Source organism: Ruegeria sp. THAF33 (assembly GCF_009363615.1).
In the GTDB taxonomy this organism is placed as follows: domain Bacteria; phylum Pseudomonadota; class Alphaproteobacteria; order Rhodobacterales; family Rhodobacteraceae; genus Ruegeria.
Map to the genome: position 1 here is coordinate 1 of NZ_CP045385.1, position 57,671 is coordinate 57,671.

The following is a 57,671-nucleotide window of genomic DNA, read 5'->3' on the forward strand; positions in this document are numbered from 1 at the left end:
ATGTACACGCACGAAGACCTGAATGCATTGCGCAATCAATCTCTCAAACTCCAGGGGTGGATTCGTCAGCAGACCTTTAGCCCCGAGATGGAGAAGACACTCCGCCGGTTTTCGAGCTGGGAAGTGTCCGAGCTGATCTTCCGGGTCAACCAGTCAACCTTTCGCGGAAAGCTGGCCGCTGATCCGTCTCTGCCCGGAGGCGAGGTTGAGCCCGAGGGGCGGCAGCGCTGGTTCAGCCTGGAGGAGGTGAATGAGTTGCGGCGGCGGCTCAAGGTGAATCGTAAATCCCTCATGCCACCGCGTCCCGAGGGCAAGCGGGCCATTCGCGCGGCCGTAGCGAACTTCAAGGGCGGGGCGGGCAAGTCAACGGTGGCGTTGCATCTTGCGCATGCTGCCGCGCTTGATGGGTACCGTGTTCTTGTCGTTGATTTCGACCCGCAGGCCACGCTGAGCCATTCAATGGGCCTGACCGATGTCGCCGAGGATTACACTGTCTGGGGGGTCATGGCGCGTGACCTGATCCGCGAGACCGAGCGCATGAACAACCGGCCCGCCGCGGCCGAGTCCGGCACCGCCCTGCCCCGCCGGGAACTGCCCCCGGCGATCACGGATATGGGGCTTGGAGATCTGCGGATCAGCGATTTCATCAGGCGGACGTCCTGGTCCACCATCGATGCGATCCCATCCTGTGCGAACGCGGCCTTCGTCGAATTTGCCTCGGCACAGTATCGCCACCTGAACCCTGAATGGTCTTTCTTTGCCGCAGTGTCCCGGTATCTGGATCAAATCCCTGACGACGCCTATGACCTGATCCTGTTCGATTGCCCGCCGGCCATTGGGTATCAGTCCATGAACGCGGTGTTCGCGGCGGACATGTTGTACATTCCGTCTGGCCCCGGGTACTGGGAATATGACTCGACCACGTCTTTTATCGGTCAGTTGGCAGAAGCTTTGGAGGACCTGGCCTACGGGTTCGACAAAACCTTACCCACGGGTAAGATCGGTCTTCCCAAAACCTTCTGCGAACTGCGGTTCCTGCTTACAAGGTACGAGCCCGGAAACGCTTTGCATCTGGCGATGTTTGACGCGTTCCAGAAAGTCTTCGGAGACCACGTCGCCCAGCACCCTGTTGAAATGACCCGCGCGGTCGAGCAATCCGGCCGCTTTCTGAGCTCGGTGTACGAAATGGATTATCGCGAAATGACCCGCGAAACCTGGCGTCGGGCCCGTTCGACGTTCGACAATGTTTACGAGGAATTCCGAGGTGTGATGCTGTCTGCCTGGGACAAGCTGGAGGATGACGCATGAGCCGCAAGCGCAGAATGTTTGATATCGACCTGCCCGCAATGGATGACATTCCTGTCGGCAAGGTTCCGGACAAGGTTCTTGAAAAGCGGCGAGGCCCGATGGCTGCGGCCATTTCGGAAAATGCTGATGCGCTGCGCGACCAGCAATCGACGGAAGAAACCATTCGCGCAGAAAACGATCGTCTTGCGCATGAACTCGTGCGCCTGCGTTCCGAAGGTCTGGTGACCGAACGTGTAGCATTGGCTGACATTTTGTTTGAAAAGCTGACGCGGGATCGTAAACCCGGGCCGGATCCGGAACTGGACGAGCTAAAAGCGTCAATTCAGGAAATCGGATTGTCCAACCCCATCCGACTTGAGCGTCGCTCAGATGGACGATTTGAACTGATCCAGGGGATGCGGCGCCTGTCTGCCTATCGGGTCTTGTATGAGGAAACGGGCGATGAGTCTTATGCCAGAATTCCAGCGGGTATTTCAGAGGCGGGCGATCTCGACAGCAGCTACCGGCGCATGGTGGATGAGAACCTGATCCGCAAGGATATCTCGTTTGCGGAAATGGGTGCTCTGGCGCGCGCGTATGCCGAAGACCCGGCAAATGATTGCCCGGATGTAGACAAGGCGGTTTCCACTCTGTTCAAATCCGCCAGTTACACAAAGCGGAGTTACATTAGGTCATTTGCCAGTTTGCTGATGATGTTGGACAAGGTTCTGAAACATCCGAACGACATTCCGCGCAACGTAGGCGTAGAGCTGAAGCGCAAGCTGGATGCAACGCCCGGTCTGGTGCGCCAGGTGAGTGCCGCGGTCATGAGCGAGCCAGACCGTGACGGAGCGCGTGAGGTTGCTATCCTCAGGTCATTTCTGGGCGCGCCGGAAACAAGCGTGGCAAAGAAGGCTCCGGTTGAAAGTGCCGATAAACCACGACGTGCAAAGACCACGTTTCAGGTATCAGGGCGGGCAGGGATCGCCAAGTGCTCGGCATCCAGTGGTCGAATTGAGTTGAGATATGATTTGGACTTTACGCGTGTTGATCGCAGCAAACTTGAGGCGGCAATAGCTGCTTTCATCGATGCTCTTCCCGAGGAAGACGATCTTACCCACGGGTAAGGTTTGGTTTGAAGGTCCGAGAAAAGGCGCCGGTCGAATCCGGCGCCTTTGTCTTGTCGCTAATGCCTGGACGTTCTCAGCAAGGGATTACTGCCCATAAGTTGTTTTGCCTTGAATTCGTGTCCCGTGATCGATGCTGCCGCAGCTTGAGACGGGGCTTGTGGCTTCGATCATTGACGTCGGTTCAGGAACGGTCATTTTCACGGAGTGTTGTCGGGGCCTAAAACTACGGCGTCTTGTTCGGGTTCGTACGTTCAGATCACGGAAGGGCGCTCGATACCTGCTCGAGATTTCGGCATGCAACATGTGACAGGGTAATAAGGTGATATGACGGCTACTCACTGCACACAATCTCGGTTAGAACAATTATATATGATAAGAAAAATTATCAAATGTTATAGTGAAATCGTGTTGTGGAAAAGTAAGGATCAAAAATCCAAAATTATGCGCACAAGCGGAGAGGCGGCCTGAAAACACCTGCGGTTGGCAATGCTTTGCTGCTCTACAGTGTAAGGTTTTGTTGCAAAGATTTGAGCCCGTTGAGTTGTTTCGGCAATCGCTTGTGAGTCAGGTGGCGAGCTCAGCAAACTGCTGAAATGGGCAGAGTCCGGGCGTGATTTGACCCTTGCGGATCATGTGCGCCACTTCTATTCCGTCAAGCGTTGCCGCCGCTGAAGCAAAGGCCTTGAACCCCAGCATTGGCCGAGTGCGTCTCTTGATGAAACGGTGGTCCTGTTCCACGATATTGTTCAAGTATTTCCGCCTCACCATCTCAATTGGGATCGGGCAGCCAAAGCTTTTGAGCATTTTGTTGATGGCCTTGATGCCGGCGGTGTTGGCACCGCTCTTGTCGATCACAATCTTCTTCGGCAACCCATTGATCTCCAACATCCTGGCGAAGAACTTGGTGGCGGCTGGTTTGTTGCGACGTCGCGAAAGCATGAAATCAAGGGTCTTGCCGTGCTTGTCGACAGCTCGATAGAGGTAAACCCACGCGCCTTTAACTTTGATGTAAGTTTCGTCCATTCTCCACGAACGATTACAAGGCCCTTTGCGGCGACGTGCTGCCTCAGCGATTGCACCAGAATACCGTGTTACCCACCGGTTCAGCGTGGTGTGGTCCACTGAAACACCGCGCTCGGCCATGATTTCTTCCAGATCCCGGTAAGACACACCGTATCGGACATAGAAAAACACCGCGAACAGGATCACATCCTTCGGATATTGCGCGCCTTTGAAGGAAACCATGAACTGACTTTCGACTGATTTTACCGAAAGTCATTCACCCGCAGCATCTGACCTCGTCAACAGCCAAAAGTTTGCAACAGATCCGTCGCAAGAACAACGTTACCAACCGAAAGCAGCTCGTCACGCTGAGCATCGATTTCGTCTTCGAAGACGGTCGCTGGCAGATCACCCGTGAAGTGATCATGACCCGCGCAGACGAGGCATAGCCAATGCGGCATCTCTCTTTGACACTGGCCGCCATGCTCGTCGCTTTCACGGCTTGGGCCGAAGATGCCCCTCGTGACGTACAAGCCGAGCTATTGGCCTTCAACGATCGTTTCAATGCGCTCGCAGCGGATTACGATGTGGAGGGTCTGGTGGGCTTATATGCCGACACGTCACTCTGGATTTCGCCAGACACTCGGCCAGTTCCCGGTCAGCAAGGCGCATCCGAAGTCTTTAGTTTCATGAGCGCTCAACAAGCCACCAATCTGCATTCTGTGGACGTGCTTGAGGTCTCGGAAGACGGCACGCTCGCAATGATGGTCGGGAACGCAGACATCTCAATTCCATCTATGAACGTCGAGTTCACTGGCACACTTCAGTTTGTGATGCGTTGGTCTGACGGTGAGTGGAGGATCTTGAGTGACATGTACAACGTGCATGAAGGCTAAACTGGGCCGGCAGATGCCGACTGCTTCTGCGAAGAGGTCGTCTATCTATCGCGCAGCATTGGCGGTTTTGGGGTCTCCTTCACATTTCGGCGCGCGGCGGATGAACGGCTGGTCTAATGTCCAACACGCATTCGTTGCATCGTGCTTGGACCAAACGGACATCCAGGCTATAACACTCAAAGTCCACCTCACTTAGTGAGGGGTCGTATGGCCCTACATCCACCATTCATAAGCCTTACATCCGGCTTGCGTATTTCTGGCAACTTAATCGCACCAACGAACAGATCAACTAGAACGGTTTCATGCGCCATCAGGGCATAACATCCGATCCGCCGCGAGGTGATCAATGAGCGTACGCACGCGTGTCGTGAGGTGCCGGTTATGTGGAAAAAGCGCGGCCACAACATAGGGTGCGACGCGGTGGTCGGCAAAAAGTTCGACCAGCTCACCGGATTTCAGGGCCTCTGCGACAGTGTAGGCCGGGCATCGTGCGATGGCGGCGCCTGCTGCGGCAATGCGGGCCGATCCTGCTGGTGCGCTCATTCGAAAGCGCCCGTTGACCTGCACCGCTTCTTCTTGGCCGTCGATGTCAAATCTCCAAACAGTGGGCTCTGTCATATTGCCATCCAGAATGCATTCGTGGGTGGCAAGTGTGCGTGGGTGGGCCGGTGTCCCTGCACGTTGCAGATAGGCAGGAGAGGCACAAACGACCAAGGGCATGCGACCAAGCTGGCGCATTTTAAGTGAGCTGTCGCGCATGGGGCCAATCCGAATGGCAAGGTCGATCCCTTCTTCGATAATCGAGACCCTGCGGTCTGAGAATTGCAGGTCAAGTTCCACATTCGGGTGTTTTTCTGCAAACCGCACCAGCGATGGCGCAAGACGTAGTGCGCCAAAGCCGGTGGGTGCAGAGATGTGGATCACACCGCGCAGCGAGGCCTGTTCATTTTTCACGCGTTCTTCAAGCTCATCAAACCCATCAAGAAGCGGCTCGCACAGCGCCAGATATGTTGCGCCCGCATCAGTCAAAGCCACGCTGCGCGTCGTGCGGTTAAGCAGTTGCACACCGAGCGCGTTTTCCAGATCAGCCACGTATTTGCTGACCAAACGCGCAGATCGCCCCATGCGCTGTGCCGCGACGGTGAATGAGGCGTTCTTTGCGACCAGCGCGAACGCGCGCATGCGATCAATCTTGTCCATTTTATTGCGCCCTTTCAGGGCTTAAACTTACACCAAAACCGGCAATTATCGCAATGCAATGTAGCAGGTATGTCATTCCAAGACGCTAAAACTGACTGGAGACACTGATGTCAAACGCCGTTCGCATTCACCATTTCGCCAAATCAGGTCACGCGCATCGTGCCCTGGTGTTCGCCAAACTTGCCGGGATTGCACATGAAGCCGTGCCGGTTGATCTTGCCGCTGGTGCGCATAAGTCGCCAGAATTTCTTGCCATGAACCCGAATGGCCAGGTTCCGGTTCTGGAAGATGGCGATGTGATTGTGCCAGATTCAAATGCGATTCTTGTCTACCTTGCCCGGTCTTATGCGCCTGACTGGATTCCCAGCACTGCATTTGAAGAGGCCGAGGTTCAGCGCTGGCTCACGCTTGCGGCTGGGGAAATTGCCTTCGGGTCCTGTGCCGCACGGTTGATCACTGTTTTTGGGGCGCCTTTGGACGCAGATTTCGCAGCCGCAACCGCCGAAAAAGCGATGCAGAAACTGGAACAGGGGCTTGAGGGCCGTGAATGGCTTGTCGGTGATCGCCCGACGATCGCGGATGTGGCGACATATTCGTACACGGCACATGCGCCCGAGGGGAACGTGTCGCTGGATCCCTATCCCAACGTGCGTGCGTGGCTTGCTCGTTTTGAAGCCTTGCCCGGGTTTGAGGCGATGCCCGCAACCGCCGTTGGCCTGCTGGCCGAATAAGGAGACATGTGATGTGCAAGGAAGCACCCCGCCATCCTTTACCGCCTTTCACCAAGGAAACGGCCATCGAAAAGGTGCGCCTTGCTGAAGACGGGTGGAACAGCCGTGACGCTGCCAAGGTCGCGCTTGCCTATACGCCGGACAGCAAGTGGCGTAATCGGGCCGAGTTTCCCGAAGGACGTGCCCAGATTGAAGAATTCCTGACACGCAAATGGGCGAAGGAATTGGACTATCGCCTGATCAAAGAGCTGTGGGTTCATGATGGGAACCGCATCGCGGTGCGATACGCCTATGAATACCATGATGACAGCGGGAATTGGTTTCGCGCCTATGGCAACGAAAACTGGGAGTTCGACGAGAACGGCTTTATGGAACGTCGGTTCGCCAGCATCAACGAGCACCCGATTGCTAAGGCGGATCGCAAGTTCCGCTGGCCGCTGGGGCGGCGACCAGACGATCACCCAAGCCTAAGTGATCTGGGACTTTAATCCATCATTCGGGGGCATCGAAATGCCCCCGAACGAGAACTCCAAAGGCAATGGCGGAAGGATCCGACAATGACGCAGATACATCTGTCACATAAGGGGGAGCTGCTGCTGCAAGAACGGCGTAACACACCCAAAGAGCTTAGAGCCGCCATTCCACAATATATTAGCAGCGACATGCCGCAGCAGCACGCTGATTTCTTCGCGGGTCTGCCCTATTTGCCACTGGCAACGCTTGACCAGCAGGGGCGGCCTTGGGTCAGCCTTTTGGTGACGGCGTCGGAGGATGATCCAACGCTCGGCATCAAACAGGGTGGGCGCAATACGACCGATGTCGTCGCCGAAACATCCCCCTTTGACCCTTTTGCGCGCGCCTTTCAGCAATCTGCGATGCCCGCTGATCAAAGGCGGCTCTTTGCAGGGGTCGGAATTGATTTCAGGAACCGTCGTCGCAACAAGATCGCCGGAGCAATTGGCGTTGCATCTGTTGAGGATTCCGGAAAACTGCGGCTTCGGCTGATTTCCGACCAGCATCTCGGAAATTGCCCGAAGTACATCACCGTGCGCGAGGTGACACATGTGCAGCGTACTGCGGAGCTTTTGCATGACAGTTTTGATACACGGACAGAGGCCTTGCCTGAAATTGCTAAAGCCGTGGTTGATCAATCAAGCACAGTATTCTTGGCAACAAAATACACCGCTGTAGATAATGTTGCGGACACGCAATCGGATATGGGCGTGAACCATCGCGGCGGCGCGCCGGGCTTTGTCCGCCTCTACGAAGAACAAGATGGCGAGCAGATCACGACCTATCTCGTTTTGCCGGATCATTCCGGCAATCGCTTTTATCAATCCTTGGGCAATATCGAGACAGACCCGCAGGTAGGTCTTGTGTTCCCCGATTTCACCACGGGCGATGTGCTTTACATCACTGGCGAGGCTGAAAATCTGGCTGACGATGAAGCCGAGGCCCTGATGCCGCGCACCAATCTGCTGACGCGCATCAAGGTGACGGGGGCGGTACTGGTCAAAGAAGGGCTGAACCTGAAACTGACATCCGAGGAGCAGCTCTCGCCCTATAATCCGCCGGTCAGGCTGTTGCGGCAAGAACTGGAACAGATGGGGCACGCCCCCTTGGCCGAGGGCAAGGAGGCGCTCTCTGCCACACTCGTTTCAACACAAACTCTGTCCGACAGCATCAAAACATTCAAATTCAGGCTCTCGTCCCCCATCAATGCACCCTTGCCGGGTGGGTTCGGTGTCTTTGACTTCTCAGAACTTCTGGACCGGGGTTACAGCCACATGAACGAGGCAAACCCCCAGATGGTGAACGAAGATTTCGTCCGGACCTGGACGCTATCCAGTGCACCGCAATTTGACCAGAATACCAATGCGTTCTGGGCAACCGACAAGGTCAGCGTTACAGTCAAACGCAAACCGGGCGGGTTGATGTCAAATGTCCTGCACGACAATGCCGCTGCGCTTGTCGCCAACTCTCTGCCCGTCGCCTTCAAGGGGACCGGCGCAGGGTTCACTTGTTTCAAAGAGGGCCCTGACGGCACGGCCCCAACTGTCCCGCCAAAGATGCTTTGGATCGCTGGCGGTGTTGGCATTACACCATTCATGTCGATGTGGGACGGGATCGTGCAGATCGCAAAGACAAATCCGGATCAGATGTCGACCGACATCGTGCTTTTGTACGCCGGACGGGGTGACGATATTAACGTTTTGAACCACTTCAGGCCGCCGCAGGGCGCACTACCCGATCACGTGAAGTTCCGCATCGCTGCCTTTCAAAGCACAAGCACGTCGCCTTCTGCTGCACGGTCTGCTATGGATAGTCTGTACGAATTGGTTCCCAGCAACATACTGAAACTAGAAAAACGACGCATGGGGATTGAAGACATTCAATCCGTCACAGAGCTGAACGCGCGTGAAGTATTCATGTGTGGACCTGGCGGCTTGATGAATGGAACCGAAGCAATGCTCACCGAATTGGGCGTCGAAGAGTCTCGACGTCACCGCGAAACATTTATCTTCTGATTTCGTCGTCCGGCCAAATGTGGAAATTCGCACTGGTCTGAGCATCGGTGAGTATGGGCTCAGAGCCGCCGAGTGCGCATGCAGCGCCGTTGCAGTCGGCCGGCTTCTTAAAACTTCCATTGCGAAAGACGATATAATCCTGCCGCCAGCGCGTTGCTGATGATTGGGTTTGGAGGGAGGATCGAAGGGTTGTGTCGCAAATTTTGAACTGAGATTGACGAGCACTCAGGTTTCACAGTCTCTTCCCGTCGAATAGTTTTCGAACAGGTTTTAAGTATGATCTCTCTGAAAGGCTGCCACTTTCCCAAGGATGCAGTTCTTTACGCTGTGTATTTCTATTTGCGGTACACAGTGTCGTATCGTGATTTGGAAGAGATCATGGCCGAACGCGGCGTGCAGGTGGACCACGCCACTCTCAACAGGGGTTCTGTCGCAAATTCCTTTGAATGACGAGAAGGCAACGCAGGCGGGTTGATTATCCTGCCAGTTGGATGAACTGCTGAAACGGACGGATTCCGGGCGTGAATTGACCTTTGCGGATCATGTTGACCAGTTCTATGCCTGCCAGGACAGATGCAGCTGAAGCGAAAGATTTGAACCCCAGCATTGGCCGGATACGCCGTTTTATGAAGCGATGATCCTGTTCAATGATGTTGTTGAGATACTTCTGCCTCACCATCTCGATCGGGATCGGACAACCAAAGCCTTTCAGCATCTTGTTAATTGCTTTGATACCGGCTGTGTTGGCACCACTTTTGTCGATGACAATCTTCCTTGGCAAACCGTTCACCTCAAGCGCGCGGGCGAAGAACTTCGTCGCAGCGGCTTTATTCCGGCGCTCGGATAACATGAAATCCAAGGTCTTGCCGTGTTTGTCGATAGCTCGATAGAGATAAACCCAATTGCCTTTGACCCGCACATAAGTCTCATCCATGCGCCACGAACGATCTGCAGGACGCTTTCTATACCGCGCTGCTTCAGCAATGAGGCCAGAATATCGACTGACCCAGCGGTTCAGCGTTGCATGATCCAGATCAACGCCACGTTCTGCCATGATTTCTTCCAGATCCCGGTATGAAACACCGTAGCGCAGATAGAAGAAAACCGCGTGCAAGATCACGTCTTTCGGAAAATGTGCGCCCTTAAATGAAATCGCCACGGTTTGCTCCTGTCATGTTCCAGCATGCGTTAACAAAACTGCGTTCGATCTGACAGGTGTGGACGGAGTTTGCGACAGAACCCGAACGCAGACATTCCCCATTTCGTGAGTTTTGCGTGTCCAATCTGAATCGGGGACGAGGGCGGGCGTTGATTGAAACCAGCAGTTTCCCACCCATGCGACAGAAACGTAAGGCCGCCTTTGGTTGACCTCTCGTGTCATACTCTTCAGTCTGGTGAGTATCTTCAGCCGCGAGGCCGCAATGATTCAAAAAAGCTTGCTTATTATCCTTCTTATTTACTCCTGGATTGGGTTGGCCGGTTCGGTCGGCGCTCAAACACAAGGCATCTGTGTCATAATGCAAACGGATGGGCAGGCAGTCGTTTCTGCCCGAGGAGCAGGCGCCCAACCTGCAGTCGTTGGTTTGGGTTTGGGGTTGAATGCCAAGCTGCGCACGGAAGCCGATGCAAGGGTTACCATGGCCTGCTATGATGGGCTTGAAGTTGTTGTAGGCCCGGAAAGCGAGATCGACGTGCTTGGTCTATTGGATCATGAAACGCGCCCCTTTGGACTGCGACTGATCGATGGCATCGCCGGGTTTCTTTTTTCTTCGGAAGACGGAAACGGCGTCCAGGTCAGAACCCCTTCTGCTGTTGCCGCGGTCCGTTCCACCGAGTGGGCGATGCGAGTCGAAAACAGTGCAAGCGCCATCTTCACACGTGAAGGCACGGTGTTTGTTTCTGCAGATGACACCGTTGCGCAACTAAGCCCAGGCAAAGGCATTGATGTATCCTCCTCTGGCGAAGTTGGGGCGGTCACGGATTGGGGGTCGGCGCGTATTGAGGAATTCGACGCACTTCTCGGGGCGGAATGGTAGCACGCGACGGGTTTCGACGCGTACGACGCATCACTGGGGTGATCGTGCTGCTGTCGAGCCTGTTGATCGCGATCTGGCACCCCGGGGACCGAAGTACGTTTTGGCAGGGAGTTGAAGGCAGGCTGCTCGACGCCAGATTCTTTTGGCGCGGCCCGGTGACACCCCCGGAGGGTGTCGCAATCATTGCATTTGACGATGCTGCCATGGCACAGCTTGAAACGTTTCCGCCGGCTCGATCAGCCTTGGCAGAGGCGGTGACGATTGCCTCAGAGGCGGATGCCGCAGCAATTGCTTTGGACTTTCTGTTGATTGATCCTCGTGCGGGTGACGAAGGTCTTGCTGAGGCATTGGCAGGTGCAGACGCAGTACTTGGGGTAGCCGAGGCGCCCGCTGATGCATCTCTGCAAGATCTCCAGAGCGGCGATTTTTCAGTTGTGATTGCCCCTGAGTTGGACAACCCGCTGCCCGCGTTGGGACCGGCTGAAACCTTGCGCGGTGTGGCATCGATCGGACATGTGAACCTGCGCCATGATCCCGATGGAGCAGCACGTCGGCTTATTGCTGCGCAGTATCTGGCAACTAAGGACGGCAACGCATGGTATCCGCCGCTCGCCCTTGCGGTCCTCAAGGCGGCGGATGATAAGCTGGACCTACAGTTGCGGTCATCCGAAACAGGCGGGCACCTGACAGTTGGGGACACCTTGGTCGCGCTGGACAGGCAGGGCGCTATCCCCCTGAACTTTTACGGGCAAGAAGGGACGATCCCGACCTATTCTTTCGCAGAGCTTGGGGAGGCAAACCTGCGGGACAAGATCTTGTTTGTCGGGGCCACCGCAACCGGGTTCGGAGACCGGCACGCTGCGTCCTACGATGCTACCTTTCCCGGCGTTGAGCTGCATGCAACTTTGGCTGCAAACGTGATCGAGCAGCGTTTTCTGCGTCGTGACGCGCTGACATGGTCATTGGACATCGCAGTGGCGCTGATCGCAGCCACGCTCGGATTCTTCGCCGCAAGAATGGACCGGCCCTGGCTAGGGGTTTTGGCGACCGCTACAGTGTTCAGCGTGCTGGCCCTCATGCTGCAAGCTGCATTCGTCGTTGGTTGGTGGCTGGACGGGGTCACAGCAGTCTTCTCGCTGCTGCTCGGAGCTGGTGCCGGCGCCGGGCTGCGGCTCATGGAACATCGTCGGCGTGCTGCGAACCTCGCGCTCTATCAGTCGCCCCTGCTTGTTGAGCGGTTGGCAGATGCGGCCGACCCCCGGTTTGAAGCCACGGCAAGGCCCGCCGTTGTTTTGTTTGTTGATGTCGCTAACTTCACGACGCATTCCGAGAGCCTCGGCCCTGAGGGCACCGCCGATTTTTTGCGGTTGTTCCACGGGCTTGTCGAACAGTCCCTGGAACCACAGCGCGGGATCATCGCACATTTTGCCGGAGATGGCGCGATGGTTGTCTTTGGGCTGCCGGAACCCGGCCCGGACGACGCTATGCGCGCGCTGTGCTTCATCGAGGCGCTGTATGCGGCGGTTGGCACAAGTCCGGACTGGCCCGGTCTCGGGATACGGGTCGGTGGGCATGCGGGCCCGGTCCAGACCAGTGTTATCGGTGGCAAGCGCCACAAACAACTCGCAGTGAGCGGTGACGTGGTAAACACAGCCAGTCGCCTGCAGGAGTTCGCCAAATCTCAACACGTGGCTATTGCCCTCTCCGGTGCACTTCTGGAACCAGATCCGCAAACGCGCGAACGAGCAGAGAAAATGGGATTGCGCCCAGCTGGCAAACATACGCTTCGCGGTCGGATGGAGCCACTAGACATCTGGACAGGCCCGCTTCCGGGCACAGTCGAGTCCTAGGTGTCCGTCGTCAGAGTTTTCCGGACAGCGCAAGCAGTTTCGTAACGGAGGCTCTGGTTCGGTTTCTGTCTGAGTTTAGGCTGCAGCGGCTTGATGCTGCAACCGACGTTTTCGGATTGTCTTTTTCTTGATCTCCTCTCTCATCTTCAGGATCTTTGCCCCGCGACCGTGGTAGACATCGTCATGAGCTGTTCCAGAATGCTGCGATCGGTCATCGAACCCTCTTCCGAAGCTACATCGCAATTATGGCTGTTTCTGCCCGTGTCGGCCAGAGCGGCAGGCAAAGCGCACCGCCCTGATCACAGGCATCAAAGACCCGAGATATCCACATACACCCGGTAATCCGCGATCCTGTCCTCGCGAAAGTTGAAACGTGCAGCAAAGCGCACGTCGTGCGTGCTTTGATCCTTGCGCGTATAGTGGACCGTGCCGTCGCAGAACGCGGTATCGCCGCTAGACCAGATGCCGGTGATGGTGTGTTGCATACCCTGGATCGTGGCAAAGAAATCCGCGTTCGCAGCTTGCACGGCTATGCGCCCGTCAATCTGTTCGAAATTGCCAAGCTGGAATTGCACGTCTTCGGTCACATGTTCAACAACACCGGCTTCGTCGAGCGCGTCAACCGCGGTATAAAGGGACGCGATCCGGGGCGCGTGGGCTGCGGTGGTGGGGGCCGTGATTTGCATCTTCTGGTTTCCTTTTGTGTTTGAACGTTATCGGTGGGTCTAAGTCTGTTTAGCCTGTGACCGTCGGTGCAGGACCGGCGGGAGTTTCAGGTAGCCGTTGGTGACGGCTAGCCCAAGGAACAAGATTGCGAGGGACCCCAGCAGCCCAAGGCCAAGAGGTTCGCGAAAGACAATTGCCCCGATTGCGATGCCGGAAAGCGTGGCAAAATAGCCGACCTGCGCGAACCCAACGCCATCCGTGCGCCGCTGTACTTCGAAGGTCAGCGCATAGCTGAGCGCGGTGATGAATCCGATGCCGAGGATTGCGCCAAGCAGGGCAGGGGGCACCGAGACGTCGCTGATTGTGCTGCCGCGTCCCAGTAACAGGGCGGAAATCAACAACAGCTGTGACAGAAGCGTTCCGGTCGCCAGCCCCAACGGATCGCCGCCGGGCGGGTAGGCATAGCTGCGAAAGACGTTGCCGCAGGCCAGAAACAAGGGCCCCAAAAGCGACAGGGCAATCCACGCCGGCTCGACACCCATCAGGTCAAACCCACCCATGGTAGCAAGGCTGACCCCAGTAAGGCCGATCAGAATACCAACTAGGCGGTGCAACGGCAGCATCCTGCGCGCGATCAGTGCCGTTATCGCGAAGGTAAACAGCGGTGACAGCGTGACGAGGGCGGAATAGAACCCAAGGCTCACGTGCTCCAGCACCAGAAACCCGATCACAGCGGGGCCGCTGACACCGAAAACTCCGGCACCGACATAATAGGGGATGTGCCGCGTGTTGAGCACCACGCGCTTCTTCGACAGCAAGCACAACGCCAACAGCGCGATGCTGGCCAGCAAAACCTGCCAGAACAAAGCGGTCAGAGCTGATATTCCCGCCATCGAGACGAATTTGGACAAAGTGAAACTGACCCCCACCAGGACACCGATGGCCATGATCAGCGCTGATACAGGGGATCTTCTGACAATATCAGGCATCACGCGGCCCCCATTTCCGGCACATCGGCTGAGGGCATGGAAGCCGGGCCGATCGGGACAATTCCGCTGGGGTTGATGTGACGATGGCTGAGGAAATAATGCTGACGGATATGGGCCATGTCCACAGTGTCGGCCACGCCCGGCAACCCCATGATGTCGGCCAGATAGCGGGGCAGGGCGACATAGTCGCTGATGCGTTTGTAGTCGGTCTTGAAGTGGGTCACATAGACCGGGTCAAACCGCAGAAGTGTCGGAAACAGTTTCAGGTCAACCTCTGTCAGCACGTCTCCGGCCAGGAACCGGCGTTGGCCAAGCGTTTCCTCAATCGCGTCGAGACAGGCAAAGAGCGCTGTTACGGCCTCGCCATACGCGATCTGGTTGGTTGCAAACCCGGCGCGATAGACGCCTTCGCGGATCGGTGACTGAATTTGTTCGGCGATCCGGTCGATTTCGTCGCAAAGATGGGACGGGCGAAGATCGGGTTCCGTAGCATTGGGAAACGCCGTCTGAAGCATGCGCACGACTTCGGCCGATTCGGTGCTGACGATCCGGCCCGTCACCTTGTCCAGCAGCACTGGCACGCTGATCGGACCCGTGTAATCCGGTTTGGCGCGCTGATAGGCTTCGTAAAGGAAGCGGGTGCGTTCTACGCCGCTTTGGTCGTTGAACAGGGTCTGGTCGATGACCCATCCGTTTTCCGACATGATCGGGTCCATCCAGGTGATGCTGAACGCATCGCGCAATCCCTTCAAAGTCAGAACCAGATCGACGCTATGACACCAGGGGCAGGCTTTGGACAAGTACAGGTGATACCGGCCCGCCGTGTTCGGGAAAGGGGCGCCCGGCTGCGCGCTGATGTGGCTCCTGAATGGGCTTTGCAGGCGGTGAAAACGGCCGTCCGAGGCCGGCGGTTTATCACGCAGTATTCCGTTGATGAGCATCTTGGGCATGTCAGCCTCCGGCGTTAGCAGGACTTGCCCACAACCTATTTACCTTCCATTACGGTGATAATCGTGTGAATTTGAAACTTATAGGTGAGAATAATTCGCCCAAAGGAAGCGAAACATGACTGAAATTGGCGCAATCCCCGTTTTTGTTGCTGTGGCGGACCATGGCGGGTTCGCAGCCGCCGCCCGGCATCTGGGTCTGACGAAATCAGCCATCAGCAAGCGGATCGGTGTACTAGAGGCACATCTGGGAACGCAGCTCTTTCATCGGTCGACGCGGTCCATCTCACTTACCGAGGCGGGTGAGATCTATCTGGCCCATGCGGCGCAGGCGCTTACCGCAGCGCAGGACGCCGAAGACGCGATTGCGGCGTTGCAGGGGCAACCGGTTGGATTACTCCGGCTCAGCACACCCATGTCTTTCGGGCAATTGCACGTTGCTCCGCTGATCGCCGCATTTCTCAGGCAATATCCAGGGATCAGACTAGATCTCACGATGGACGACAAATTTGTCGACCTTGTTGAAGGAGGCATCGACGTCGCCTTACGTGCCGGAACCTTGCCGGACTCGGCCCTGATCGCACGCAAACTTGCTCCGATCCACAGCGTGATCGTCGCTGCGCCGGACTATCTTGCGCAGTCCGGAACGCCAGAAACACCTGAGGATCTTCTGACACACACCTGCCTTCACTACGCCTATTCGCGCGACTCTTCGGAATGGCGCTTGGCCGGTCCCGAGGGCGACGTGCGGGTTCAGACGTCCGGCGTTCTGCGCGTGAACAACAGTGAGGCCCTGTGCACCGCGCTGCTTGACGGGCTTGGCATCGGTCGCCTGCCGACCTTTATTGCCGGGGCCCACCTGACCAATGGCCGTCTGGTCAGGGTGCTGTCCAACTATCGCCTGCCCGAGCAGGCGCTGTACGCCGTCTTCCCCGAACGAAAACACATGCCTGCGAAAGTTCGGGCGTTTCTGGATTTCGTTGTGGAGCGCGTCGGGCAAGACGTGCCCTATTGGGATATGGATGCAGGCCCGCTTTAGGGGCGCAGGCCGCGAATGAGTATCTCGATTGTCTGTTTCTGCAATCTTGAGTGGCGCGCATCAGACATGCTGAACAGCCCCTTGTGCAGGATCATGCCGTCCACGATGCTGGCAAACGCGCGTCCCAGGTCGTCTGCATCCGCCTCGGCACGTATCTCGCCTGCTACCTGAAGCTGCCGGATCTGATTTGTGTAGAATGCGCCGAGGCTGTCAAAAAACGCGGCGACCTTGGCGCTGAAGACATCGGAGGCAAAGCTTGGTCCAAAGATTTCAAAAAACACGCGGATAAACCGGGCCTGTTCGGTTTGCACATTCATTGCGTTTGAGAGTGTGTCTGCAAAGTCCGCAAGGGTCGTTGGGGCTTCAGCTTCGGTCAACCGCGTCTCGATGGATTTGAAATAGCGATCTACCATTGCCCCTGCGATGGCGTCCTTGTTCCTGAAATACAGATAAAGCGTGCCCTTTCCGAGCCCTGCGGCCTCGGCAATATCGGCAATGGTTGCGGCGTGGTAGCCTTTTTGCGCATAGACCTGCATTGCGGCATCCAGAATACCGTTTTGCATCTCTTCACGGTCGACAATCTTTGGCATGGATCTGCTTTCAATAACCTTCGGGGTGTAGTTTCGCTGATTTATGACTGGACGTCCAGTCATAACAAGATGTATATGACTGACCGTCCGGTCATAAACGATTCGGTCTACGAAAGAGACAAGCCACCAATGATCAGGGCAGGTCTGTTCCGTATGGCCAGAGATAGATGGAGAGAACGATGCGGGTCGAACCGATGAACGACGCAGGTGCGGAAGTCTGCTGGAGCTATGACGGGCCAACCGATCCGCTTGTCGGCAGTAGCGCGACCCGCGCGGAACGCTGGTTGGGATATGGTGGCGCAGGCCTGATCACGGCTTTGCTCGTGATCAGCACGTACATGGGCAGCCCACCGTTTGACAAACTCTGGCAATGGGCCGTTTTCGTGTTCTTTGCATATGACATCGGCGGCGGCGCGGTCGCGAACATGCTCAATTCCTGCAAACGGTTTTATCACAGCAGGGCCGTCCCCGGCGAAGGTGCCTTTGTTCGGGCGGCAAAGAACGTGCATTTGTTCACCGCGATCCACATTCACCCCATTGTAGCCGCGGCTCTATTGGGCGGATCCGTACCCAACGCGGTCATCTGGTATCTGGCGCTGCAGGGTTCCGTCTGGCTTGTGCTGGCCGTGCCGCTTTACCTGCGCCGGCCGTTTGCAACGCTGTTCACCGTCGTCGCGGTGATCGCCGAATACAATTTTCTGTCACTGGGCGATGGACTGGAATGGTTCATTCCCTGCCTTTTCATCAAGATGGTCATGGGTCACGCGGTTCAGGAAGAGCCCTATGCACCCCGCGCGCCTTCAGACCCAAGAGAAAGAGCGCGCAAATGAAAACCGTGTTCATTGCCGGGGCGACCGGATATCTCGGTCGACATATTGCGAAACTGTACCTGTCCAGCGGCTGGCATGTCCGTGCCCTGGTCCGAAACAGTGAACAGGCGCGTGTCTCCGGACTGGACGCCAGCGAGTATTTCGTAGGCGAGGCCACCCGGCCCGAGACGCTGCGCGGCGCCATGGATGGCGTCGATCTGGTGATTTCTTCGCTGGGCATTACACGACAGCGCGACGGTCTGACGTATGAAGAGGTCGACTATCAGGCCAACGTAAATCTGCTTGAAGAAGCCCTTGCAGCCAAGGTCGGTCATTTCGCCTATATTCACGTGCTGAACGCCGACAAGATGCCGGACGTTCCGCTTGTGGCCGCAAAGCAGGCATTTGCGGATCGTCTGGACGCCGCGCCCATCACATCCACTATTGTCGCACCGTCAGGATTCTTTTCCGACATGGCGGATTTTCTGAATATGGCTAAGTCCGGCCGTGTCTGGCTGTTCGGAACCGGGCACTTAAGGCTCAACCCGATTGACGGTTCCGATCTGGCCAGGGTCGTCATGTCGGCCATTGAGGAGGGGCGCACATTTGTCCCGGTCGGAGGCCCGGACATCTTTACCCAGACAGAACTGGCCGAGGCCGCGTTTGCAGCGCTGGGGCAACCTGCGAAAATCACCTACCTGCCGGATTTGACCCGCAGACTGGCCCTGAAGATTCTGCCATGGGTGACGCCCGCTCACGTACACGGGCCAGCTCTGTTTTTCCTGTCGGCGATGGGGCACGAAATGGTTGGCGAGCCGACCGGAATCGAACACATTGCGGACCATTTCAATGCACTTGTCGCGGAAGAACAATGACGGCATGTGCCCGATTTTTTTGTGGGGTCGTATATTCTGCCTGACTGGTTCGCCCAATACACTTTCGGAGAGTTCGCCATGCTCGTAGACCCGCATCTGCCAGACTATTAATTCGCCGAGGGTTCTGTCGCGAACTCCGTCCCCACCTGTCAGATCGAACGCAGTTCTGTTAACGCGGGCTGGAATATGACAGGAGCAGGCCGTGACGATCTCGTTTAAGGGTGCGCATTTTCCGAAAGACGTGATTTTGCACGCGGTTTTCTCAGTGCTTTTTCGCGACGACATATCGACTAGGCAGCATTCCGGCCTGATCCGAGGTCTCTATTACCTCGAAGCCGGTGTTGACAATTTTCCGTTCGAGTTGTTGCGCGGAGATAAAGTTGACAAAGGGCGCTTTCCCAAGAGCTTGCATGATCGGGATCGCGATCCGACGGATCATCGCGTATTTGAAGCCGCCGTTCTTCGGAGCGCATACAGTTTTCGAAATGAAAACCCCACCGGGCTTCGTCAATGAAAATATATGCGCGAGCGCATCTTCGAGGTCAGGCACGAGATGAAGCAGGTTGTGTGCCAGGATCGCATCATACGATCCCTCATCAATTTGATGCTCCAGAACTTCAGCCACTTTGAATGTTACGTTTTCCAGGCCTTCTTCCGCGCGCTTTTCATTGGCAATCTCGATCATACCTAACGCAAGATCCGTCGCGGTAACATGGGCAACGTGCGGCGCAAGTAGAAGCGCCGTTGAACCCGTCCCACAGCCAATTTCCAACACGTTGTCTTCCGCTTTAAGATAAGACTTCGTGCGCTCGAGCGTGTTCAGGTATCCTTCCATGTTCCGGATAGGATCAGCAGCGTACTTGCGCGATATCTTGCTCCAGAATGCGGCGTCCTTGGACAAAGTAGCCATTGTATTTCTCGCTTTAATAGGTGGTTGATGCACCCGATACTTTCAAACGCGGCCTTATGGAATTGCCAAAGTTCGCAGAATTGTTATGCATAAATGCATGAATTGGAAGGCCATCAACTTCGACTGGAACCAGGTGCGGTCTTTTCTCGCGACCGCGGAAGAAGGCTCGTTTTCCGCGGCGGCACGTGTGCTTGAGCAAACTCAGCCTACAGTAGGTCGCCAGGTTGCCAACCTGGAGCAGTCACTCGGCATCACCTTGTTTGAACGGGTTGGTAAATCGCTGAAACTGACAGCTGCCGGCACCGAGCTTTTGTTGCACGTCCGGGAAATGGCAGATGTTGCGAGCAGGATCTCACTGACCGCGACAAGCCAGTCACAAGCTATCGAAGGGCAAGTCAGGATAACCGCGTCCGACGTGATGTCAGCGTTTCAGTTACCGCCGATCCTGAAGCAGATCAGGCTTGCGGCGCCACGTCTTGAGATCGATGTTGTCGCTGCAAATGATATACGTGATATTCAGCGGCGTGAAGCCGATATTGCCATCAGACATGTACGCCCGACGCAACCAGATTTGATTGCAAGACTTGTGGCAGAGGCGACAGCAAACTTTTATGCGGCACCTTCGTATCTTGACCAGGTTGGGCGTCCCAAAAACGCAGACGACCTCGCCAAACTGGACTTCGTGGGGTTTGGAGATGTGGACACAATGATCGGCTTTCTAAATCCAGCTGGCATTGACGTCACAAGGCAGAACTTCCGGATCGGTTCGCAAAGCGGGATCGTTTCGTGGGAGATGGTGCGTCACGGATTTGGTGTCAGTGTGATGTCGGATGATATAGCCGCATTAACACCCGGTATTGAGAGAGTCTTGCCAGACCGCGAGCCCTTCAAGTTTCCGATTTGGCTAGCCACGCACTCGGAATTGCACACCGCAAAGCGGATCCGACTGGTGTTCGACCAGCTTGCGGAGCGGCTAGGCGATCAGACAAGTAGAAACACATAGGAAGGCTCAATGTCACACGCGGTCCCAACACTCCACTTGCTGTGCGGTAAAGTCGCTTCCGGTAAATCCACTCTGGCGGCGGAACTGTCGCGCCACAATTTAGCAGTTCTCATATCCGAAGATCAATGGCTGAGCGCCCTGTTTGGTGACGAGATGTCTTCACTACAGGACTATGTGAGATGCGCATCAAAACTTGGTCAGATCATGGGCCCACATGTAACATCAATGCTTGTCGCCGGGGTTTCGGTCGTCCTCGATTTCCCGGCAAATACTCTCGAAAACCGAAGGTGGGCGCGTGGGCTGATCAAAGGTACAGGGGCGGCGCAGATACTCCATTTTCTGGATGTGCCGGACGAGGTCTGTCTGGACAGGCTGCACGGGCGCAACAAAGAAGGCGCCCATGCCTTTGCCACAACCGATGATCAGTTTCGGCGTATCGCGCGGCATTTTGTTCCTCCGTCACCTGACGAAGGGTTTCAAATCATAACTCACCCCCCGAAATCCGGGCTCAAGTGAATTCACCCCGCCGCACAGAGAATGATGCGGCCACCCGGTCGCCAGTAGCGGATGGCCGTATACCCAAGATCAGTGGTGTAGTTCGTCAGGCTATGCCGTAACTTGAGGTATGTTCCCTGCTTTCTTTCGCCTCTCTTGGACCACGACCCACGCACACAACAGCGCAAGAACAACCTCTATCCCGAGCGCAGCCAGAACGCCGGCAGATGGCCGACCATCAAGGACCAGACTGATTATGCGCCCCACGGCAAAAGCCGAGAAAACGGTTGTTCCAAGCAAAGCAGCTGAGCGCGCCAAATTCTTGTTAAGAGCACCCGCCAGTATGATCAGGCCAAGTGCTGCGAGATTGGCTGCAGGTGCGCGCAATTCGCTCATGAGGTTTGGCTGCGGCGTCAATGCTATGCCGTAGCCGGTGTAGAAGGCCTGCGGATCAAGTGTGATCGCCAGACCAATGCTGGCTGCCACTAAACCGGAAAAGCCAAGGACAAGTCTGTATTTGAAGTCAATTGTCATGATCGTCTCCATCATTTGCTGGCTTGCCTCAAGCGGCTTTGGTCCATGCCCCTGACATCGCGGCTTTTTCTGCAAATTCAGCAAAGTCGCGAGGCGTGCGGCCGAGCGCGCGCTGGACACCGTCTGCGAGGTTCGCATTGCGTCCATCAAGCGTTTCCCGTGCAATGTCCGTGATGACATCCGCGATCATCTCACCATTCGCGGTTTTGACTTCCGCATGGAAGGCTTCAAAGGAAATCGGCACGTACTGCACCGTCCGGTTTTGTTGCAAAGATTTGAGCCCGTTGAGTTGTTTCGGCAATCGCTTGTGAGTCAGGTGGCGAGCTCAGCAAACTGCTGAAATGGGCAGAGTCCGGGCGTGATTTGACCCTTGCGGATCATGTGCGCCACTTCTATTCCGTCAAGCGTTGCCGCCGCTGAAGCAAAGGCCTTGAACCCCAGCATTGGCCGAGTGCGTCTCTTGATGAAACGGTGGTCCTGTTCCACGATATTGTTCAAGTATTTCCGCCTCACCATCTCAATTGGGATCGGGCAGCCAAAGCTTTTGAGCATTTTGTTGATGGCCTTGATGCCGGCGGTGTTGGCACCGCTCTTGTCGATCACAATCTTCTTCGGCAACCCATTGATCTCCAACATCCTGGCGAAGAACTTGGTGGCGGCTGGTTTGTTGCGACGTCGCGAAAGCATGAAATCAAGGGTCTTGCCGTGCTTGTCGACAGCTCGATAGAGGTAAACCCACGCGCCTTTAACTTTGATGTAAGTTTCGTCCATTCTCCACGAACGATTACAAGGCCCTTTGCGGCGACGTGCTGCCTCAGCGATTGCACCAGAATACCGTGTTACCCACCGGTTCAGCGTGGTGTGGTCCACTGAAACACCGCGCTCGGCCATGATTTCTTCCAGATCCCGGTAAGACACACCGTATCGGACATAGAAAAACACCGCGAACAGGATCACATCCTTCGGATATTGCGCGCCTTTGAAGGAAACCATGAACTGACTTTCGACTGATTTTACCGAAAGTCATTCACCCGCAGCATCTGACCTCGTCAACAGCCAAAAGTTTGCAACAGATCCCCTAGTTTGGGATATGTTTCAGGTCAAAAGCGGATGCCTTAGCACGTCGGCACCGGACCTGTTGTTCCTCTGACGATGCACTCCAATTCGCAGCAGAGTCTGAAGTGTTCTGAATCGTCTGACGTAATGTATTTGGTGAATCTTTCGCCGGCGAGTTGTCCAATGGTTTCTGCCGGAATGCGAATTGTGGTGAGCCCTGGCTCAACATCCGCGGACCCCTTGAAATCTCCAATACCGATGATTGACAGGTCATTAGGAACCTTCAAGCCGAGGTTTTGGGCCGCAAACAAAGCGCCCTGTGCGATGACGTCGTTTCCGCAAAGTAAAGCGGTAGGGCGAATACGTTCAGTCAGAAGAGATGTGGCCGCCTGCTTAGCCTGAGATATGCTGTATGGGGCTTCAGAATCACGTTCATTCGGAATGGAAATACCCTTTTCATAAAGCGCGTCACGTACGGCAGAAAGACGATTATGCGCCCGGTCATTGTCTGTGGTTTTGGGAAAGATCAGCCCAATGTCACGGTGCTCCAATGCAAGCAGGTGTTCTGCCGCAAGGCGCCCGGCCAAGCGATTGTCGGCTCCGACACACGGCAGCGGGCTGTCATTTGAGTAGTTCCATATAGCGAGCGCCGGTGTTCTCTGCTGCTTGATCAACTGAACAGTGGCTTTGGAATGCTCCAGCCCTACCAGCGCCACCCCGTCAATCCGATGCTCCAGCAGCTTGCGGACCATCGCGTATTCTCGGTCGAGATTATAACCGTGTGATGCCAGCAAAAGGGTAAACCCGGCACTGTCAATGGAATCTGAAAAGGCCTGAATGACTTCGGCAAAAATGGCGTGATTGATTGTTGGCACCACTAGGCCGATCGTGCCTGACCGTTTTCCATGCATCGTCTGAGCCGCGCGGTTGCGGATGTAGCCCAATCGCTGAACGGCCCGGTTGATCTTTTTCCGAGTCGCAGGGTTGACCAGATTGGGGTGGTTGAAGGTGCGGGAAACGGTCGAGGGTGAAACTTTAGCGGCCTTTGCAACGGCCACGATATCCACCTTATCCTTCTGAAATTTAGCCATAAAACCCTCTCGCACAGTCGATTTTATGAAAACATTTGCAATACTATTTTCATCGCCTAACCTGATTTGTCAACAAAAGTAAAAGTGTGAACCGACGGGTTGGGAGGCCCTGAATGGAATTCATTTACTACTTCGGAGATGTGTTCACGCCGCTCTCGTTCCTGTTGCTTTTGGGTGGCACGATAGGCGGGTTGATCCTTGGGGCGACGCCGGGCCTGTCACCCACGATGGCGGTTGCATTGCTGATCCCGTTCACCTTCCAGCTTGAGGCCGCGCAGGGCCTGATCCTGCTAGGCGCTGCCTATACCTCGACTGTTGCGGGCGGCGCGGTCAGCGCCATTTTGCTGAAAATCCCCGGAGCGCCTGCCAATATCGCCACGACGCTGGACGGGCACACCATGGCGAAACAGGGACAGGGTGCGCGGGCGCTGCAATTGTCCTTTCTGGCCTCGGCCGTGGGTGGCATTTTTGGCGTTTTGCTTCTGATCTTCCTGACACCGGTTCTGGCGAAATGGGCGCTGGCCTTTGGTCCGTCGCACCTGTTCTGGCTGGCCATTCTGGGTGTAACGGTGATCGGAACGCTGGATTCCGCGTCGGTTGTCAAAGGGTTGCTGTCGGGTTGCATCGGGCTGTGGCTTGCGACCATCGGCTTCGACGACATCATGGGCGCGCAGCGGTTCATTTTTCATCCCGCCTTGGGCGGAGGTATCAACATCATTGCCGCCCTGATCGGACTTTTCGCAATTCCGCAGGTTCTGACGATGTTCGCCAAAGGTCGCCACAACGCCGGAGCCGAGGTCATCGAGGTGCAGCGCCACTCGATAATGGCCGCCTTCCGGGAGCTGTTCAGCCGCACGCGGGCCCTGAGCATCGGAACCCTGACAGGTTCGATCATCGGCCTGATCCCGGGTGTCGGTGGGCAGATCGCGGGCCTTGTGGCCTATGACCAGACCAAGAAGTTCTCATCCGAAAAAGACAAGTTCGGCACCGGTCATTCCGAGGGCGTCATTGCCGCGGAATCCGCCAACAATGCCATGGTCGGCCCGTCTCTGGTGCCGCTGCTGACCCTTTCGATCCCCGGAAGCCCCACCGCTGCGGTGCTGCTGGGCGGATTGCTGATCCACGGCATCTTCCCGGGATCAGACCTGTTCGACAACCACCCGGACGTGGCATGGACCTTCATCAACTCGATGCTGATCGGGCAGGTACTGATGTGCATCTTTGGCCTTTACGTTGCCGGTCTTGCGGCCCGTGTCGCGCAGGTGCCGCAATCGGTGATGGCTGCAATCGTCCTGGCGCTGTCCGTTTTCGGAGCATACTCGGTTCAGGGTTCGATGGGTGACGTCTATGTCATGGCCTGCCTGGGGATAGGCATGTTCTTTCTGGAACGGTTCGGCTTCTCCGCGGCGCCACTGGTTTTGGGCCTGATCCTGGGACCCATCGCCGAAGCCAACTTCATTCAGGGCGGAATGATTGCTGACGCCACCGTGGGCAAGGCCGCATACTTCCTGAGTGGCGGGTTGAACCTGTTCCTGATCGCCATTGTGCTGGCCTCGGTCGCTTATTCGGTTTGGATGGAGCTGCGTCACCGTCGCTACACCACCAAAGAGGAGGCACAGGCATGAACCGTTCGCAGCATGTATTCGGATCAGGTCTTGTCTTTGCGGTCGGCCTTTGGGTGACCTGGGTCAGCTACACCCAGCAACCGGTCGAGGCGTTCCTGTTCCCGCGTCTGATCGCAACCGTTTTTGTGGTTCTGGCCGGATGGACGTTCGGCAAGGCAGTCATGGGATTGTCCAAGGTTGGCAACGGCGTCACGCGCACGATGTTTGTCAACATGCTGCCGGGTCTTATCGTGACGCTGATCTATGTGTTCTGGGCGGCCAAGTCGCTGGGCTTTTACACCGCGACGACAATCGCCTTCTTCATCCTGCTGTCGATCTATGACCCGGCGCCGCATTCGGACGTCAAAAGCTGGATCCGGCGCGGGATCATCACGGGCGTCTTCGTGGCGGTGATGTACGGCCTCTTTTCCATGCTTCTGAACGTCTACACGCCAAGGGAAATTCTGTTCTGACCGCGCAAACAGCGGAAGAACCTAATCAGGGAGGAAACGCAAAATGAAACGATTGATAGCCGGGGCGGCTTTGGCCCTCATGAGCCTGACGGGTGCGGCGGCGGCCGAGGACTATCCCGAACGGCCGATCATGATGATGGTCAGCTACGGGGCTGGCGGCGCGACGGACTTCCAGGCGCGGATCGTGACCATGACCGCCGGAAACGAGGACGCGCTGGGAATGCCCATCGCCATCATCAACAAGCCCGGCGCGGGTGGCCGCGTGGGCTGGAACTGGTTCGCCACGCAGGCGGATGCAGACGGCTATACGCTGGCGGCCTACAATGTTCCGCATTTCATCGCCCAGTCTATCAAGGGTGGCGTGGAATATTCGACCGACAGTTTCGAACCTATCGCGAACTGGGGTGCGGATCCGGCGGTATTTGTCGTGGGCGCCGACAGCCCGTTCAACTCGATGCAGGATGTCATTGCCTATGCCAAGGAAAACCCGGGCAAGCTGACGGTATCCGGTGCCGGATTGTTTGTGGGCCACCACATCGCGGCGCTGCAAATCGACAAGGCAGCCGGAACCAAGATGGCCTATATCCCGACCAAGGGTGGCGGCGCGGCGGCCATGAAGGCCGTGATTGCCGGTGAGGTTATGGGCGGCATCAACAACCTGTCCGACGCATTCCGCGCGCAGGAAGCGGGCAATGTCAAAATTCTGGGTGTCGCCGATCTTGAACGCAACGCGTTCCTGCCGGATGTTCCAACGATGATGGAACAGGGGCTGGACGTGGACAACTCGTCGGTCAATTTCCGGGGTGTGATGGTGCCAAAAGGAACACCGCCCGAAGTGATTGAAAAGCTGGCCGCGACAGTACCTGAGATGTTTGCCAATTCGCGTGTCGCCAAGAAGATGGAGGCCGGCGGGTCGCCCATGCACATCATGACCCGTGACGAGGTGATAGAGATGTGGGGCCAGCGTCAACAAACACTGAACGAACTGCTGGCCGGTCTCTGACCCGGACATTCTAAAACGGGGCGGAACAGGTCCGCCCCGGTCAATCTATCGAGGACCAAGATGAACGCTCAGGACGGGATTGCCCCCGAAATTGCCGAAGTGGACCGGATCGTCGAACGGGCGCGTGCCGCTCAGTCTGCTTTCGAAGCCAGTGGTAGTCAGGCGCTATATGACAAAGCGGCACTTGCAGCGGGATGGGCCATCATGGAACCGGAACGCAACCGGGCCCTTGCCGAACTGGCCGTGGAAACCACCGGCCTGGGTAACGTGCCCGACAAGATCACCAAGAACCACCGCAAGACGCTCGGGTTGCTGCGCGATATAGCCGACGCCAATACGCACGGGATTATCAGCGATGATCCGGCAACAGGTATCACCGAGATCGCGCGCGCCATCGGCGTGATTGGTGCGGTTGTGCCGTCGACCAACCCTGCCGCGACGCCGGCCAACAACATCATCAACGCACTCAAGGGCGGCAATGCCATCGTGGTGGCGCCGTCCCCCAAAGGTGTTGCGTCCTGCGAAATGCTGCTTGACTACATTCATGCCGAATTCGACAAGCTTGGGCTTAATCGCGATCTGGTGCTGATGCTGCCTGCGCCCGGGTCAAAGGCCAAGACACAACGGTTGATGGAGGCTGTTGACCGGGTGATCTGCACCGGCAGCCAAAACAATGTTCATCGCGCACAATCCTGCGGTACGCCGGCGGTGGCCGTTGGGGCTGGCAATGTCACGGTGATTGTCGACGAGACTGCCGATCTGCAGGCCGCAGCGGCCAAGATCACGGCCTCGAAGTGTTTCGACAACGCGACCTCCTGCTCGTCCGAAAATGCCGTCGTTGTGGTGGACGCGGTCTATGACGATTTTGTCACTGCGATGACTGCCGAGGGCGGCGCGCTGGTTCCGGCCTCTGACGAAGCAGGGATCGTTTTGCGGCTTTGGCCGGACGGGCACCTCAACCGGTCAGCCATCGCTCAGGACGCCGACAAGATGCTTGAGGCGCTGGGGGTGGCCGGGAAAGTCCCCGAAGGCACCAAGTTTCTGGCGGTTGAAACCGACGGGATTGGCCCCGATCACCCCCTGTCCGGGGAGAAGCTAAGCCGGGTTCTGGCCCTGTACCGTGCCTCGGACTATGCCGCCGCTAAAGCCACCGCAGCGCGCGTTCTGGCCCATCAGGGGGCCGGGCATTCGGTCGGCATTCACACCAGCGACGACGCGCGCGCGGTCGAGCTTGGTCGCGAGCTGCCGACCTGCAGGGTCATAGTCAATCAGGCGCATACATTTGCCACCGGTGGCAGCTTTAACAATGGCATGCCCTTTTCGCTTTCTATGGGATGCGGCAGCTGGGGCGGAAACTCAATCGATACCAACCTGCATTGGCGGCACTTTGTCCAAACCACCAAAATCGTGCGTGAAATAGCCCCCCGCGAACCCGCGCTAGAGGATGTTTTCGGTGCGTATTGGCAGGAGGCCGGGCAATGATGGAACCGCCAAAAGGCACAGTCCGCGACTGGCTGGACCAGAGGGCTGATCAGGGCGGAACCGGGTTTGTGTTCCCCGATGGCGCGCCGAATCTAAGCTGGGCGGAACTGCGCAACTCGTCCCGAAACGTGGCAAGCATGTTGACCCAGCTAGGCGTGCAAAAAGGTGAAAGCGTCGCCCTAGTGTATCCCAACTGCCGCGAGGCGCTGATTGCTTTGTTCGGCGTTCTGTGTGGTGGGTTCCGGGCAACCATGATCAATCTTGTTGCGGGCGACAGTGCCGTGGCCTACGCACTTGAACACAGCGGCGCGCGCTTTGCCTTTGTGCACCCGGATCAAAACGCGTTGTTTGACCGAACCGCCGACCCATCAGCAACCACGGCTTTGCAAGTCACCGACGCCGGTGACGCCACTGCCGAGCTTTATGACCTGATGCCTGACGATCACGCCCTGCTCATGTACACGTCAGGCACGACCGGCCGTCCCAAAGGTGTCGTTCACACCCATTCCAGCCTGTTGGCTGGCGGCTGGACCACCGCCGTCGCGCACGAGCTGTCAGACGTGGACCGTGGCTTTTGCGTTTTGCCGATCTACCACATCAACGGGCTTTGCGTGACTGTGATGGGAACGCTCGTCTCGGGCGGATCGCTGGCCATGTGCGAACGGTTTTCGGCCAGCCGGTTCTGGGACAACGTCCGGAAAACGCAGGCGACGTGGTTTTCGGTGGTCCCGACCATCATCTCTCATCTGCTGCATTCCGACACCAACCCGGATGCCCAGACGCGACAGCAGTTGCGGTTCGGGCGGTCCGCGTCCTCCGCGCTGGCCCCTGATGTGCAACGCGCATTTGAAGAGCGGTTCGAGGTTCCCATTGTCGAAACGATGGGGCTTACGGAAACCGCAGCGCAGATCCTGTCGAACCCCCTTCCGCCGGGCGTGCGTAAGATCGGCTCACCAGGTGTTGCGTTTGGAAATGACGCCGCGATTCTAGACCTAAACCAGCAACCGGTTCCACATGGGACCGAGGGTGAACTGGTCATACGCGGACCTAATGTCATGCTTGAATACCTCAAGAACCCGGATGCGACTGCAGGAACGTTTACAGCCGACGGCTGGCTGCGTACGGGTGACCTCGCGCGTATGGATGAGGATGGGTATGTCTATGTCACCGGTCGCCTGAAAGAACTGATCATCAAAGGCGGGGAAAACATCGCCCCGCGTGAGATCGACGAGGCACTGTACTCCCATCCCGATGTTGTCGAAGCTGCAGCTTTTGCGCGCCCCTGTCGCAGCTATGGTGAAACTGTCGAGGCCGCCGTCAAAATCCGGGACGGATCCGAGCTGACGTCGCTGACCCTATTGCAGATTTGTGAAACCAAGCTGGGCCGTTTCAAATCTCCCGACGAAGTTCATATCTTGCCGGATCTTCCCAAAGGTCCATCGGGGAAAATCCAAAGGAACAGAATACTCGAGATCGTTAGCGAGAAGTTCGAAAAGGCCAAGCCTTAGGCGCTCTTGACCGTTTTTGTTATCAAAGTTCTTCGTGTGCTTTAATCAAAAAAGCAAGCCGACGACGGTCAATCCGTGTTTCAACGCTGGGCAGATAAGTGAAACACCGGAGAAATAGTGCCGCTCAGCGCCCTGCCGAAGGTCGAATGGTTACGTGATGCCACGTGACTTGTTGACGGGTGTATCTTGATGGTGAATGGGCCGATCTCATCTTCGCGTTCATGAACGTCAGAGGATCTTTGAGCATGAGCGGATTATTTTGAGGGATCTAGGTCATGTTGACAAATGGCGGATCCAGAGGCGGATCGAAGTGATATCTACGAAGCCGAGGAAGCTTTCGGCTGTTTTGTCATAGCGGGTTGCCACGCGCCGAGCATTCTTCAGCTTGTTGAAGCATCTCTCGACCAGGTTTCTCAGCCGGTAGAGATGCCAATCCAAACCAACGCGCTTCTTTCGGGACTTTCGCATTGGGATCACCGGTCGAATGCAGCGGTTGTGCAGGTCGGTGCGAATGCGGTCGGCGTCGTAACCTTTGTCGGCTAGCAGCACGACTGGCTCGGGCAGGTTGTCGTCCATGACCCGATCAAATCCAAGATAGTCCGATGTCTGGCCAGGCGTGATGTCAGTTCTCATCGGCAGCCCGGCGGCATTTACCCGGAGGTGGATCTTGGTCGTGAAGCCGCCTTTTGAGCGGCCAAAACCCTGTCGCGGAGTCCCCCTTTTGCGCCCGCTGCCTGATGATGGGCACGAACCACGGTGCTGTCGACCATTTGAAGGGCATCAGGAACGATCCTGCTTTCGGTCAAGGTTTCCAAAATCTGTTCCCAGAGCCCCGCGAGGGTCCAGCGACGGAACTGTCGGTAGACACTCGACCACTTCCCAAACTCCTCAGGCAAGTCTCGCCATGGGGCACCTGTACGTGCAATCCAGAAAACGCCATCAAGAACAAGGCGGTGGTTGATCGGTTTGCGCCCGTTCGGGGCACGGATCGAAAGAATGAACCGTTCAAAGAACGCCCACTCCTCGTCCGACATTAGGTTTCTTGCCAAGCTGGCCTCCATCGCAGATACCGGCTTGAATCACGATCAGCGGGCGCTGGGAATCCCTTTTGTCAACACGACCTAAACATGTAGCGAAATTCCGACATTTGAGTGAGATCATTCGTTTGTGGCGCTTGCTTGTCACCAAGTGCATTTACTGTGAAATTAGGTGCAAATGGCCTGCTCCCCAGAAACGCCATCACTTGAGATCTATTGTGTCGGATGGCCCAGTTACTCGACTCCCACAAGCCTCCAAATTGGAATTGGGTCGCAGCCACCTCCGCAACACTCGCAATTCGCTGTACCGCGATCACCCTCAGACCCGTCGAACCCAGTATTCTTGAGTGCAATGACGGTTCGTGGAGCACCATGTAGCACGCCCAGAAGCTTTAGATTACCGTCCCGGTCATCGAAGGTTCCGTCATCAACGCACAACTCACCCGAGCCATATGTTGTTTCCCAGTTTCCTTGCCCTTCGCGAACTTCGATCCTTTTAAGTCTCTGATTTGAGTCCACTATATCGTAGATTAATGTTGTCACGTTTATCCCCTTTCTAAAACGCTATTCTACTTTATGCCAAACAGTAAATCTTCCATGTAGTACTGATAGTTATCCGCGTTTCTACGAGCTTTTCCAGGATCAGAAGTCGCTAAGGCTTGAGCGTCAGCAACCCCATATTCATGATCCATTGTAGGTGCGACCGCCTCGATATGAGTAATCTCATGTAAAATCACACCAGCGAATGAATCTTTGCCCGTCGCGCTTTGTTCAAAGAACTCCGGGGCTAAGTAGATATTTCCAGACCCATCTGGAAAATATGCAGCAAGCTCATTCAAACTGAACTCAAGCTCAGGTGAATTCGCAATCGGGCACCAAATATTAGAGATACTGGAAAATGTCTGTGCGAATTCAAAAGTTCTCTTTACCTCCTGTACAGCGTTTTCAGCATTCGTTCCAAACCATCTGGCAAAACGCTGCTCGTCTGCCACATTAGAGAGTGCCATTGCGTCAATCGACTGCGCAATCCCATCTTGTGATGTCTTTATCGCTTGTTCAACGATGTTTTGTTGCGCATCAGAGCACGGAATTTGACTATCCGAAATATCTGACAGCGAAACGGTTGGGATCAAAATGATGCAGGAAAGCAAGGCTGCGAACCTCATTGTTCAAGACTCCTCAGATTAGCTTTATTCAGGATCGTCTGTTATGAAATTCAGAAGGACAATTATGCCGTTTGCGATAAGGCGCCATCTCGTTGAGGTGCCCCCAGTCTTTAATACATTTGCCTTATTCATTTTCTTTTGTTCCGCTTCAAAGTCAACTGGAGAAAGAACTAAGAGATGTTCGTCTGGCTGACCTCGGGCGACATGGTAAAACCCAAACGCCAAGGATTGGGTGGCCATAAGTTATTCTATGGAAAATCAAAATCTTAACGCAAACCGAAGTTCTAGTATTTTGACTGCTCCTCCCCGGTTTGTCTAGGATAGCTTTAAGCATCGCCAGGGCTCTCGTTCTGGGCGAAAAACAGGTCGTTGAGGAAGACCAAGACGGAAATCCAGGCCGCCAGGGCAAGCGCCGCCAAAATAAGCGGTTCGACAGCCGGATACCAATCAACCGAACCTTGAAGCTTACCCTTTTCGTCGATGAAACCGCCGATCTTGTGGGTCATCGAGAAGATTTCTGAGAACGGAACAGTATCGATTGCGGAACCGGGCGACCCTGTCTGCGAACGGAGCCAAACAGGTGCATCCAGGACTTTCCGGGCAAAGTGTACCAATGATAGCGCTGGCATGATAATGAAGGCCGTCAGAAAAAAAAGCTGATGCCAGCGCCCGCCCGATGTGGACGTGTCGAGACCTTCCAGCCAAACCACCGGCAGCTTTGCGTGCCACGCATCGGCGCCGCTTCGTCGCGCGTAGGCGGTTCCGATGCGGCTGACCAAAATGGTCAGCACGGCGCAGATTGGGAGAGCCACGAGGGATCCGACGCCCGGCCCATCCTCAATCAAGTCGACATCAAAGATCGGGTTTCCACCCTGACTGACAATCCAGGCGTTCGCTGCATAGAAGGCAAGAAGCGCACCCAGAACGCTCCAAAGCTTGCGAAGATGTTCTTGCGTCACTTCAGGCTCCTGCCGATCAATCAATGTTAAAGGCCACGCAGGCTTCATGCAGGCCTTCCACAATCTCCGCCTTCACCGCTTCTTCGATATCTGCGGAGAAAGCCCGAAGCACGCCGGCTTTCGAGCCACCAAAATCGCTTAGCGTCACGGAAACTGTTGGGACATCGCAGGTATCGAGATGCATGGTTGCAGCTGCTGATATTCGAACCGAGGCGTCGGCCCGCACGAATGCGGCAGAAGACGTTTCGCATGCCAATCGACCTGTGAACGTTGCGTCAACGACATCACCTGTGAGCAGGACCGCCGCCCCCTCGACGCTGACGCTCTGAAGTCGGTCGATGCCTATTGAGAACAGGCCCGCATCGAATTTCAATCCGCGACACGGATTGTCTTCGGCAATCCGTTTCTGAATCACGGTGTTCGAATGAGCTGGGGTCGAGCCAAGGGCACAGACCACTAGGACCAGAGCAGTCAGAAACCGCATGACCAGCGCTCCTCTTGATCATATGGCGTGCGCACAGAACCCAAGCTCTTTCCGCCCTTAGCAGTTCGGGTCATTGCACCTTATCGCGAGGTCGGCGTTTACATCTTCGCCCGTTACATAATCGGACCTCTCATCGTATTTGGGTTGTCCGTCACAAGCGAAGGCACGCCGAGCATTCACCATCCAGAAATGCGAAATAGTGCCGTCGGACAATCGCGTCTTCGAGATACGTTCGGCATCCGCATCCCATGGAACCGTCTGCCAATCACCGTTTGAAAACACCTCGATAATAGTAAAAGCGTCGGGCGACTGGTTGATCCGTGCGACGCACTGAACGCCTAGGTCCAAAAGCGCTACCAGGTAATTTGGGTACTCCTTTGATAGCCGCTCTTTCTTCTCTTTTAGCGTTGCAGGAATACGCGGGTCGTCGGTGCACCAGTCAGGACCGGAATTGCAGGAAGCCTGAGCTGCCCCCGCACAGATCAAGGCAACGCACAACGCGGTTTCAAAAAGTCTCATCGTTTCCTCCCGTCTGGATATTCATCCGCAACAGTTTCGCAATTGACGTCTTTGCTCACGCCACCAAGCAAGCGCCCCAAATCAAGGCGCGCTGCGTAGCGAGGACCGGCAGGCCGGAAAATGTCAGTATCTGGTGACAGCGCAACGCCTGTGGGCGCCGGTTCGATCGGATAACTGGCAGGCCGAAACCATGGCCGCTCTTCGACGTATAGCACGAAAGTCTCACCCGGCACCGGCGTTTCAAGAAGACTCATGTCCCGTGTCCAAAGGCTGATCCAGCCAGCCGGGCTGTCATTTGGCACAAGGTATCCAGCATTCGGGCGACCCAGAGGATCAGTGTCGGATTGATCCAAGCGAACTGGCGTCCTCAAGAGAATACCGCCCGGCCCTTGGCGTTCTCGGAAAACCTCATAGTGCAAACGCGGACGGTCATGTAGTCTTTCATGCGCGAACAAAGCGTCGGCCGCACCTTCCTTCTTGGCATCCAAAACAGACCGATACGCATCTCGGATCTCTTCGCCTTGATCCTCTGACGGATCGAAAGCCGACTTGCGGCTCAGTGCAGCCGCTCCGAACAAGCTCAGCGTGAGCCCCCCAGAATCGTTCTGGGTTACGATCAAATGACGGCTTGCCATGACGTGCGCCCATTGCGTCACCGGTTCCGAGACGCGCAGGTCTTCTTTTGTATTGGGCTGATATCGGACGAGGCCGAAGCGGACCATCGCCTCAGACAGGACGCCAATATCCAGATCGACATCGACATACCATTCCTCAGTCTCGGGATCGAACAATGGTCGATAACACATAAGACCGACGGTCAGTGATTTGCCAGGAACCAATGCACCAACATCGCGCGCCTGTTCCACAGTTGGCATCAGGGCGTTCGCTACATACGTGGCTTTGCGTGGATCACCGTCTTCGCGCTCAAGGTCGCGATGAAATGCATCTGGTCCAATAAATAGGCCAGGGCGGTTCGCTCGGCGTACTTGCCCTGCTCGGAACTCTACTCCGAATTTCTCTAACGGCACCTCACAGGCGAGCCCCTGCATCAACTGCTCGTCGTCTTGACCTGCAATCGGATCGAGTCCCATTCGGGACACAAAGCGCCCACCTGGCCCAAGATCATCATCAATGAAATGCGGTAGGACCGCCTTTGGCCCCAATTCGCCTGTCGTCGGGTCTGGGATGGGAACACTATCGTCGCAGAAGGGTGCCAGGTTAGTTTCGTCAAGATTGGGTGGCCAAAGCACAATGCCCAACTGTTCATCCTCGCCGGAAGAGAACCATTCTCGCGAGAGCCTGATACGCGTGACAATCCGACGGGACTGTAGCAAGCCTTTGTTTTTTCCCCGCTCCTCGATGCGCCCATGCCAAGCAAAAACCGGTTCCGGCGCGGGCGCGTCACATTTGGCGGGACGTTTGGTGGCCGGAAGAATTACTTCTGTCCAATCCCCATCCTTGTACGTCACGGCCTGCGGAAGTGTCTCCGACGTTCTGAAAGCGCCGCCGCGAACATAATTCGCCGTATCGAGAAAAGCCGCTGTTCGCCCGAAGACGCGCGGTTTGATCAGGAGTTTCCGCGCCTTTTCGTCGGGGAAGACATGCTTGCGAACGACACGCCATTCGTCTGTCGTTTGTTGGTCAGCGAGAAAGAACGGTCGAAGCGGGAGTGTCGCATCCCCGCCCGCTGTCTTCTCTATCTCTCGCGACAGGTTTTCGACGCGCAAGAGCGGGAAGGTGACCTCGTCATGCTTAGTGACGCCCATGTCATTGATTGCAAAACCGAAAATATCCTTGCCAGTTCGGTAGAAGACACGCCCGTCGTCCAATTCGAAATTCGGCCAGTCCCCGTCGCGTTTCTTGGGAACGCTCCGACCGCGTTTCGGATCATCGAAGGCTGACGCGCCCGGCAGGATCGCTTGTCCTATCAGTTCAAAACCGTCGACCTGATCGAGCCGAAAACTGATCTGACCGTCCAGCGCGAATTCAGTCGCCAGGTGATCAATAGCGTCCTTTCCGATCAGTTTTCCATCGGTTTCCAACCGACTATTTTCCGGTCGCAGCACACGCATCTGCGCCGTATCAATCTCTGCAACCTTTTCTTCGAACCTTGGTCCATCCCCGCCCGCTGGAACGCTTGGTATAATTGGCGTGCGGATCGGTCGGTTTATGGCATGTGTCACCCGGATCGAGCGAACGGATGCCAGTTCCGGCAGCGGGCGCCTTAACATCATCTGATGAAGTTTCTGGGCGAGTGCCTGAAGCGCCACCTTAGGGGGCGTGATCTCTCCGCCTGGGCCAAAAAAACTGGTATCTGGGTCAGCAGTTGACCCGCCGCAAGCAAGACTGGCCAAAGCTTCCACGATAGTTTCGGCGTTGCACGCTGTCCCGAGCGTTTCCCTAGCCTCCCTCAGGCACTCATCCTGAGTCTTGTCGCCTACGATACGATCAGCGTAGATCGCGAGCGACTGGATCAATGAAAAATTCCGGCAAAGGTCCTCCGCACTCGGAACAGCCCAGCAATCAAGTTCGTAGTCTTCGCCGGGCGGCAAGGACACCACGATGCGCGACAGCAGGCGGTCGACGCCGCCTGTCTCGACACGGATTTTCTGACCGGCCAAGAAAAGACGAATATGGGCTTCTCCAGTTGCAGGTGTGGTCGCCCGCAACAAGTCAACGACAACCGGCAACATGCGTGGATACCCAGCCTTAGTTTCGACTTCGACCGGAACAGGGTCTCCGACATAGGTGCCCTCCGCAGGATGGCGCAGGGCAAACACAAGCTGCGAAGCCATGGGATCGGGGTAGTAGCGACCGTTTGCTTCGACACCGGTGACATCCAGAACTGCGTCGCCCGCGCCGTCACTATCGGCGTCGTTAGGATCATACGGATACCGCCGATTGACCAGATAGGCTTCGCTGTTGAAGCCTCGCATTATTGCGCTTCCAACCGTCGGAAAGCCCCCCTCATCCGTCTTTGACGCGCGCGGGATCAAACCCTGCGGTTTTCGCGAAAATTGCAACTGATCGAACACGCCATGCCGTGTGGCTTCTTCGAAACTCACCTGCGGCGGCAACAGAATGCGCCGGGCCGACCTTGGTTTTTCCCGGTTGAGCAATTCTTTCAAGGCTGGAACCTTTCGTTCGTCCCCAGTGAGATCGATCGACCTGACCAACATGTTGAGCGAGTGCTCCGGTCCCATGGGCAGGTTCAGCTTTTGGGCGTCGCCCCGCAGCATCAAAACAGTCGGCACGTCCAGTCGCGACTGACGAAGAAAGCGAAAATATGGCTGTGCTTCATTCTGGTTGGGCGGGTATGGCGTATCCAACTGATCGTCGGCCAGCGCATTGACAGGAACGGCCGCACCGCCGGAAAACACCTGCCGCATCTTGAAGCGATAGGCGCAGCCATAACGGAGGGGCGGCGGCAACAAATTATCGTCAAAATCATCAGAATCCGGAAGGCTGATCGTCCGTCCGAATCGTAAGCCGGCTTCAGAGACGTATCCCGGTCGCGATGCGCTATCGGCCCCCATCGGATCACCGTTCCATTGTGCGATGGCCTCTTCCATCACCACGTCCACGGGCTGCTTGTTCTCGCCGTCCATCTCGTCTGTCGCGATCAACCGTGCCGGAACGGTCTGCATGGCACTGTCAAGGCTCACGCGCTGTTCACTTTTGAACCGGCCCGCAATCCTTGGCAGCTTCCGATTCACAAAACTCCGGGTATTCTGATCGCCAGAAGTCCCGTAATCGACGACGCGCCCTGTTAACGACCGCCATTCTGTCACGATATCAGAGTTGCCATCCCCTTTCTTGACCGGCACACCCACATCTAACCGTGCGCCGACAGTTAGATCAGCAGCGTCTAGGACCAATTGCTTTTGTGCCCCGCAAACGGCGAGATTTGATTTGATTGATGCACCGGCCAGCCTGGCAAGATCACTGCCGGCCGGAAAGTTCACCTCGGACTTAGCAATACTGGCTGCAAGATTGAGCGCGGATTGCTGGAGAACACCGCGGTCGAGCAGGGCGAGGCCGGATGTCTGAAGACTGGACGCCTCGCACAGGTCTTCCCAAAGACCGGCTTTCGCCCATTTCTCGTTGTCCTTGTCACCATCTTTGGTCTTTCTGTCTTCGGCGGGGACTGCCAGCATGTTTGCGCGCCTAAGTTGGCGGCGCTGACACTCAAGCTCAGTTGCTGTTCTGATATCGAGACTGGTGAGGTCATAACGCAACCGATCCGGTGTTTTAGGGTCAAGCGGTACCCCCATGCGAAAATGTCCGTCACGTTCTGGCGACGCCTCCTCGCACTCCCATTCTGTCTCTGAGGCTGGGTAAAACCAACTTCTTGCGCGTTCCAGCTTTGCAAGGGTTAGTGGCAGCGCGCGAAAGCTGCGCTCCTCGCCTCCGCAGGAGGGATCGGGACAGGACACAAGGACGAAGCCGTCATTAACCGAGGGAGTTTTGCTTTCAATCTCATCAAGATCGATACGTACATCGACAGCGAGGCCGAATAGCCGTGCAAGTGCAGGTGTCGACTGCAAAGTGAAGAACGCGCGCTCCGCGGCGGCAAGGACCGGGTTTGCCTCTTCGTGAACCCGTTTTGGCGCTTCTCCTGGGGCCGTATCAGCATATTCCGACCAACTGGCGTATGCCGCGATTTCCTCCGCCCTCTCGAACGTGCTCTCGGCGTCATCGCCGGCGACAAACGCTTTCGGCACCTCGACCTCCGACGGACGTGCGGAGCGGACGCATTTCTGACCTTCTGCTGCGTCGGCGGCAGACGTTAGTGTTTTGGTCACAGATTCGGACGCGCCGACGACTTTTTCCCGCAAGGCCTTATGTCTCGCGATGGCTGCCTCCCGGCGCTTGGTTTTGACGATGTTTTCAGGAACAATCTCGTCTGTGGGCGGCACGTGCGTTTCAGTGAGCGTTTCGGCGAGACACTTCAAACGGGCTAGTTCCGCAGCGCAACGCACGTCCCCACCTTGCTCCGCTTCCGCATAGGAGATCAGAAGCTCCTCGACCCTTTGGAATTCGATGGAAACCGAAAGGTCCGAATGTGGCACGGCAGCCATCGCTTGCACGGCACGTTCTGCGTTGGGCTCAATCTTGAGTTTGAGTTGCCCGTCGTTCCCGTAGAGACGTTCGTCCCTTTTGGTCTGTTCTTCAGCGTTCAACGGCGCGGCAGTTGCTATCGTTTGGTCCAGCGCAGTCGGATTCGCCGCAGAACTGCCCAAGGAAGCGTCGATCTGTTTGGCAAGTGCGAGCCATTCGGTTTCATCCCCCTCGAACAAATTTCGAAGCCAGATCCGGCGCAGCTCTTCCAACTCCGTCGCGCTGAATGTGCTGTCAGCGCGCCAGGCGTCTGCTTGTACCTGACAAGGTGTGCCACACTTACTGATATCGATTGGCACATTCCCGGCATCGATCCCGAATATGGTCAGTGGAATCTTGAAATCGCTTCCCGCAAGCTTCTCAAATACATTCTTTGGCCAGCTTTGGAGCGTGTAACCCGTGGGAACATCCCCGTTTTCTCCGGACAGTTCGGGTGTCAGAAGCACCGTGGCGCGAAGGAACCGTCTGCCTCGGGAACGAACAATTCCGTTGGGGACAACCCGCGCGTAGGGGCGCGCGTAGATCGGGGTGGTGTTGACTTCTTTCACAATGTTGGTTGCAAAATCACGCGCCATCAGAACAAATCCTCACACACCATCGTCATGTCGTAATATTTGCGGTGATCCCGCCAGTTGCCGTTGGGCGGATCGACCTTCACCCTGATGACCGGGTCCCGAACTGTGACAACTTCGACGAACTCATTTTCGCTTTGGAGCGAAGCAAGCTGCACACCATCATGAAGAGCGCGCCGTAGGGTCCGAAGCGATGGGTGCAGACTTGCCTGCTGCGTCGGTTGGAACCCCTTTCCTTCCTTTTTCCAGACCTGAACAGAAAACTCGAAGTCCTTGATCCCCATCGAGAATGAGAAGGTGAACACCGCCTCACCCGACATGTCCCCGTTAACCATGCCAAGCCGGACATATAGGGAAGATGAAAAGCTGAATATCCAAATATTCGCACTTCCGCCTGCAAAGAAAGTGCCTGATATTTCAGTGACCTTTCCAACATCCGGCAAAGATGTCTGGCGGACATAGATGCCTGCCATGATGCGTCCCTGACCGGTGAGCGGACCGAAGGCAAAGGCCCCGGCGCCACCGAATTCAAACGACGCCTCGAAGCCAACGATGCCTTTTGTATTTGCCTCGATTGCGAAGAACCCGGAGCCACCATACGGCGCGATCGACACAGTGAAAGGTGAGCGCCTGCGAGAGAGCGAGGCCCCAAACCGCGCGTCCGCCCCATCGAAAGGCAGCCGGGCGCTGGCGGTGATCGCAACATTAAAGAACGACGCCGTGCCGATAGATATCGTCGTCGACGGCAGAGCGTATCCTGCCTTCAAACCCAAAGGTGAGATTGTCGGCTCGATGAAGAAGCCGCTGTCGCTTGAGAGCGTGAAGTAAGAGGCAAGCTGCTGAACGAATTCAAGCTCCTCGCCGATCTCAAAATCCACGAAGTCAACTTTGAATACTGGGTCCCGCCCATCCTCCGTGATAAACCTCGCGCCCGCGAATATCAGTTTTACGGCTTTGAAGTCGCCCACGAGATTGATGTCGAATGGACCAAGCGATCCTTCCGCCTTTGCCGAAACAGACGGCGGGGCGAATTGGGGGCCGCCGTTGCCGATGCCGTCCGATACACCTGAGATCGTGTTGGAGAAGTCGATGACAATGGTGGCATCAACCCGGAACTTGGACTTGTTTCGTGGTTCGAAGATGCCCGCCGTGGCCTTTTTCATATTCTCGGACAACTCGGTGCCAAAGCCGTAACTCATCTCGATTTTCGATGGCACGAGTTCCAGAATGTGTTCCTCGATCTGGTCACGGACGACGTCGAGCGCAATCTCGTCCAGAAGCTGACCCTTCAGAAGCTGGCCGAGGACTTCGGCAAGCCCAGTGAAGATCGCAACTGGCGCGGCCTCCCCGTCAACCCAGCCTTGAATGAACGCGCGAAGGAACTCTCGATTAGCGGGATCAGAGATGGGTTTGGCAGTGGGTTCGAAAGCCGTCGCCAGTCCGTTGGTTGCCCAGGTCAGCCTGTCAGTCGAAGTACCGCCGACCACGACTTGCGGTTGCAGTTTGTTGCTCAGATCCTGAAGAAGGCCATGTTCGTCCTTGATCGCGTCGAGAATGATTTGGCGGAGCGCCACGAGTCCAACGTAGACTTCGTGGACAAGGCCACGCGGTTGCTCTTCGGCACCCGGATCCGTACCAAGAACACTGCCGAGGTTCGGCATGTCTGCGGCTGGCGTGAGGCGTTCCGGCAAGGGGTCGGACGGGTCCAACCCAAGTGAATTTGCCGTAATTGAGTTTGGCAAAACGCCACCAATCGAAGCCCGGGCAAAATCATCGGCACGCGCGTAAATCTCGCCCACCGCATAGCCGAGGATATCTTCGCCGATACTGGCAAGTGATTTCACGGCGGCTTCGATTCCCTCTTCTTCGAGCCTGATGAACTCGTCGGCTTGATCGTTGATCCATTGTGTCGCGGCGTCGACGACCTCCTCGCGCGCGGCGGCGGGCAATGCGGTCCGCTCAGCCGGTTGAGCGAGATTGGTCGCAATGTCTTCAAATATCTTCTGCAGCTCATTGACCGCCTCGAAGCCGGTCTTGCCGTTGGGATATTTGTCTAGTTCCATCGAAAGGGCTTCCAGCGCCTCTCTGCTATCCTCGGCATCGCCTTTCAGTTTGGTGAGGTCGATCTTGTCGATTGTCTCGGCCAGCAATTGGCGCTTGATAACAGCCTCTTGTCCGTTATCGTTTGGCGGTGGCCGGAGTGCCTCGATCTCAGCAATGGCCCCGTTCAAGGCTGTCTCGACTTCGGCGGCAGTCTTCGCCAACTGAGCGACAATCGGCTTAATAAGCCCGACGAGCCTTGTGGCGGCGTCCCCGGCAATCTCCTCGAACGCCTCCGACAGGTCCTTGAACTCGTTGACGATTGTCTCCACGCGATTGCCGCCATCATCCTTGTCAAGCTGGATCAGGACGTTGAGACCTTGGACAATTCCGGCAAGTGCCAGAACCTTGTCGATATGGTCTTCCTTCAAGACATTCCCGATGGCATCGACAATCGACTTGAAGTGCACCACGAGCGATTTGAGGAGTTCCTGCCGCCCTTTCATGAAGCTGTCGATTTGCCGGGTCGCCGGTGCAAGCTTGTTCTCTTTCAGAAGCACGCCGATCTTACAGAAATCGCCAAGCTGCCCAAGAGCCTGCTGCACACTTGCGTCCAAAGCGTGGACCGCAAGCGCATCATTATGGAGATCGCAAAACGCCTCTCCCGCCGCATCGCGTATCTTTGTGAGTTCCCTCTTCAGGACGTTTGCAAAATCGATGAAGCCGTTCACACAGTCCGCAACTTCTTGCTTGCCACTTGGAACGAAGTTCTCGGCCTTGTCGTTCACCTTCTCGGCGATGTCGGTAATGTCGACGTCTTCCAGTTTCTCCAATATCTCGGCAATCTTGCCGTGCGCCTCGTGGATCGTCTTGCAAAGGTCGGGATCACCGCCTGCTGGCGGCATGATTGAGATTTGTCCGCTCTCGTAGACGCAGAGATTATCCACTTCGGGGTCGAGGGTCAGTTCTTCGATCCGGCAGTATGCGAGCTTCGTGAGGTCGAGAGATTTGCCGATTTTGTCGAGGAGCGTCGTCCACCCGGTGAATGTACAATACTCCTCCACATTGAAATCCAGACGGCCGGTAAAGACTTCAATAAAGGCTATCAATCGTTTGGCCACAACATCGAGCCGCTCGGGTTCATCCTCTATGGTCTTCTTAAGCGCCTGCGCCGTGGTGTATGCGTTCTTCAAGCGCTCAAACTCGGTGCGCCACATTTCGGTCATGGCAGGCGGCAGATCAGCGGCGATGAACAGGCGCGCGAGGAAGGACCGGCCTTGATCCTGCAAACCGTACATCGCCTTCAGCGAGGCCAACTGACGAGCAAGGTCATCCGGCAACGTGCCGGCGAATTCCGCCTTCGCGACTACGATGGCTGCGTCGATCCGCCGTTTGAGCGCTTCACCTAGTTTCTTGGCGAGTATGGCGAACTCTTCCTTGAAGACGTCTTCAATCTTCTTCGGTGTCGGTGGTGCAGCGGGGGGCAAGAGCTTTACAAGCACATTCTCTACGAACTCGCGGACGGCGTCTTCGACGGTTCGTTTGCGCAGCATTAATGCTTGGCGAATACGCTGCAAAATAGCGTCGTCGACGCCGGAAATGCTGTCTGGGAACGGGATGGCAAACCAGGGGTACGGGTCGTTGGTGCCACCTGGACCGACGATCAGCTGGGCGAGTTCTTGCGGCAGGTTGGACGGATCGAAGGGCCCCAGAATCTCCGCGACGCCATCCGAGATGACTTTGGAGATATCAAGGTTCGCGCCACTGATCAGGTCGACACGGCTGATCAGTGTATCCGCGAATTTCTGAACCGGGTTAGCAGCTGTAACCCTTATCGCATTCAGGAAACGCTGGCCCGCCTCGTAGACCTCCGAACAGGCAAAGGTGAACTCCAGCGGGTCCTCGGTCCCAATAGCCTTGTTGATTGCGGCGCGGAGTGATTGAAGCCCGCGCCAAAGCTCGGGAAACACCTCTTGAAGCGTCACTGAGGGAATGAGCGTTCCGCTTGCGGATTGCAATTGAGAAAGTCCTGTATCGAGACCGGCCCAATGTTCCTGAACCGTGTCAAGCGCACCTTTCAAGGGGCGCAGCACCTTGTCTTTTACGAATTCCTGCGCGTTCTGAGCCGCTTCTTCTGCATCTGCGGCCGCGCCGGCCACCTGCCCTGCCCCGTACTGGATCATTTCCGCAAGCTCTGGTGCGCCGGTCGCCGGATCTTCGAGAAACTCCTCTGTGATGAATTTGAAGAGGTCCTTGATACTGACGAGACCCAGAATTTTCGCGTCGCTCGAAAACAGGTTCTCGTAAAGCTCCCGAGCCTTTCGGAGTGCTTCCGTAACATCGTCTTCAGGGTTTTGGTTAGCCTCCGGTACTGCCGGTACTGCTGCAACCGGTTTGGCCGCGATCTCGGCTTTCGGTGGGACGTTGTATTCCGCAGCAAGGCTTGGGCGTTGGACAGACACGTTGTCGGCGCCGGGCGTCGGGGTTGGGATTACCACCCAGTCATTTTCATCACCGTCAAAGTTTGTGACTGCCCCTTTCGACCTCGAGAGTGCCACGATATGCCCGTCCGGGCGGAACACAGCACCCGAGTTATCTCCTTTATCCCCCATGCTCTGCGCCTGCGGTGTCAGAACACGCAAGAAAAGCTGCATGCCATTGCCTATCTCTTTGGCCGCCTCGGCAATGGCCACCAGGGCTTCGCTACTTTCTGCCCCTTCTTCTCCCTGGCGATACAGTGGCAAGCCGTTCTTGATGTAGCGGCCATCAAAGCTCGCGATGACCGGCGTGTCGGGTACGCGTCCCGTCAGGCGTTCGTTCTGGCGCAAACGGATGTGGCATGTATCAACCGCCGGATAGAATGGAGGCTGGTCCACACCCTGCAAAACCGGTGTGAACCGGAAACTGGTGTTTCGGAACTCCACGTTCCTGATATCTGCGTCGGCTCCGGCGCCTCTGCGCTCACGCGGTACCGACCGCTCTCTGCCTTCGGCCATTAACGTCCAGGTACTTGTCTCGATACTTGCCGAGCCACTCTCAAGCTCTGGCGCATACCGCATTTTCGCGCCGCCAAATCGCAAGGTGCGCATGTGCTTGATTGGGTCGATCGCAGCCGACCGCGTTGCGCCATCACTGGTGTCCGGTGTTTCAATCTCATTGTACCGTTGCACCAGAATTTCCAGCGCGGCTTCGTCATTTGCGGCTGTATTGTCGACGAAGATCAGCGGCAGGTCGGTAAACTGTCCGCCGATATTCATTTCAAACCGCACCTCTGTTCCCGGAAGCGCTGTCAAGCTGGGCCAGAAGGCAAGTCCGGGCCGACGTCCGATATCAACACGCCCACCGCCTTCATACGGGTCGGCAATATCAGGTGTGACGGTGGTCAGAAGCGTGACTTGATCGGCAGGGAAGGCTCTTCCATCATTCGCCTGCCCCACCGCTGGGTAGACCTTTTCCGGCTTCGTGCACCGCACGAACATACGCTGCCGAAGATAGGCGCGAATTTGTTCCGGTTGTAGCCGATCTCGATAGAAGGTCCGCTCGGTTACCTTGACCAGAGCAGCTCTGTGACCAAGCGGGAACAAAAATCCTTTGTAGACCACTTCAGTCGAGACATCCCTCCCCAGAACGGTCCACTGTGTCCACTTTTCCACCGTGAGGGCATCGAACAGTGCGCCACCGTCCAACCGTCTCGCAGAGGCCGGCGGAACGAAAGAGGTGTCGGCGCGCACGGATCCGCCAAGGCTTGTCAGCGCCAGTTCGGTGACATTGAGCGTGGGCGGGATGTAAATCGCGGAACCTGGCAAAAGGTCGCCCAGGACGTGGCGAGGGTCCGGTTCGCTTTGACCAGAATTCGCAACAAGCTCACCCGTCGACTTTCGTCGTCCGGTTACAGGGAGACCGAAGGCCGAGCTCAAAACGACGAGTTGGTGCCGGTCATTCGCGGACAGTGCCGCACGGAAAGCGCGTGCACGTTTGAGGATCCGCTTCTCATGATCAACCGTCAGCCCGAGGCGGACGCACATGCGTCGGACGATGTCGGGCAACACCGCAGGCTTTTCGTCCGCCGCGGCTGCAAGAACAGCGGCGCAATAGGTTTCGTCGCTGGCGTAATCACCAGGTTCTATCTTTGTCGTTTTTTTGGGGTCGATTTCGAGTTCTTTGAACTCGTCTGGATTGATAGCTCGTGCACGCTCCATCAAATGTCTCGGGCCTATGCCTTCGGCATGGGTTTCCGCGCGCGTCAACATCCAGGGGGCAATATTGCCGGCTGGAGGCGGGCCATACCCCGGCAATCGCGCGTAAGAAACATCGAGGTTTCTGCCGGCATCGTCGGCGGCCCCGGTCCATAAGAAACTCGCTCGAAAATCCGGAGATGCCACAGCTCGGATGCCAGGATCAATACCGCCCGTGAAAAGGCGTGCGCTGAACAACGGACGTAAATCACAATTCGGATCAACGCGTGAAATTTTGTCCGCTGATACAGGTATGTCAGAATAGACCGAGTTGAAAACACTCTTCCGGGATAGAAAAACTGCGCGATCAGATGGCGACAGGATCAATCGGGCGGGAAGTTCAATGCTCGTCTCAAGCGCCTGAGGTGAGCGCATGACACCGCGGACATCTTCAAGCCGGTCAAGCGAATTGACGTTTACTCGGAACCCGAGCGCGTCCAGTTTCGCCCCAGCGGACAGGTCCTCCGTTCGATCACTTCGCGGATCAAGGCGACCACCGGTTCCGGGCTTCCAAACGGTTGCCGCACGGCGGGTCACTGCAAGCTCCATGGACGCCCAGTTCGTCAGTGCAGACAGGGAGAAATCCATCCGCGACTTGCCGAGTTGATTCTCCTCATCGACAGGCTGGTCGAGGCGAGAATGCGTCACACGCTCAACGGCGACGCTGTCACGACAGGTGATCTTGAACGCCAGTCGCGACGGTTCGGAGACACGCGCTTCGGCAAGACCGCCCGGAGACACTGAACCGGCCAAACGGGCGGCAATGCGCCCTATTAGCGTGGCATCGGCATTCAAAAGATGCCCGGAAATATCCTTGGCCCATGCGCGACTTGGAACGGCGCTTGGCGTGGGCTTTACGCTCAGGTCGACAAAACTGAAATCGAGCGCGAACTCAATGTTTTGCGTTTCCAGTGGCAGTGTGGCGGTTTGCTCAAGCTCCTTGATTGCCTCCTCACGCCACAACTCGCGAACCAGCGCGTAACGCGGCACGGCAGATGCAATCTGCCGTTCCAGCGCCATGGCCGCGTCAAAATCGGTGCTGAACGCTTGGGTTTCACGGGTCTTTTGGAATGACAAAATGCGATTGGCCGCGACACGCGCTTCGTGCAACAGTTTCTGGAGCGCGGCATTTACATCAGCGTTCTTGATCGTCCTCGCCACTTCGCGCGCGATGGCAGAGGCCTGCGGGTCCATCGCGAGATCGCCGATGTAGGTCAGTTGATCCTCCGGCATTTGGCGCTTTGTCAGGACAGTCTTGAACCCGAGATCGACGGTTGCCCCGTCGTTGAAAGCCTGGGCGGTTGTGCGAAAACGATCGGCAAAAACCTCCATTTCGCCATGCTTGTCTTTCGCAATCTTGCGTTTGAGCACCTCCTTTCGGAAGCTGATGCGTTTGTCGATACGAAGACGCGACAGTGCCAGCAAAACGTCGTCTGTGACGAACGGATCGATTTCCTTGCAGCCGTCAAGACTTGAGCAAGCGGGCGTGTATACGGACCAATCCCAAGCGTCCCCGTCCGGGACAAGCTGGAGAAGCTCTGCCTCCTTTTCTGCTTCACTGACAGGGTCTTCGCGAGCGACGTCCGGGGGATCTGGATCCTTTGGATGGAAGAAGGCCTGCTCCAGCAGGTGTTGAGGCGGAAACTCGACAACCAACGTCGGACGATTGTCGAGAATGTCGGGGGATCTCGCATTCTCTCCCGGTCGTGCAATCACCATGCACTCGTTGGTGAGCCCCACGATCTCATGCGCGTCTGCGACGAACTCCAGCGCAAGCCCCGCAAACCGAAAGTTCAGGTTCAAGAGGTCCCAGGCCCGGGCGGCCTTCAGCTTCGCCAGGCTCAAATCGATCCGGCACCACGCGCCGTCGGCCGTCGCGCCCCGGTCGAGAACGTAGTAGCTGCCACTAATCGGCTCGGAAAACCCGCTGCGGTGGTACAGAAGTTGGAAAGCAGCATGTTCAAATGTCAGTCGACTGTACTGCGCGTCCTTGAGCGCAAAACCGGCTTCTATCAGTTCCAGCGCAATCTCAGCCCATTCCAGAGTGACGCTGGAAGTTGTGCCCGACCCAGTCGCAAACATTGAATATCGCACCGGCAGGCCTGCGCGATCCCGGAAAATTGATCCGTAAGCGGGACCCTCGGAGGGAGCGTCACTCGCGGGTGGAGTGTCAACGATCAGCGAACCGAGCGGCGTTTCAAGTCTACGGGCTCTGCGCGCACTATGCGTGGCACCGAACGTAATATCATTGCGGAACAGGAAGGGATCACGGGTCGGACGGTCGCTGCTCCGAAGTCGAGAGATCCGTCGCAACGCGCCGGACAGGCCAGGCAGCGGACCCACGGCGTCGACTCCTACCGACAGATCGGTCGTCCAGTCCCCCAAGACATAAAGCGTGGCTTCGCGCGGCATTCTGGATTGAACGGTTTCGCCATCGCGTTCGTCTGCTCGCAAAACAATCTCGTCGTATGGTTGGCTGGCGTCGCGTGACTTCGGGTCTATTTGATTCTTTGGATCGATTTGGTACGTAAGTCCGATCTTTGGCAAAGCACCGGAACCAAAGGTGAGCTTGCGTGTCTCGCCCACCTTTCGCTCCGGCTCTGAGAAATTTCCAAGCGCCACGACCGCGCCGCCTGGCACACCATCAAGACTGGCCTCCAACCGCCGCAAATCAGATGTTGGGACCGGGTCATTCGTTATTGGCCGCGTGACACTTGTCGAAGGCAGAGCCCAACCCATTTGCAACGTCGAAAATCGCAAATCAGAGTGACCGGCAGCAAGGGGAGCTGTCCCAAGCTTCCGCTCCTCAAGGGACCAATCGCCATCGGCCCAGAGGCCAACTTGCAAGGACGCACGTGACGACACTAGCCTGTTGAATACGCGGCGCATCGTTCCGTTGATGCGCGTCCTACTGACATCTTGAATCAGATTCACGCTGCGGCGTGCAAAAGACCGCAGGTCCACGAAACCGCCGGATGTTAACGCATTCAAGCCAAACTGGCTTCCGGTTCGCCCCGTTGACCAGAAGTCTGTCAGGGCACGAACGCGCCAGCACAGTCGACCGCCGATACGTTGTCGTTTGAATCTGAACTGCACAAACCGATTAAAATCACGCGCAAACCTGACGTTCCTGACACTGAGAAGATGCTCCCGGCCATCATCTATGCTATCTGCAGAAACGGCATCGAGTTGAAAAAAGGCTTCCGGACCATATCGAAAGGAATCAAGCTCCCACAGAAACTCTCTCTCTCTCGACGCGGCAAACTCATTCAGGAACCTTTGCTTTTCGTGGCGTAGTTTGACGGCCTCATCCTTGGTTGCCGTCTTTAGAAGCTCATCTTTGGCATCCGATTGTCGTTTGGCTTCGAGATTGCCAAGTTCGGCATAGACACGGACAAAACGCCGGTCATCAGATCGCTCAAAGAATAGTCCGATGTCATCAAGAGCATCGCCTCTCGTAGCCAAAGCCGGGGCAGCAGTTATCGCGAGGCTAGAACCCAGAAACGTACGGCGGGAAATTTTGCACCAGTTGGTCCAGGATGCAATCTGACCTTCTTCAACAAATTCTTCATTATTCAGCAACTCGTCCTTCAACAATTCCTCCACAAAAAAACATTGTTTAAACGTCCAAGTACAATTAAAGAAACTCGAAAAAGCGTTCAAAAATCTGATGGAGATTTCAACGGACCTGTAATGGATCTGTATTATGCGCGAACAAACGCACCATAAAGAAGTCTCTGTAGGCGGCCCCCTTTCTCACCCCTCAGATTTCACCTTTGCGGTTACTAAAGGATCGCGTGAACATATCTGACGGTACGAAGTATGAACTCCTTTCGTCAATATTTTTGTTGGAGGTTTTACAAGGTGGTGGCCCCTAAGTAGCTGAATTAATATGATAAATTCCCCTCCTTTTAGTTTTTCTTAACCAAATAGAGACGATGAAAATCGAATCACATGCCTACAGCACACCAGAGCCAGCTCAGCGCGGTATAGGCGCGCGCTGCACGTTTTAGAAAGACTGACCAGGACTACATCCTGCTTCGCACCATAAATCTAATAGGGTTGTTTGTAGCCGTCTTGCCATTCCTTAAGGAGACCGACGGTCTTGCCTTTTCCGACCTCTAAAATTCGGTCGTTTGCACGGGCCTCATCTTCTCTTTTTTCCGCCGTGCTACTTCCCAAGTGGGGGTCAATTGCGGTACGGGTCGAAATGAAACTTTAAAGATTTTCGGCTAAGGCAACGTTCGTCCTTACCACGTGGATTCAACGAAAGAGCCCAAGTTACTGGATGCTGCGCTGTCCACCAATGTCGGCTCCTCGGACTGCGGAAAAATATGTAACAAAATCAAACCGAGTTTCGCCAAGGTTTGTGCCATAAGATTTTCAATGCTTGCCGGCGCATCTCCGCCAGCGACAAAAACGACCGTTCTTGGCAAATAGGTTTTGGCTAGAGTTTTTTTGACCTCCGATACCGGCGCTCGAAACAAGGTAATTTCCGTCAAGACCCATGACCGAAGAGCCGTCGAAGTGGAACATTGACCTCGCCGCGACCTACACCCGGACGCTTACAATTAATTGACTCGTAGGTGAGCCTCAGTAACGCGTGGATCTCTAGAAAAATCCCAATCCTTAGGGTCAGGGGGTTTTGACCATATGGTGGCTAAACGGCCGCGAAAGTAGATGTTCCAAAGCCTAAAAGGATGGTGAAATTCCGGCACTTTCAATTCGAAACGATGTTTTCTACCGGGTTCGATAGCATCTGCGTGTCCCAAATCATCCAATGGGTCTCCTGTCGCCTCTCCCGAATGAATGCCATTGATGAATCCATCTTCTGGCCCGTGAACTTCCCACGTGCAAAAAATGAATTGATACTCTAAGACAGTCAGATCACTCGCAAGTGTGCCGATATTCGACGCCTCAACAACCAATTTTTCTGTAGTGAATTCTACTAAGCATTTCGGTTGCCTTGATTTGAACTCCGGCTTTTGACTGCGGTCAACGGTAGAACCTATATCGCCCTCGTAAAGCTCAAAAATCACGAAAGCATCCTGCGGGTTCTCATTATCATCAAGGATGATGTCTTGTGCATCAATGTCGTTCATCGACGTTCCCCTAAAACTGGTAAGTGCTGCCAGGAGGCAATTCGTCCCAAGGGCGGAACCCAATACCACGATCTCCATCCAGATCGAAATTATAAACCGGGAGAGAGCCCTCCAATAAGGCAATCGAGAAGTCTACCGCGTTTCCGAATCCATTAGTCTCAGTCAGTTGCGATTCCAGACTCACAGTGTCTTGCGGGGTAGGAGCCTGTCCCATTTCGTGAAGCAAGGCTTCAGCTTCGGGGTTCATCACATTCGAGGTGTCCACCATCCAATCTGGGCGCAGTTTTTGGTTTAACGGAACTATTGGAACTGTGGCGGGCCGCTCGACCGAAGCGAGAATGTCTGGTGGTACAAGCCAGTACATAAGGGGCTTCGGATTCGGCAGCGTTCGCCTGGGATATGTATTTGCCTCAAAGTTGTCCGAGGTTGTGATCATGTCATCAAGGAAGCCGAAGGAGGAGAAATCATCCTTACTCAAGTAGCCCCACCCAACTAAACACAGCATCGTGCGAATAGCGCTTACAATGAAATGTAGAGCAGAGTTGATCAAGTATAACGCCCATCTGGGAGCTTGAGCTACGATTCTGGTGATTGCCGCGACTGGCAAAGTTGCAATCATCACCAGCAGGACAGCACCTTTGGAGAGCCACGAAAACAGTGACTTAAGAAAGTCAGAAATACTCCCATTCCACTTCGGTGGTGGCCCCGGGTTATTGGCTTTGAGAATATCCTTAATCTCCTTCCAGACCTCTTTGAGGTTATCCGGCGGGGGTGTAGGCTTCTCGATTGTCCCGTTGGTCGACAAGCGGAGATAGCGCTTTAGAAACTCATATGCGAATAGGAACTCGTCCTTTTCAGGGTACCCATTCTTAAGCAGAGATGGAACGAACGGTGGCTGGTAAACGTCGCGCATTGAGTTCACAATCAACTCTGCGATTTCATTTTCCTCTTGTGAGGACACACTGATCAGTGTGTCCAACCGTGCTGCCATAATGTCTCCGCGACCCTGATTGTTCCACAGCCAACTGTCTGCGACGGTTTCGACGACTAGGTGCCGATAGGCATGATTCCGGAACGGTCCCCCTACGAGTCGGTTGATAAAAGGATGACCCGTCACATCTCCCGCCACATGCGTCATATACCCACGAGCATAGGATAGCTGTGCCGTAGTGCTGGCCGTGGACAATAGGTTCGTCGCAAAATCGCCGGTATGTCGATAGTGTAGCAAATCCATCCACCACCATTCTGAATAATCACCTGGTGTGGTGGGGTGTTTCCAAGCACCGTCATCTGTGAACGGATGCCCAAACATCCGGAACGGAAATCCGAATTTATCTGTCGTTTCTATCACCCAAGTTGGATCGGAAAATTTTGGATCAATCACAAATTCGGGTGGAAGACTCCCAATCTCTGAAAAGATTGGATTCTTTACGTTTATTGACCCGACGCCCCAAGCAAGTCCAAGCTTTGTGGCCAAGAACATCGCTTCCATGCCGACATTAAATGTATAGCTGAGGTCTTTTCTAAGACCGCCACTCAACCAATCCACCAAGTCATCGACAGGCTTGGTGAGCTGCTCTTCTATCTCGTTCAGTTTCTCTTTGATGTCCGAAGTCTTCTCGAGTACCGAAAGCGCGACTTCGAAACCTTTTCGAAGTTCGGGTTTGCTGGTGGAAGGGTCGAACATAAACAGTGTTGTATCTGGACCAATGGCACCAAACCTTAAGGCTTCAGCATGGAGGTTTGGAAAAAGGTCCGGTCTTCTTTGAGCGGCCAACTCTGCGAAAATGATGTGTGATCCAAACTTCGGCACTTTGCGCACCCCCCCCAAAAAATCTAGCAGGTGGTAAATGAATACGCAGAGATGAGAACTTTCGTCTTAGGTGAAGTTCATTCCATGAGCCCGAAACTTCTCAAATTCGGTGACCGCTGCGCAATCTTCCAAGACTAACTCTCACTTCGATCTTCGCGTGAAAGTATAACATTTGTCAAATCTCATGGCGTTTTCTACCGCCTCGTTGTGACGAGCTCCCCACGCTGAGAGATTGTGCTATACGTAAAATGTAGCCACAACTGGGGCCAAAAACCCAATCGTTTTTGTCACAGGCGAAAGCCACCGTTATTGACACGAGGCTGTTTCGAACTGTCCCCAGCTACCCTCAGAAGAGCGGTCAATCGCGCAGCCGCAGGGAAAGCCGGCAAGGTCCGCGTCTTTCGAGTTCACGACCCGTGCGGCGAACGGCAATTGCTGCGCTGCAATCTTTCAACCCAAGCATGCCAAGCTCTCCTATCGGACTGCCGTTCGCACGTAATCTGGGTTCGGGCCGATGATTGCAGGCTGGTTGCAAACAATGTGGGTTCATTCGCAGATAATCCGGGTTTGCCCCCTTCGATAGATGCAAATAATTCGGGCCGAAAATCACGATGATTGCAGGTCGAGCCAATTATGTTCGCAGGTCGTTACACTTAGCCCCGGCATTGGTTACGGCCTACGGTTTGCGGCCTTCCTAAGCGCGCTTGTCACATCTTCAACATCGGAGTGTTTCCAGATGTCATCACGCAAAAAGAACCGATAACCTTTCTTGTCATCGGGTTTACCAATTTCCTCGACGACGCTGACCGGCGCCATTGCCGCGCGGATCACTCGATACTGCTCATCGAACAGCACACCGGCCAGAACGTCGAAGTCATTCAGAGATTTGATGGCGGATAGTTCGCGGGACGTGTTGCGCTGGTAGATCCGTCGAGACTTGATCTGATATCGGATTCCTGTCGCGTCTGTCGCATCGTATCCCTTTTCCGAGTTGGGAGCTAACTTCCAACCAAACGCTTCCCGAAACAGAAACTCTGCCCAATCTCCAGCGGGGTTGTTTCCAGTCCTCAATATGCCCTGCCTGCGCAATTCGGCCAGGATGTCAGCGTACAGTGAAAGAAGTTCAGACGGTGGGTTGTCGGTCAGATCATTCATTACAGTGTTATGTCGGGATAGCCGTTAAATGGCCATACGGGCAAATCCCGCGCCTTTGGGCGCGTGACCGCGTGCTAGTCGGACGCCGGCACACCGGCCTCCGACCCGAACCAATCACGACCTTTCTCCCTTCGGCCCAGGTGGCGGTGAATCTGTCTCGTCCCGAGCCAGCTTAACCGCGGCCAAATGGTCGCCAGGACATGCTTGTTTCGGCCCATAGGGTTACGCCCGCTTTTGCAAGAGGTCTTGGAGATCCGCGCGAGGCGCGCGGCTCGCATTGATTATTGGACAGGGCAGGGGATCGACGCGCTAAAGCGCGCTCACCCCAGCCCTGGCATTATCCAATAGTGGGGCTGCTGTGACCGGCAAGCCGGTCCCATCATCCCGATCGCATTCAGTTCAGTTGCATCTAACTCCGCTGCCTCTCGCCTCCGGCTCGAACGCGGTGTCAGAGCCCCTTCAATTTGATGTTCTGAATGCGCTCTAATCCGCCCGCATCCTGCGTCGGGCCGGTCAAGGGGCAAGCGCCGCGCGTTGCGCGTCGTCTCCACGTCAAAAAACCCGGTTCCTCCCACGCGCAAGCGCGCGGTTCCCTCCCATTTTTTTGCCACTCCGACCCCGTGACAGTCCCGCCCCAGGCCACAGGCTGGGCTTTGCCCACCCTGTTCTGCCAGCCGAAAGATGTGGCCCATCTTTCAGCTAACAAAACAAAGAGGTCGCGCCCATTAGCGGATAGCCGGGGAACACTGGCAACCGCATCGCCACGAAGGAAAGAGTTATTATGACTGAATATCGTCTTGGATCATCGGAAATGGTTCATACACCCGGCCTAATTGCATGGGCCATCAACGGGTATCACTTCGCAGATGATCGTCCGGTTCTGCTGAACAGCATGTGCCAGAGCTTCCCCACAGTTCCCAACACCGCCATCGAACAGCTTTTGTCCAAGGCCGTGCCTTACACGGTTGAGGATAAAACGGTCGTTTTCAGCGTGGACGAATAGTCCGGTTCTGAAACGGCCAATGTGCAACCTGCGCACGGAAGGAGGTGAAATCCATGAGTAAAGAAACTCTGCAACAGCGTCGGAAAGAAGCCGATGAATTGCTCAAGAAGGGCGGTCTATCCGCAAAAATCGCCCGCGCCTTCTTGAAAACTCAAGCAACCGCCTAAGCGGCCTCGCTCTACCCCGCAAGGGGTAGGGCACCAATAACAAAAACTTAGCTTTGAGACAAGGACTTGCCCAATGAGCAAACTCGAAACATTCACCGCACCGGAAACCATCGAAACCGTTGCCCTGTCCAATCTGTACCTGTCAGACATCAATCCGCGTCAGGACGTTTCCGACGAAGGCATTGCGCTGCTGGCAGAAAGCCTTGTCACGTGCGGCCTGATCCAGAACTTGAGCGGTCTGCGCGACAAGGACGGTAAAGTCGGCATCGTCGCAGGTGGCCGCCGTTTCCGCGCGCTCAAACTTGCCGTGACCGAGCGCCCCGATCTGGCGCAGGTGCCGGTCAAGATCACCGATAACCCCTTTGTGGCCGAGCAATGGGCCAATGCCGAGAACACCGCCCGCGAAGAACTGGACCCGATTGACGAGGTTCGTGCCTATGGGAAAATGGCCGCGAAATCCTTGTCTGTTGGCAAGATCAGCAACGCATTCGGCGTCACCGAGGCGCATGTGCGCCGCCGCCTTGCGCTGGCTGATCTGCCCAATCCTGTCCTGGATGCGGTGAAAGCCGGGGAAATCAGCCAAGGCATTGCCAAGGCTATGACCATCTGTGACGACGAGGCAAAAATCCTTGAAGCACTGGAAGGTGCAAAAACCGGGCGCTTGTACAATGAATACTATGTCCGCCAAGCCCTGACACCGGAGTCTGTGCGCGACTCAGACCGCAGAGCCAAGTTTGTTGGACAGGATGCCTTTGAAGACGCTGGCGGAACCGTCACCAGTGATTTGTTCCAGAACGAAACCCTGTTCAATGACCCTGAATTGCTGGACCGCCTGTTTACCGAGAAACTGGCCGAGGAAGCCGAAAAGCTGCGCGAAGCGGAAGGCTGGGCATGGGTCATGATCACCGACGACAGCAACCCATATTTCTACGAGGTCCGGGACGCCCACGGGGTCGCTCAAACTCCGGTGATTGAAGGTGTTTTGACCGAGGAACAGGCTGAGCGCTTTGACGAGTTGGCCGAGCTTGAAGAAGGTGACGCGCTGGACGAGGCCGGACAAGCCGAACTGGATGCGATGCAAAAGGTTCTGGATGGTGAATACCAGTCCGCGCAGAAGGCGTTGGCCGGGATCATGGTTTTTGTCCGTCACAATGGCGACATCTCCGCTTTGCGTGGCCTCATTAAGCCCGAGGATCAGGCAGCGGCTATTGAGCGGGAGTTCATCGAAGCCCCCTCAGAACCTTCCAAGCCCACCACGCGGGAAGCTTAGAAACCGGCCTTCTCGCAGAAGTTCAATGACGACATGGTAGCGATCCGTCTGGGAGCCATTCAAACGGCCATGCTCGACAAGCCCGAGTATGTTCTGAGCCTGTTTGCCTTCTATGCGACACCAGCATCCGGCCACCACACCAGCCTGTTCGGGTTTGGCTACGGCGGTGCGGAGCGGAACGCCCCCGAGATTGACGACCAGTACAATCTTGATCCGCGCCTTGGCGGAGAAAGGGACGAGGCAGCAGAGGAAGCCTATAACCAGTTTCAGGAAATGGCCGGGAAAGGCAGTGTCGAAGCGTTCAAGGCTTTCCGCGATCTGGGCAAGAAAACCCGCAACGGCGAAATCACCGCGTTTCTCGCGCGGCGCTTTACAACCCAGCAGGCCGACTTCATGGCTGAAATCGCGGCTGATGTTGATGCTGATATTCGCTCGATCTGGACGCCTTCCGAGACGAACTGCTTCAAGCGGCTCAAGGCTGTACAGTTGGATGAACTGTACAAAGACCTTCTGGATTTGCACATGGACACCGATGCCTACCGCGCGTTCAGCAAGTCCAAGAAGGGCGAGAAGAACCAAGCGCTGCCCAAGCTGTTCAACGATCCAGAGCATCAAAAGGCTTTGCGCATCACCGCCGAACAGAAAGCCCGCATTGACGCATGGGTCCCTGAGTGCTTCTAAAACAATTAGGGCAGGGCGCATTGCGCCCTGTTCCCAGCAGGGATTTAATCATGACGTATTCCCGCAAGGTGACTGCCGAAACGCAATGAAAGAATGATAGCATACTTGCTATTTGCTTGCACTGCCATCATATCAGCGATATGCTGTCATTATCAAACATGGAGGATGAAATGGCAAATCTGACAGTCAGAAATCTATCTGATGACGTTCACAGTCGCGTTCGGTTTGTCGCGGCAGAACGTGGCATCAGCACTGAGGAAGCCGCGCGGCAACTTCTCGATGAGGCGTCACGGCCAGCCGAGAAGGTTGGCGACGTGATTGTGGAATACGTGCAGGGCCTTAATGCATTCTTGCCAGATATTGAACGTAGTGGCGACAAAGCAGAACCGGCGGACTTCGGGTGATTATTCTAGACACAAACGTGCTGTCCGACCCTATGAAGGAAAGCCCTTCCAAGGCGGTGATTGGGTGGTTGAATGCGCTGCATAGCGCGCAGTTTTATACCACGACGATCACCATCTTTGAGGTACGTTACGGGATCGAATTATTGCCTGACGGCAACCGGAAAGCTGCGCTTTGGAAGGGGTTCGACTTTACGCTAGGCCGTCTGTGC

Annotated in this window: 46 protein-coding genes and 2 pseudogenes (1 of these 48 running past the window's edge); 25 read left to right on the plus strand and 23 right to left on the minus strand. The window is 55.8% G+C overall.

What is annotated here, in order from left to right:
- Together FIU92_RS17295 and FIU92_RS17300 are read left to right on the plus strand one after the other, a co-directional pair.
- Window positions 1–1,308, plus strand: a complete 1,308-nt coding sequence (locus FIU92_RS17295) for an AAA family ATPase (RefSeq protein ID WP_152459953.1) — start codon at window positions 1–3, stop codon at window positions 1,306–1,308.
- Complete coding sequence (locus FIU92_RS17300) at window positions 1,305–2,414, plus strand: ParB N-terminal domain-containing protein (RefSeq protein ID WP_152459954.1); 1,110 nt, start codon at window positions 1,305–1,307, stop codon at window positions 2,412–2,414. The genes FIU92_RS17295 and FIU92_RS17300 overlap by 4 nt, the downstream gene beginning before the upstream one ends.
- Window positions 2,415–2,981: 567 nt before the next feature.
- On the opposite strand, the gene FIU92_RS17305 is transcribed toward FIU92_RS17300, so the two are convergent.
- Window positions 2,982–3,662 (minus strand): IS6 family transposase, encoded by a 681-nt coding sequence (locus tag FIU92_RS17305; RefSeq protein ID WP_152459955.1) that lies wholly within the window; start codon window positions 3,660–3,662, stop codon window positions 2,982–2,984.
- A gap of 71 nt (window positions 3,663–3,733) precedes the next feature.
- On the opposite strand from FIU92_RS17305, the gene FIU92_RS23155 reads away from it, so the two are divergent.
- A complete protein-coding gene (locus FIU92_RS23155) occupies window positions 3,734–3,868 on the plus strand; it encodes a hypothetical protein (RefSeq protein WP_256367499.1) in 135 nt (44 codons plus the stop codon).
- 3 nt (window positions 3,869–3,871) lie between these two features.
- A complete protein-coding gene (locus FIU92_RS17310; protein WP_152459956.1) occupies window positions 3,872–4,315 on the plus strand; it encodes a ketosteroid isomerase family protein in 444 nt (147 codons plus the stop codon).
- Window positions 4,316–4,615: 300 nt separating this feature from the next.
- On the opposite strand, the gene FIU92_RS17315 is transcribed toward FIU92_RS17310, so the two are convergent.
- The gene (locus FIU92_RS17315; protein ID WP_152459957.1) at window positions 4,616–5,515 is read right to left on the minus strand and encodes a LysR family transcriptional regulator; all 900 of its coding nucleotides are present in this window, start codon (window positions 5,513–5,515) and stop codon (window positions 4,616–4,618) included.
- A 107-nt stretch (window positions 5,516–5,622) separates the two neighbouring features.
- Here FIU92_RS17315 and FIU92_RS17320 point away from each other — a divergent pair, with 107 nt between their 5' ends.
- From FIU92_RS17320 to FIU92_RS17335, 4 genes and pseudogenes are all read left to right on the plus strand, one after another.
- The gene (locus tag FIU92_RS17320) at window positions 5,623–6,246 is read left to right on the plus strand and encodes a glutathione S-transferase family protein (protein ID WP_152459958.1); all 624 of its coding nucleotides are present in this window, start codon (window positions 5,623–5,625) and stop codon (window positions 6,244–6,246) included.
- An 11-nt stretch (window positions 6,247–6,257) separates the two neighbouring features.
- Window positions 6,258–6,734, plus strand: coding sequence for a nuclear transport factor 2 family protein (locus tag FIU92_RS17325; protein WP_152459959.1), 477 nt, complete (start codon window positions 6,258–6,260; stop codon window positions 6,732–6,734).
- Window positions 6,735–6,803: 69 nt separating this feature from the next.
- A complete protein-coding gene (locus tag FIU92_RS17330; protein ID WP_152459960.1) occupies window positions 6,804–8,774 on the plus strand; it encodes a pyridoxamine 5'-phosphate oxidase family protein in 1,971 nt (656 codons plus the stop codon).
- A gap of 276 nt (window positions 8,775–9,050) precedes the next feature.
- Window positions 9,051–9,197, plus strand: a pseudogene (locus FIU92_RS17335) (IS6 family transposase); the annotation flags it as partial.
- 52 nt (window positions 9,198–9,249) lie between these two features.
- Here the strand turns inward: FIU92_RS17335 and FIU92_RS17340 are convergent.
- The gene (locus tag FIU92_RS17340) at window positions 9,250–9,933 is read right to left on the minus strand and encodes an IS6 family transposase (protein WP_152459961.1); all 684 of its coding nucleotides are present in this window, start codon (window positions 9,931–9,933) and stop codon (window positions 9,250–9,252) included.
- 262 nt (window positions 9,934–10,195) lie between these two features.
- Here FIU92_RS17340 and FIU92_RS17345 point away from each other — a divergent pair, with 262 nt between their 5' ends.
- Both FIU92_RS17345 and FIU92_RS17350 read left to right on the plus strand, forming a co-directional pair.
- Window positions 10,196–10,810 carry a FecR family protein gene (locus FIU92_RS17345; RefSeq protein ID WP_152459962.1) on the plus strand — a complete coding sequence of 205 codons (615 nt, stop codon included), beginning with the start codon at window positions 10,196–10,198 and terminating at the stop codon, window positions 10,808–10,810.
- Window positions 10,804–12,660, plus strand: coding sequence for a CHASE2 domain-containing protein (locus FIU92_RS17350; RefSeq protein ID WP_152459963.1), 1,857 nt, complete (start codon window positions 10,804–10,806; stop codon window positions 12,658–12,660). Before FIU92_RS17345 ends, FIU92_RS17350 begins: the two co-directional genes overlap by 7 nt.
- Window positions 12,661–12,968: 308 nt before the next feature.
- Here FIU92_RS17350 and FIU92_RS17355 read toward each other — a convergent pair whose 3' ends face one another.
- The 3 genes from FIU92_RS17355 to FIU92_RS17365 are packed head-to-tail and all read right to left on the minus strand — an operon-like array spanning window position 12,969 to window position 15,265.
- The gene (locus tag FIU92_RS17355) at window positions 12,969–13,346 is read right to left on the minus strand and encodes a nuclear transport factor 2 family protein (protein WP_152459964.1); all 378 of its coding nucleotides are present in this window, start codon (window positions 13,344–13,346) and stop codon (window positions 12,969–12,971) included.
- A 39-nt stretch (window positions 13,347–13,385) separates the two neighbouring features.
- On the minus strand, window positions 13,386–14,315 hold the full coding sequence (locus tag FIU92_RS17360; RefSeq protein WP_152459965.1) for a DMT family transporter: 930 nt from the start codon (window positions 14,313–14,315) through the stop codon (window positions 13,386–13,388).
- Window positions 14,315–15,265 carry a glutathione S-transferase family protein gene (locus FIU92_RS17365; RefSeq protein ID WP_152459966.1) on the minus strand — a complete coding sequence of 317 codons (951 nt, stop codon included), beginning with the start codon at window positions 15,263–15,265 and terminating at the stop codon, window positions 14,315–14,317. The genes FIU92_RS17360 and FIU92_RS17365 overlap by 1 nt, the downstream gene beginning before the upstream one ends.
- Window positions 15,266–15,380: 115 nt before the next feature.
- Here FIU92_RS17365 and FIU92_RS17370 point away from each other — a divergent pair, with 115 nt between their 5' ends.
- Entirely contained in the window at window positions 15,381–16,301 is a 921-nt protein-coding gene (locus FIU92_RS17370; RefSeq protein WP_152459967.1) for a LysR family transcriptional regulator, read from the plus strand.
- On the opposite strand, the gene FIU92_RS17375 is transcribed toward FIU92_RS17370, so the two are convergent.
- Window positions 16,298–16,891, minus strand: a complete 594-nt coding sequence (locus tag FIU92_RS17375) for a TetR/AcrR family transcriptional regulator (RefSeq protein ID WP_172978526.1) — start codon at window positions 16,889–16,891, stop codon at window positions 16,298–16,300. The two genes, FIU92_RS17370 and FIU92_RS17375, sit on opposite strands and share 4 nt — an antisense overlap.
- Window positions 16,892–17,070: 179 nt before the next feature.
- On the opposite strand from FIU92_RS17375, the gene FIU92_RS17380 reads away from it, so the two are divergent.
- Both FIU92_RS17380 and FIU92_RS17385 read left to right on the plus strand, forming a co-directional pair.
- A complete protein-coding gene (locus tag FIU92_RS17380; protein WP_152459969.1) occupies window positions 17,071–17,721 on the plus strand; it encodes a hypothetical protein in 651 nt (216 codons plus the stop codon).
- A complete protein-coding gene (locus tag FIU92_RS17385) occupies window positions 17,718–18,575 on the plus strand; it encodes an SDR family oxidoreductase (protein WP_152459970.1) in 858 nt (285 codons plus the stop codon). The genes FIU92_RS17380 and FIU92_RS17385 overlap by 4 nt, the downstream gene beginning before the upstream one ends.
- Before the next feature lie 262 nt (window positions 18,576–18,837).
- On the opposite strand, the gene FIU92_RS17390 is transcribed toward FIU92_RS17385, so the two are convergent.
- Window positions 18,838–19,485 (minus strand): class I SAM-dependent methyltransferase, encoded by a 648-nt coding sequence (locus FIU92_RS17390; protein WP_152459971.1) that lies wholly within the window; start codon window positions 19,483–19,485, stop codon window positions 18,838–18,840.
- A 97-nt stretch (window positions 19,486–19,582) separates the two neighbouring features.
- Between FIU92_RS17390 and FIU92_RS17395 the strand changes: the two genes are divergently transcribed.
- Together FIU92_RS17395 and FIU92_RS17400 are read left to right on the plus strand one after the other, a co-directional pair.
- A complete protein-coding gene (locus tag FIU92_RS17395) occupies window positions 19,583–20,488 on the plus strand; it encodes a LysR family transcriptional regulator (protein ID WP_172978527.1) in 906 nt (301 codons plus the stop codon).
- 9 nt (window positions 20,489–20,497) lie between these two features.
- On the plus strand, window positions 20,498–21,004 hold the full coding sequence (locus tag FIU92_RS17400; RefSeq protein WP_152459973.1) for an ATP-binding protein: 507 nt from the start codon (window positions 20,498–20,500) through the stop codon (window positions 21,002–21,004).
- Window positions 21,005–21,094: 90 nt separating this feature from the next.
- Here the strand turns inward: FIU92_RS17400 and FIU92_RS17405 are convergent, their stop codons facing one another.
- From FIU92_RS17405 to FIU92_RS17420, 4 genes and pseudogenes are all read right to left on the minus strand, one after another.
- On the minus strand, window positions 21,095–21,532 hold the full coding sequence (locus FIU92_RS17405) for a DUF4345 domain-containing protein (RefSeq protein WP_172978528.1): 438 nt from the start codon (window positions 21,530–21,532) through the stop codon (window positions 21,095–21,097).
- A gap of 13 nt (window positions 21,533–21,545) precedes the next feature.
- A pseudogene (locus tag FIU92_RS17410) lies at window positions 21,546–21,761 on the minus strand (NmrA family transcriptional regulator); the annotation flags it as partial.
- A 68-nt stretch (window positions 21,762–21,829) separates the two neighbouring features.
- Window positions 21,830–22,510 carry an IS6 family transposase gene (locus tag FIU92_RS17415; protein WP_152459955.1) on the minus strand — a complete coding sequence of 227 codons (681 nt, stop codon included), beginning with the start codon at window positions 22,508–22,510 and terminating at the stop codon, window positions 21,830–21,832.
- A gap of 122 nt (window positions 22,511–22,632) precedes the next feature.
- A complete protein-coding gene (locus FIU92_RS17420; RefSeq protein ID WP_152459975.1) occupies window positions 22,633–23,664 on the minus strand; it encodes a LacI family DNA-binding transcriptional regulator in 1,032 nt (343 codons plus the stop codon).
- A 113-nt stretch (window positions 23,665–23,777) separates the two neighbouring features.
- Between FIU92_RS17420 and FIU92_RS17425 the strand changes: the two genes are divergently transcribed.
- The 5 genes from FIU92_RS17425 to FIU92_RS17445 are packed head-to-tail and all read left to right on the plus strand — an operon-like array spanning window position 23,778 to window position 29,734.
- The gene (locus tag FIU92_RS17425; RefSeq protein ID WP_152459976.1) at window positions 23,778–25,289 is read left to right on the plus strand and encodes a tripartite tricarboxylate transporter permease; all 1,512 of its coding nucleotides are present in this window, start codon (window positions 23,778–23,780) and stop codon (window positions 25,287–25,289) included.
- On the plus strand, window positions 25,286–25,741 hold the full coding sequence (locus tag FIU92_RS17430; RefSeq protein WP_152459977.1) for a tripartite tricarboxylate transporter TctB family protein: 456 nt from the start codon (window positions 25,286–25,288) through the stop codon (window positions 25,739–25,741). Before FIU92_RS17425 ends, FIU92_RS17430 begins: the two co-directional genes overlap by 4 nt.
- Before the next feature lie 43 nt (window positions 25,742–25,784).
- Window positions 25,785–26,744, plus strand: coding sequence for a tripartite tricarboxylate transporter substrate binding protein (locus tag FIU92_RS17435; protein WP_152459978.1), 960 nt, complete (start codon window positions 25,785–25,787; stop codon window positions 26,742–26,744).
- Window positions 26,745–26,804: 60 nt separating this feature from the next.
- On the plus strand, window positions 26,805–28,226 hold the full coding sequence (locus FIU92_RS17440; RefSeq protein ID WP_152459979.1) for an aldehyde dehydrogenase family protein: 1,422 nt from the start codon (window positions 26,805–26,807) through the stop codon (window positions 28,224–28,226).
- Window positions 28,223–29,734 carry an AMP-binding protein gene (locus FIU92_RS17445; protein ID WP_152459980.1) on the plus strand — a complete coding sequence of 504 codons (1,512 nt, stop codon included), beginning with the start codon at window positions 28,223–28,225 and terminating at the stop codon, window positions 29,732–29,734. The genes FIU92_RS17440 and FIU92_RS17445 overlap by 4 nt, the downstream gene beginning before the upstream one ends.
- A gap of 273 nt (window positions 29,735–30,007) precedes the next feature.
- Here FIU92_RS17445 and FIU92_RS17450 read toward each other — a convergent pair.
- The 11 genes from FIU92_RS17450 to FIU92_RS17500 all read right to left on the minus strand — a co-directional run bounded on the left by FIU92_RS17450 (window position 30,008) and on the right by FIU92_RS17500 (window position 53,937).
- Window positions 30,008–30,795 (minus strand): IS5 family transposase gene (locus tag FIU92_RS17450; RefSeq protein WP_152459981.1). Its coding sequence is split into 2 segments (ribosomal slippage): window positions 30,008–30,459 and window positions 30,459–30,795, totalling 789 coding nucleotides; the frame shifts between segments, so codons are not numbered across the junction.
- 545 nt (window positions 30,796–31,340) lie between these two features.
- A complete protein-coding gene (locus FIU92_RS17455) occupies window positions 31,341–31,937 on the minus strand; it encodes a M35 family metallo-endopeptidase (RefSeq protein ID WP_152459982.1) in 597 nt (198 codons plus the stop codon).
- Between the two features lie 326 nt (window positions 31,938–32,263).
- Window positions 32,264–32,896, minus strand: a complete 633-nt coding sequence (locus tag FIU92_RS17460) for a hypothetical protein (protein ID WP_152459983.1) — start codon at window positions 32,894–32,896, stop codon at window positions 32,264–32,266.
- Between the two features lie 16 nt (window positions 32,897–32,912).
- Complete coding sequence (locus tag FIU92_RS17465) at window positions 32,913–33,380, minus strand: hypothetical protein (RefSeq protein WP_152459984.1); 468 nt, start codon at window positions 33,378–33,380, stop codon at window positions 32,913–32,915.
- Between the two features lie 57 nt (window positions 33,381–33,437).
- Window positions 33,438–33,899 carry a hypothetical protein gene (locus FIU92_RS17470; RefSeq protein WP_152459985.1) on the minus strand — a complete coding sequence of 154 codons (462 nt, stop codon included), beginning with the start codon at window positions 33,897–33,899 and terminating at the stop codon, window positions 33,438–33,440.
- Entirely contained in the window at window positions 33,896–39,595 is a 5,700-nt protein-coding gene (locus FIU92_RS17475; RefSeq protein ID WP_152459986.1) for a hypothetical protein, read from the minus strand. Before FIU92_RS17475 ends, FIU92_RS17470 begins: the two co-directional genes overlap by 4 nt.
- The gene (locus tag FIU92_RS17480) at window positions 39,595–49,530 is read right to left on the minus strand and encodes a hypothetical protein (RefSeq protein ID WP_152459987.1); all 9,936 of its coding nucleotides are present in this window, start codon (window positions 49,528–49,530) and stop codon (window positions 39,595–39,597) included. Before FIU92_RS17480 ends, FIU92_RS17475 begins: the two co-directional genes overlap by 1 nt.
- A 587-nt stretch (window positions 49,531–50,117) precedes the next feature.
- Window positions 50,118–50,369 (minus strand): hypothetical protein, encoded by a 252-nt coding sequence (locus FIU92_RS17485; protein ID WP_152459988.1) that lies wholly within the window; start codon window positions 50,367–50,369, stop codon window positions 50,118–50,120.
- 69 nt (window positions 50,370–50,438) lie between these two features.
- The gene (locus FIU92_RS17490) at window positions 50,439–50,969 is read right to left on the minus strand and encodes a hypothetical protein (protein WP_152459989.1); all 531 of its coding nucleotides are present in this window, start codon (window positions 50,967–50,969) and stop codon (window positions 50,439–50,441) included.
- 10 nt (window positions 50,970–50,979) lie between these two features.
- Window positions 50,980–52,782 (minus strand): zinc dependent phospholipase C family protein, encoded by a 1,803-nt coding sequence (locus tag FIU92_RS17495; RefSeq protein WP_152459990.1) that lies wholly within the window; start codon window positions 52,780–52,782, stop codon window positions 50,980–50,982.
- Window positions 52,783–53,451: 669 nt separating this feature from the next.
- The gene (locus FIU92_RS17500) at window positions 53,452–53,937 is read right to left on the minus strand and encodes a hypothetical protein (RefSeq protein WP_152459991.1); all 486 of its coding nucleotides are present in this window, start codon (window positions 53,935–53,937) and stop codon (window positions 53,452–53,454) included.
- A 781-nt stretch (window positions 53,938–54,718) separates the two neighbouring features.
- Between FIU92_RS17500 and FIU92_RS17505 the strand changes: the two genes are divergently transcribed.
- From FIU92_RS17505 to FIU92_RS17525, 5 genes are all read left to right on the plus strand, one after another.
- Window positions 54,719–54,940: a hypothetical protein gene (locus FIU92_RS17505; RefSeq protein WP_152459992.1), complete on the plus strand. Its 222-nt coding sequence runs from the start codon at window positions 54,719–54,721 to the stop codon at window positions 54,938–54,940.
- A gap of 240 nt (window positions 54,941–55,180) precedes the next feature.
- The gene (locus FIU92_RS17510; RefSeq protein ID WP_152459993.1) at window positions 55,181–56,377 is read left to right on the plus strand and encodes a ParB/RepB/Spo0J family partition protein; all 1,197 of its coding nucleotides are present in this window, start codon (window positions 55,181–55,183) and stop codon (window positions 56,375–56,377) included.
- A gap of 33 nt (window positions 56,378–56,410) precedes the next feature.
- The gene (locus FIU92_RS17515) at window positions 56,411–57,058 is read left to right on the plus strand and encodes a hypothetical protein (protein ID WP_152459994.1); all 648 of its coding nucleotides are present in this window, start codon (window positions 56,411–56,413) and stop codon (window positions 57,056–57,058) included.
- A gap of 170 nt (window positions 57,059–57,228) precedes the next feature.
- Entirely contained in the window at window positions 57,229–57,462 is a 234-nt protein-coding gene (locus FIU92_RS17520) for a plasmid stability protein stbC (RefSeq protein ID WP_152459995.1), read from the plus strand.
- Window positions 57,459–57,671: the 5' portion of a type II toxin-antitoxin system VapC family toxin gene (locus FIU92_RS17525; RefSeq protein WP_256367500.1), read on the plus strand. 210 nt of this gene lie beyond the right edge of the window; the window shows 213 of its 423 coding nt (coding positions 1–213); it begins with the start codon at window positions 57,459–57,461; its stop codon lies off the right edge, out of view. Before FIU92_RS17520 ends, FIU92_RS17525 begins: the two co-directional genes overlap by 4 nt.

Bases quoted from the DNA above. Each gene is read 5' to 3' on its own strand.
- FIU92_RS17295 (WP_152459953.1), top strand. From the start codon at position 1: ATGTACACGCACGAAGACCTGAATGCATTGCGCAATCAATCTCTCAAA.
- FIU92_RS17300 (WP_152459954.1), top strand. From the start codon at position 1,305: ATGAGCCGCAAGCGCAGAATGTTTGATATCGACCTGCCCGCAATGGAT.
- FIU92_RS17305 (WP_152459955.1), bottom strand. From the start codon at position 3,662: ATGGTTTCCTTCAAAGGCGCGCAATATCCGAAGGATGTGATCCTGTTC.
- FIU92_RS17310 (WP_152459956.1), top strand. From the start codon at position 3,872: ATGCGGCATCTCTCTTTGACACTGGCCGCCATGCTCGTCGCTTTCACG.
- FIU92_RS17315 (WP_152459957.1), bottom strand. From the start codon at position 5,515: ATGGACAAGATTGATCGCATGCGCGCGTTCGCGCTGGTCGCAAAGAAC.
- FIU92_RS17320 (WP_152459958.1), top strand. From the start codon at position 5,623: ATGTCAAACGCCGTTCGCATTCACCATTTCGCCAAATCAGGTCACGCG.
- FIU92_RS17325 (WP_152459959.1), top strand. From the start codon at position 6,258: ATGTGCAAGGAAGCACCCCGCCATCCTTTACCGCCTTTCACCAAGGAA.
- FIU92_RS17330 (WP_152459960.1), top strand. From the start codon at position 6,804: ATGACGCAGATACATCTGTCACATAAGGGGGAGCTGCTGCTGCAAGAA.
- FIU92_RS17345 (WP_152459962.1), top strand. From the start codon at position 10,196: ATGATTCAAAAAAGCTTGCTTATTATCCTTCTTATTTACTCCTGGATT.
- FIU92_RS17350 (WP_152459963.1), top strand. From the start codon at position 10,804: ATGGTAGCACGCGACGGGTTTCGACGCGTACGACGCATCACTGGGGTG.
- FIU92_RS17355 (WP_152459964.1), bottom strand. From the start codon at position 13,346: ATGCAAATCACGGCCCCCACCACCGCAGCCCACGCGCCCCGGATCGCG.
- FIU92_RS17360 (WP_152459965.1), bottom strand. From the start codon at position 14,315: ATGCCTGATATTGTCAGAAGATCCCCTGTATCAGCGCTGATCATGGCC.
- FIU92_RS17365 (WP_152459966.1), bottom strand. From the start codon at position 15,265: ATGCCCAAGATGCTCATCAACGGAATACTGCGTGATAAACCGCCGGCC.
- FIU92_RS17370 (WP_152459967.1), top strand. From the start codon at position 15,381: ATGACTGAAATTGGCGCAATCCCCGTTTTTGTTGCTGTGGCGGACCAT.
- FIU92_RS17375 (WP_172978526.1), bottom strand. From the start codon at position 16,891: ATGCCAAAGATTGTCGACCGTGAAGAGATGCAAAACGGTATTCTGGAT.
- FIU92_RS17380 (WP_152459969.1), top strand. From the start codon at position 17,071: ATGCGGGTCGAACCGATGAACGACGCAGGTGCGGAAGTCTGCTGGAGC.
- FIU92_RS17385 (WP_152459970.1), top strand. From the start codon at position 17,718: ATGAAAACCGTGTTCATTGCCGGGGCGACCGGATATCTCGGTCGACAT.
- FIU92_RS17390 (WP_152459971.1), bottom strand. From the start codon at position 19,485: ATGGCTACTTTGTCCAAGGACGCCGCATTCTGGAGCAAGATATCGCGC.
- FIU92_RS17395 (WP_172978527.1), top strand. From the start codon at position 19,583: ATGAATTGGAAGGCCATCAACTTCGACTGGAACCAGGTGCGGTCTTTT.
- FIU92_RS17400 (WP_152459973.1), top strand. From the start codon at position 20,498: ATGTCACACGCGGTCCCAACACTCCACTTGCTGTGCGGTAAAGTCGCT.
- FIU92_RS17405 (WP_172978528.1), bottom strand. From the start codon at position 21,532: ATGATGGAGACGATCATGACAATTGACTTCAAATACAGACTTGTCCTT.
- FIU92_RS17415 (WP_152459955.1), bottom strand. From the start codon at position 22,510: ATGGTTTCCTTCAAAGGCGCGCAATATCCGAAGGATGTGATCCTGTTC.
- FIU92_RS17420 (WP_152459975.1), bottom strand. From the start codon at position 23,664: ATGGCTAAATTTCAGAAGGATAAGGTGGATATCGTGGCCGTTGCAAAG.
- FIU92_RS17425 (WP_152459976.1), top strand. From the start codon at position 23,778: ATGGAATTCATTTACTACTTCGGAGATGTGTTCACGCCGCTCTCGTTC.
- FIU92_RS17430 (WP_152459977.1), top strand. From the start codon at position 25,286: ATGAACCGTTCGCAGCATGTATTCGGATCAGGTCTTGTCTTTGCGGTC.
- FIU92_RS17435 (WP_152459978.1), top strand. From the start codon at position 25,785: ATGAAACGATTGATAGCCGGGGCGGCTTTGGCCCTCATGAGCCTGACG.
- FIU92_RS17440 (WP_152459979.1), top strand. From the start codon at position 26,805: ATGAACGCTCAGGACGGGATTGCCCCCGAAATTGCCGAAGTGGACCGG.
- FIU92_RS17445 (WP_152459980.1), top strand. From the start codon at position 28,223: ATGATGGAACCGCCAAAAGGCACAGTCCGCGACTGGCTGGACCAGAGG.
- FIU92_RS17455 (WP_152459982.1), bottom strand. From the start codon at position 31,937: ATGAGGTTCGCAGCCTTGCTTTCCTGCATCATTTTGATCCCAACCGTT.
- FIU92_RS17465 (WP_152459984.1), bottom strand. From the start codon at position 33,380: ATGCGGTTTCTGACTGCTCTGGTCCTAGTGGTCTGTGCCCTTGGCTCG.
- FIU92_RS17470 (WP_152459985.1), bottom strand. From the start codon at position 33,899: ATGAGACTTTTTGAAACCGCGTTGTGCGTTGCCTTGATCTGTGCGGGG.
- FIU92_RS17475 (WP_152459986.1), bottom strand. From the start codon at position 39,595: ATGGCGCGTGATTTTGCAACCAACATTGTGAAAGAAGTCAACACCACC.
- FIU92_RS17490 (WP_152459989.1), bottom strand. From the start codon at position 50,969: ATGAACGACATTGATGCACAAGACATCATCCTTGATGATAATGAGAAC.
- FIU92_RS17500 (WP_152459991.1), bottom strand. From the start codon at position 53,937: ATGAATGATCTGACCGACAACCCACCGTCTGAACTTCTTTCACTGTAC.
- FIU92_RS17505 (WP_152459992.1), top strand. From the start codon at position 54,719: ATGACTGAATATCGTCTTGGATCATCGGAAATGGTTCATACACCCGGC.
- FIU92_RS17510 (WP_152459993.1), top strand. From the start codon at position 55,181: ATGAGCAAACTCGAAACATTCACCGCACCGGAAACCATCGAAACCGTT.
- FIU92_RS17515 (WP_152459994.1), top strand. From the start codon at position 56,411: ATGGTAGCGATCCGTCTGGGAGCCATTCAAACGGCCATGCTCGACAAG.
- FIU92_RS17520 (WP_152459995.1), top strand. From the start codon at position 57,229: ATGGCAAATCTGACAGTCAGAAATCTATCTGATGACGTTCACAGTCGC.